The 55,686-nt window shown below is 70.4% G+C and carries 52 protein-coding genes and 1 tRNA gene (2 of these 53 running past the window's edge); 26 read left to right on the top strand and 27 right to left on the bottom strand.

Annotation, left to right across the window (positions count from 1 at the left end):
- The 6 genes from bamB to ndk form a co-directional block, all read right to left on the bottom strand.
- Positions 1–109: the 5' portion of an outer membrane protein assembly factor BamB gene (bamB, locus tag PSEJ35_RS0106015; RefSeq protein ID WP_028916999.1), read on the bottom strand. The gene continues 1,088 nt to the left of window position 1, outside the view; the window shows 109 of its 1,197 coding nt (coding positions 1–109); its start codon is at positions 107–109; its stop codon lies off the left edge, out of view.
- A 1-nt stretch (position 110) separates the two neighbouring features.
- Positions 111–737, bottom strand: coding sequence for a tetratricopeptide repeat protein (locus tag PSEJ35_RS0106010; RefSeq protein ID WP_028916998.1), 627 nt, complete (start codon positions 735–737; stop codon positions 111–113).
- Positions 738–811: 74 nt separating this feature from the next.
- Complete coding sequence (locus PSEJ35_RS0106005; RefSeq protein WP_028916997.1) at positions 812–1,651, bottom strand: helix-turn-helix domain-containing protein; 840 nt, start codon at positions 1,649–1,651, stop codon at positions 812–814.
- On the bottom strand, positions 1,648–2,439 hold the full coding sequence (gene pilW, locus PSEJ35_RS0106000) for a type IV pilus biogenesis/stability protein PilW (RefSeq protein ID WP_028916996.1): 792 nt from the start codon (positions 2,437–2,439) through the stop codon (positions 1,648–1,650). The genes PSEJ35_RS0106005 and pilW overlap by 4 nt, the downstream gene beginning before the upstream one ends.
- A gap of 13 nt (positions 2,440–2,452) precedes the next feature.
- A complete protein-coding gene (gene rlmN, locus PSEJ35_RS0105995; RefSeq protein ID WP_051412547.1) occupies positions 2,453–3,664 on the bottom strand; it encodes a 23S rRNA (adenine(2503)-C(2))-methyltransferase RlmN in 1,212 nt (403 codons plus the stop codon).
- Between the two features lie 36 nt (positions 3,665–3,700).
- Positions 3,701–4,126, bottom strand: a complete 426-nt coding sequence (gene ndk / locus PSEJ35_RS0105985; RefSeq protein ID WP_028916994.1) for a nucleoside-diphosphate kinase — start codon at positions 4,124–4,126, stop codon at positions 3,701–3,703.
- A gap of 229 nt (positions 4,127–4,355) precedes the next feature.
- On the opposite strand from ndk, the gene PSEJ35_RS0105980 reads away from it, so the two are divergent.
- The 3 genes from PSEJ35_RS0105980 to PSEJ35_RS0105970 all read left to right on the top strand — a co-directional run bounded on the left by PSEJ35_RS0105980 (position 4,356) and on the right by PSEJ35_RS0105970 (position 8,681).
- Complete coding sequence (locus PSEJ35_RS0105980; RefSeq protein WP_028916993.1) at positions 4,356–4,985, top strand: TetR/AcrR family transcriptional regulator; 630 nt, start codon at positions 4,356–4,358, stop codon at positions 4,983–4,985.
- A 28-nt stretch (positions 4,986–5,013) separates the two neighbouring features.
- Positions 5,014–7,386 (top strand): 3-hydroxyacyl-CoA dehydrogenase/enoyl-CoA hydratase family protein, encoded by a 2,373-nt coding sequence (locus PSEJ35_RS0105975; RefSeq protein WP_028916992.1) that lies wholly within the window; start codon positions 5,014–5,016, stop codon positions 7,384–7,386.
- A gap of 86 nt (positions 7,387–7,472) precedes the next feature.
- On the top strand, positions 7,473–8,681 hold the full coding sequence (locus tag PSEJ35_RS0105970) for an acetyl-CoA C-acyltransferase (protein ID WP_028916991.1): 1,209 nt from the start codon (positions 7,473–7,475) through the stop codon (positions 8,679–8,681).
- A gap of 78 nt (positions 8,682–8,759) precedes the next feature.
- Here PSEJ35_RS0105970 and galU read toward each other — a convergent pair whose 3' ends face one another.
- The 8 genes from galU to cmk all read right to left on the bottom strand — a co-directional run bounded on the left by galU (position 8,760) and on the right by cmk (position 17,006).
- Positions 8,760–9,653: a UTP--glucose-1-phosphate uridylyltransferase GalU gene (gene galU, locus PSEJ35_RS0105965; RefSeq protein ID WP_028916990.1), complete on the bottom strand. Its 894-nt coding sequence runs from the start codon at positions 9,651–9,653 to the stop codon at positions 8,760–8,762.
- Positions 9,650–11,563: a nucleoside-diphosphate sugar epimerase/dehydratase gene (locus PSEJ35_RS0105960; RefSeq protein ID WP_037082534.1), complete on the bottom strand. Its 1,914-nt coding sequence runs from the start codon at positions 11,561–11,563 to the stop codon at positions 9,650–9,652. The genes galU and PSEJ35_RS0105960 overlap by 4 nt, the downstream gene beginning before the upstream one ends.
- Entirely contained in the window at positions 11,560–12,543 is a 984-nt protein-coding gene (locus PSEJ35_RS15555) for a hypothetical protein (protein WP_037082532.1), read from the bottom strand. Before PSEJ35_RS15555 ends, PSEJ35_RS0105960 begins: the two co-directional genes overlap by 4 nt.
- Positions 12,543–13,721 (bottom strand): lipopolysaccharide assembly protein LapB, encoded by a 1,179-nt coding sequence (gene lapB, locus PSEJ35_RS0105950; RefSeq protein WP_028916988.1) that lies wholly within the window; start codon positions 13,719–13,721, stop codon positions 12,543–12,545. The genes PSEJ35_RS15555 and lapB overlap by 1 nt, the downstream gene beginning before the upstream one ends.
- Positions 13,722–13,725: 4 nt before the next feature.
- Entirely contained in the window at positions 13,726–14,013 is a 288-nt protein-coding gene (locus tag PSEJ35_RS0105945) for a membrane protein (RefSeq protein ID WP_028916987.1), read from the bottom strand.
- 65 nt (positions 14,014–14,078) lie between these two features.
- A complete protein-coding gene (locus tag PSEJ35_RS0105940; protein ID WP_024867967.1) occupies positions 14,079–14,393 on the bottom strand; it encodes an integration host factor subunit beta in 315 nt (104 codons plus the stop codon).
- Between the two features lie 79 nt (positions 14,394–14,472).
- On the bottom strand, positions 14,473–16,149 hold the full coding sequence (rpsA, locus tag PSEJ35_RS0105935) for a 30S ribosomal protein S1 (RefSeq protein WP_028916986.1): 1,677 nt from the start codon (positions 16,147–16,149) through the stop codon (positions 14,473–14,475).
- A 179-nt stretch (positions 16,150–16,328) separates the two neighbouring features.
- Positions 16,329–17,006: a (d)CMP kinase gene (cmk, locus tag PSEJ35_RS0105930; protein ID WP_028916985.1), complete on the bottom strand. Its 678-nt coding sequence runs from the start codon at positions 17,004–17,006 to the stop codon at positions 16,329–16,331.
- 197 nt (positions 17,007–17,203) lie between these two features.
- Between cmk and ykgO the strand changes: the two genes are divergently transcribed.
- The 6 genes from ykgO to PSEJ35_RS0105900 all read left to right on the top strand — a co-directional run bounded on the left by ykgO (position 17,204) and on the right by PSEJ35_RS0105900 (position 21,819).
- The gene (gene ykgO / locus PSEJ35_RS0105925) at positions 17,204–17,329 is read left to right on the top strand and encodes a type B 50S ribosomal protein L36 (RefSeq protein ID WP_005913193.1); all 126 of its coding nucleotides are present in this window, start codon (positions 17,204–17,206) and stop codon (positions 17,327–17,329) included.
- 235 nt (positions 17,330–17,564) lie between these two features.
- Positions 17,565–17,894: a hypothetical protein gene (locus PSEJ35_RS0105920; RefSeq protein WP_028916984.1), complete on the top strand. Its 330-nt coding sequence runs from the start codon at positions 17,565–17,567 to the stop codon at positions 17,892–17,894.
- Between the two features lie 132 nt (positions 17,895–18,026).
- Positions 18,027–19,058, top strand: coding sequence for an agmatine deiminase family protein (locus PSEJ35_RS0105915; protein ID WP_028916983.1), 1,032 nt, complete (start codon positions 18,027–18,029; stop codon positions 19,056–19,058).
- A 107-nt stretch (positions 19,059–19,165) separates the two neighbouring features.
- A complete protein-coding gene (locus tag PSEJ35_RS0105910; protein WP_028916982.1) occupies positions 19,166–20,050 on the top strand; it encodes a carbon-nitrogen hydrolase in 885 nt (294 codons plus the stop codon).
- Between the two features lie 13 nt (positions 20,051–20,063).
- Positions 20,064–20,594, top strand: coding sequence for a GNAT family N-acetyltransferase (locus PSEJ35_RS0105905; protein WP_028916981.1), 531 nt, complete (start codon positions 20,064–20,066; stop codon positions 20,592–20,594).
- A complete protein-coding gene (locus PSEJ35_RS0105900; RefSeq protein ID WP_028916980.1) occupies positions 20,584–21,819 on the top strand; it encodes a TraB/GumN family protein in 1,236 nt (411 codons plus the stop codon). Before PSEJ35_RS0105905 ends, PSEJ35_RS0105900 begins: the two co-directional genes overlap by 11 nt.
- Before the next feature lie 51 nt (positions 21,820–21,870).
- Here the strand turns inward: PSEJ35_RS0105900 and PSEJ35_RS0105895 are convergent, their stop codons facing one another.
- Genes PSEJ35_RS0105895 through PSEJ35_RS15550 form a run of 3 tightly spaced genes read right to left on the bottom strand, consistent with a single transcriptional unit; the run spans position 21,871 to position 29,623 of the window.
- Positions 21,871–24,981, bottom strand: a complete 3,111-nt coding sequence (locus PSEJ35_RS0105895) for an efflux RND transporter permease subunit (protein WP_028916979.1) — start codon at positions 24,979–24,981, stop codon at positions 21,871–21,873.
- A complete protein-coding gene (locus PSEJ35_RS0105890) occupies positions 24,978–28,472 on the bottom strand; it encodes an efflux RND transporter permease subunit (RefSeq protein ID WP_232207586.1) in 3,495 nt (1,164 codons plus the stop codon). Before PSEJ35_RS0105890 ends, PSEJ35_RS0105895 begins: the two co-directional genes overlap by 4 nt.
- An 8-nt stretch (positions 28,473–28,480) precedes the next feature.
- Positions 28,481–29,623, bottom strand: coding sequence for an efflux RND transporter periplasmic adaptor subunit (locus PSEJ35_RS15550; RefSeq protein WP_051412538.1), 1,143 nt, complete (start codon positions 29,621–29,623; stop codon positions 28,481–28,483).
- 259 nt (positions 29,624–29,882) lie between these two features.
- On the opposite strand from PSEJ35_RS15550, the gene PSEJ35_RS0105880 reads away from it, so the two are divergent.
- The 6 genes from PSEJ35_RS0105880 to PSEJ35_RS15545 all read left to right on the top strand — a co-directional run bounded on the left by PSEJ35_RS0105880 (position 29,883) and on the right by PSEJ35_RS15545 (position 35,410).
- Complete coding sequence (locus PSEJ35_RS0105880; protein ID WP_028916977.1) at positions 29,883–30,263, top strand: cytochrome c; 381 nt, start codon at positions 29,883–29,885, stop codon at positions 30,261–30,263.
- A 15-nt stretch (positions 30,264–30,278) separates the two neighbouring features.
- The gene (locus PSEJ35_RS0105875) at positions 30,279–30,719 is read left to right on the top strand and encodes a c-type cytochrome (RefSeq protein ID WP_028916976.1); all 441 of its coding nucleotides are present in this window, start codon (positions 30,279–30,281) and stop codon (positions 30,717–30,719) included.
- Positions 30,720–30,821: 102 nt separating this feature from the next.
- Positions 30,822–32,699, top strand: a complete 1,878-nt coding sequence (locus PSEJ35_RS0105870) for an ABC transporter ATP-binding protein (protein WP_028916975.1) — start codon at positions 30,822–30,824, stop codon at positions 32,697–32,699.
- A gap of 30 nt (positions 32,700–32,729) precedes the next feature.
- Complete coding sequence (locus PSEJ35_RS0105865) at positions 32,730–33,914, top strand: PQQ-dependent sugar dehydrogenase (RefSeq protein WP_084635453.1); 1,185 nt, start codon at positions 32,730–32,732, stop codon at positions 33,912–33,914.
- 105 nt (positions 33,915–34,019) lie between these two features.
- Entirely contained in the window at positions 34,020–34,802 is a 783-nt protein-coding gene (locus PSEJ35_RS0105860) for a ferredoxin--NADP reductase (protein ID WP_028916973.1), read from the top strand.
- Positions 34,803–34,864: 62 nt separating this feature from the next.
- Positions 34,865–35,410, top strand: coding sequence for a TlpA disulfide reductase family protein (locus PSEJ35_RS15545; RefSeq protein ID WP_232207585.1), 546 nt, complete (start codon positions 34,865–34,867; stop codon positions 35,408–35,410).
- On the opposite strand, the gene PSEJ35_RS0105850 is transcribed toward PSEJ35_RS15545, so the two are convergent.
- On the bottom strand, positions 35,407–35,895 hold the full coding sequence (locus PSEJ35_RS0105850; RefSeq protein WP_028916972.1) for a glutathione peroxidase: 489 nt from the start codon (positions 35,893–35,895) through the stop codon (positions 35,407–35,409). The two genes, PSEJ35_RS15545 and PSEJ35_RS0105850, sit on opposite strands and share 4 nt — an antisense overlap.
- 177 nt (positions 35,896–36,072) lie before the next feature.
- Here PSEJ35_RS0105850 and PSEJ35_RS0105845 point away from each other — a divergent pair, with 177 nt between their 5' ends.
- Complete coding sequence (locus PSEJ35_RS0105845) at positions 36,073–38,259, top strand: M3 family metallopeptidase (RefSeq protein WP_037082529.1); 2,187 nt, start codon at positions 36,073–36,075, stop codon at positions 38,257–38,259.
- Positions 38,260–38,464: 205 nt separating this feature from the next.
- Here the strand turns inward: PSEJ35_RS0105845 and cfa are convergent, their stop codons facing one another.
- The 3 genes from cfa to PSEJ35_RS0105830 are packed head-to-tail and all read right to left on the bottom strand — an operon-like array spanning position 38,465 to position 40,791.
- A complete protein-coding gene (gene cfa, locus PSEJ35_RS0105840; RefSeq protein WP_051412537.1) occupies positions 38,465–39,586 on the bottom strand; it encodes a cyclopropane fatty acyl phospholipid synthase in 1,122 nt (373 codons plus the stop codon).
- A 5-nt stretch (positions 39,587–39,591) separates the two neighbouring features.
- Positions 39,592–40,455: a DUF3298 and DUF4163 domain-containing protein gene (locus PSEJ35_RS0105835; protein ID WP_051412536.1), complete on the bottom strand. Its 864-nt coding sequence runs from the start codon at positions 40,453–40,455 to the stop codon at positions 39,592–39,594.
- A 48-nt stretch (positions 40,456–40,503) separates the two neighbouring features.
- Positions 40,504–40,791: a GNAT family N-acetyltransferase gene (locus tag PSEJ35_RS0105830; RefSeq protein WP_028916968.1), complete on the bottom strand. Its 288-nt coding sequence runs from the start codon at positions 40,789–40,791 to the stop codon at positions 40,504–40,506.
- 188 nt (positions 40,792–40,979) lie between these two features.
- Here PSEJ35_RS0105830 and PSEJ35_RS17425 point away from each other — a divergent pair, with 188 nt between their 5' ends.
- Positions 40,980–41,156 carry a hypothetical protein gene (locus PSEJ35_RS17425; protein WP_198014156.1) on the top strand — a complete coding sequence of 59 codons (177 nt, stop codon included), beginning with the start codon at positions 40,980–40,982 and terminating at the stop codon, positions 41,154–41,156.
- 91 nt (positions 41,157–41,247) lie between these two features.
- Here PSEJ35_RS17425 and PSEJ35_RS17420 read toward each other — a convergent pair whose 3' ends face one another.
- The 3 genes from PSEJ35_RS17420 to PSEJ35_RS0105810 form a co-directional block, all read right to left on the bottom strand.
- Positions 41,248–41,973: a histone H1-like repetitive region-containing protein gene (locus PSEJ35_RS17420; protein WP_198014155.1), complete on the bottom strand. Its 726-nt coding sequence runs from the start codon at positions 41,971–41,973 to the stop codon at positions 41,248–41,250.
- A gap of 70 nt (positions 41,974–42,043) precedes the next feature.
- On the bottom strand, positions 42,044–42,661 hold the full coding sequence (locus PSEJ35_RS0105815) for a rhomboid family intramembrane serine protease (RefSeq protein WP_028916967.1): 618 nt from the start codon (positions 42,659–42,661) through the stop codon (positions 42,044–42,046).
- 8 nt (positions 42,662–42,669) lie between these two features.
- Complete coding sequence (locus PSEJ35_RS0105810) at positions 42,670–44,235, bottom strand: oligopeptide:H+ symporter (protein WP_028916966.1); 1,566 nt, start codon at positions 44,233–44,235, stop codon at positions 42,670–42,672.
- Between the two features lie 143 nt (positions 44,236–44,378).
- Between PSEJ35_RS0105810 and PSEJ35_RS0105805 the strand changes: the two genes are divergently transcribed.
- The 4 genes from PSEJ35_RS0105805 to PSEJ35_RS16600 all read left to right on the top strand — a co-directional run bounded on the left by PSEJ35_RS0105805 (position 44,379) and on the right by PSEJ35_RS16600 (position 48,196).
- Positions 44,379–46,187, top strand: coding sequence for a M14 family metallopeptidase (locus PSEJ35_RS0105805; protein ID WP_051412535.1), 1,809 nt, complete (start codon positions 44,379–44,381; stop codon positions 46,185–46,187).
- A gap of 6 nt (positions 46,188–46,193) precedes the next feature.
- Positions 46,194–47,075: an endonuclease/exonuclease/phosphatase family protein gene (locus PSEJ35_RS15535; RefSeq protein WP_051412534.1), complete on the top strand. Its 882-nt coding sequence runs from the start codon at positions 46,194–46,196 to the stop codon at positions 47,073–47,075.
- Positions 47,076–47,177: 102 nt separating this feature from the next.
- Positions 47,178–47,744, top strand: a complete 567-nt coding sequence (locus PSEJ35_RS0105795; RefSeq protein ID WP_028916964.1) for a type 1 glutamine amidotransferase domain-containing protein — start codon at positions 47,178–47,180, stop codon at positions 47,742–47,744.
- Positions 47,741–48,196 (top strand): MliC family protein, encoded by a 456-nt coding sequence (locus tag PSEJ35_RS16600; protein WP_084635451.1) that lies wholly within the window; start codon positions 47,741–47,743, stop codon positions 48,194–48,196. The genes PSEJ35_RS0105795 and PSEJ35_RS16600 overlap by 4 nt, the downstream gene beginning before the upstream one ends.
- A gap of 72 nt (positions 48,197–48,268) precedes the next feature.
- On the opposite strand, the gene htpX is transcribed toward PSEJ35_RS16600, so the two are convergent.
- Positions 48,269–49,144, bottom strand: a complete 876-nt coding sequence (gene htpX / locus PSEJ35_RS0105785; RefSeq protein ID WP_028916963.1) for a protease HtpX — start codon at positions 49,142–49,144, stop codon at positions 48,269–48,271.
- A gap of 93 nt (positions 49,145–49,237) precedes the next feature.
- On the opposite strand from htpX, the gene gluQRS reads away from it, so the two are divergent.
- The 3 genes from gluQRS to phaR are packed head-to-tail and all read left to right on the top strand — an operon-like array spanning position 49,238 to position 51,520.
- Complete coding sequence (gene gluQRS / locus PSEJ35_RS15525; protein ID WP_051412532.1) at positions 49,238–50,185, top strand: tRNA glutamyl-Q(34) synthetase GluQRS; 948 nt, start codon at positions 49,238–49,240, stop codon at positions 50,183–50,185.
- Positions 50,182–50,922: a beta-ketoacyl-ACP reductase gene (locus PSEJ35_RS0105775; protein ID WP_028916962.1), complete on the top strand. Its 741-nt coding sequence runs from the start codon at positions 50,182–50,184 to the stop codon at positions 50,920–50,922. Before gluQRS ends, PSEJ35_RS0105775 begins: the two co-directional genes overlap by 4 nt.
- Positions 50,923–50,944: 22 nt before the next feature.
- Positions 50,945–51,520, top strand: a complete 576-nt coding sequence (gene phaR / locus PSEJ35_RS0105770; protein WP_084635450.1) for a polyhydroxyalkanoate synthesis repressor PhaR — start codon at positions 50,945–50,947, stop codon at positions 51,518–51,520.
- Positions 51,521–51,587: 67 nt separating this feature from the next.
- On the opposite strand, the gene PSEJ35_RS0105765 is transcribed toward phaR, so the two are convergent.
- Together PSEJ35_RS0105765 and PSEJ35_RS0105760 are read right to left on the bottom strand one after the other, a co-directional pair.
- Entirely contained in the window at positions 51,588–52,487 is a 900-nt protein-coding gene (locus PSEJ35_RS0105765; protein WP_028916960.1) for a M48 family metallopeptidase, read from the bottom strand.
- A 13-nt stretch (positions 52,488–52,500) separates the two neighbouring features.
- On the bottom strand, positions 52,501–54,306 hold the full coding sequence (locus PSEJ35_RS0105760) for a formylglycine-generating enzyme family protein (RefSeq protein WP_232207588.1): 1,806 nt from the start codon (positions 54,304–54,306) through the stop codon (positions 52,501–52,503).
- Positions 54,307–54,483: 177 nt separating this feature from the next.
- Between PSEJ35_RS0105760 and rnd the strand changes: the two genes are divergently transcribed.
- Together rnd and PSEJ35_RS0105750 are read left to right on the top strand one after the other, a co-directional pair.
- Positions 54,484–55,578 carry a ribonuclease D gene (gene rnd / locus PSEJ35_RS0105755; RefSeq protein WP_028916958.1) on the top strand — a complete coding sequence of 365 codons (1,095 nt, stop codon included), beginning with the start codon at positions 54,484–54,486 and terminating at the stop codon, positions 55,576–55,578.
- Between the two features lie 36 nt (positions 55,579–55,614).
- A tRNA-Ala gene (locus PSEJ35_RS0105750) sits at positions 55,615–55,686 on the top strand (it continues 4 nt past the right edge of the window).

Raw genomic sequence — 55,686 nt, 5'->3', positions numbered from 1 at the left:
CCTCCGCGTCCTTGCCACGGAACCAGCCCTTCATGGTCGAGCAGCCGGACAGCGCCAGCACCAGCAGGGTGGCGCCGGCGACGGCGCGGATCATGTTCCTGGTCAGCATGTCAGGTCGCCTCCGCCGGCTCGGGCACCTGGCCGCCGGTTTCCTGGAGCTTGAGTTCGATGCGGCGCCGGGCCGGCGAAGCCACGTCGGTGCCGGTCAACGCCTCGGCGTAGGCATCGCGCGCCTCGTCGCGCTTGCCGGAGGCCAGCAGCGCGTCGCCGCGCAGCTCCAGCGCGGCGCTGCCGGTCTCGCCTTCCAGCTGCTTCAACGCCTCGTCCGGCTTGCCGGCGGCGGTGTACAGCTGGGCCAGGCGTTCGTCGACCACGGCCTGCAGGGCCGGATCGGCCTGGATGCCACGCAGCGTGGTGATGGCTTCCTCGATCTTGCCCGCCTCGACCTGGGCCTTGGCCACGCGCAGCGCGGCGAGGGTCGCGTAGGTGCCCCCCTGCCCGGCCAGCAGTGCGCCGGCCTTGCCGGTCTCCCCGGCTTCCAGCTGCTTCATCGCCTCGGCGTAGGACGCGTGCGCCTGCTGCTGCTGTTGCGCCTGGTGGCGGCCCCACCACTGCCAGCCGTAGATCGCGGCGATGCCCAGGACCAGGCCGCCCAGGATGCCCAGTGCGTTGTTGCGGAGCCAGGCGCGAACGCGTTCGCCCTGTTCGTGCTCGTCCAGCAGGTCGTCGATTGCCATGCAGTTCCCTGCCCCGCGCGGTGGCCGGCGGGGGCTTGCGTGTTGCCTTGTGGTGGAGCGCCGGCCGGGCCGGCTTATTCGGCGCCGGTGACGGAACCGTCAGAGGATACCGCAAAGCGGGCGACGTTCGCCCGCCTGTACGGCGCCAGGTCCACGATACTGCCGGATTGCTGAACCCGTACCACCGCGGCATTGCCCAGCACCACGCTGCCCACCGAGGCCGGATCGAGGCGGCGGCTCTCGCCGGCGCGCATCAGGCCCTGCTCCACCACGCGGCCGTCGCGGCCGCTCACCTGCAGCCAGCTTTCGCCGCTGAATTCGAGCTGGATGACGTCGTCGTCCACCGGCGCGGCGGCGGTCCGGCCCACGGCCGGCGCCAGCGAGGCCATGTACGGACCGCTGCTTTCCGGCTGCACCGGCGGCGGTGCCGGCAGGCTGGACTGGGCCGGCGCGTCGGCGACCAGCGGCGGCGGCACCGCGTCCAGCGAAGCGGTCGCCGGCGGCGCTTCGGTGAGGTGCGAACGGGTGGCCAGCCAGACCGGCACGGCGATGGCGATGGTGATCACGCCGTAGACCATGCGCCGGCCCATGTTCTCCACCCAGCGCTGGTAGCGCGGGGTGTGCGCGTGGCTGACCAGCTCCACCGGCACGGCCGGGGCCACGGTGGTCTCCAGGAACGGTTCGATGTCGATGCCCAGCAGCTTCGCGTAGCTGCGCAGCTGGCCGCGCACGAACACCGTGGCGCCGATCACTTCCCAGCGCCCGGCCTCGAGCGCCTCCACCACGTGCAGCGGCATGCGCAGGCGCGACGCCACTTCCGCCAGGCCAAGCCCGGCCGACTCCCGCGCTTCGCGCAGGCGCGCACCACAACCAAGCGCATCACCCAGGATGTTCGCGCTGGAATCGTGCATCACTGTGGATCTTCCCCGGTCTCTGCAGTAGCGGCCTCCGGGAACTCCGCCCTGAGCCGCTGTTGGTACCGACTGGCGGCCGCCCTGTCGCCAAGCCTTTCTTCGATCCTGGCCGCGAGTTGTAACACGGATGCGTCGGCCGGCCCAGCGGCCAGTCTACGTTCCGCGAACGCACGCGCCTCGAAGTAGTTCCCCTGGCCATATTGATACTCGGCCATGCTGGCCAATGCATGGATATTCCGGGGTTCGATTTCCAGAGCGCGACGCAGGTCACGTTCGGCGCGCTCGCGCTGCCCCGTCCGCAGGGCGCAGCTGCCGGCATTGGCCAGGGCCGAGCCCGGGGTGCGGTAGCCCGGCGAGGCCAATGCCCGGTCGAACCAGACCAGCGCCTCGGCCGGGTAGCCATTGGCGCACAGCCAGGCGCCGTAGTTGTTGAGCACGTCGCCCCGCTCCGGGGCCAGCTCGGCGGCGCGGCGGTAATGCTGGCCGGCCACCTCGGCATTGCCCTTGCGGTCGGCGATCGCCCCCAGCAGGGTGTAGGCGTCCACCACCGACGGATCCAGCTTCAGCGCCTTGCGCACCTGCGCCTCGGCCGCGTCGAACTCGCCGCCGGCGAAACGCTGCCCCGCCAGGCCCAGCAGCTCGACCACCTGGACCCGGCGCTTCGTTTCCGGGCCGTCCTGGAGCTTGTAGGTGGGGGCAACCTGCTCGGTGCCCTTGATCTTCGGGGGTTTGACCTTCGCCGGCCTGGCGCACGCTGCTGCCAGCAGCGCGACGGCGATGGCGGCCAGCAGCAGCCGCGGCTCAGGCCGCATGGCCATCCACGTGCCCGGGGTCCTGGCGCTCGAGCTGGCGCCGGAATTCGGCCTGGCGCCGGGTGCGGTCCATGACCTGGCCCTTGAGCTGGCCGCAGGCCGCGTCGATGTCGTCGCCGCGGGTGCGCCGGACCATGGTCAGCACCTGCGAGTCGAGCAGGATCTTCTGGAAGGCGCGGATCGTCGCCTCGTCCGAGCGCTCGTAGCGGGTGCCGGGGAACGGGTTGAACGGGATCAGGTTGACCTTGCCCGAATCGCGCGCCTGCACCGCGTTGTCGAACTGGCGCATCAGCCTGGCCAGCTGGCGGGCGTGCTCGGGCTGGTCGTTGACGCCCTTCATCAGGGTGTACTCGAAGGTCACCGATTCGCGCTTCTTGTTCGCGCGCAGGTAGCGCGCGCAGGACGCCATCAGCTCGGCAATCGGGTACTTCCTGTTGAGCGGGACCAGGGTCTCGCGCAGCGCGTCGTTGGGCGCATGCAGCGAGACGGCCAGCGACACGTCGCTCTCGACCGAGAGCCGGTCGATCATCGGCACCAGGCCGGAGGTCGACAGGGTGACGCGCTTGTTGGCCAGGCCGTAGCCCAGGTCGTCGCGCATGATGCTCATGGCGCGCACGACGTTGTCGAAATTCATCAGCGGCTCGCCCATGCCCATCATCACCACGTTGGTGAGGCGGCGCTGCTGGTGCGGCACGTTGCCCAGGTGGCGCGCCGCGACCCACACCTGGCCGATGATCTCGGCGGTGGTCAGGTTGCGGTTGAAACCCTGGGTGGCGGTCGAACAGAAGGTGCAGTTCAGGCCGCAGCCGACCTGGGAGGATACGCACAGCGTGCCGCGGCCCTTGTCGGGGATGTACACGGTCTCGATGGCGTTCCTGCCATCGACGCCCATCGCCAGCAGCCACTTGTGGGTGCCGTCGGCGGAGGGCTTGTCGAACACGACGTTGGGGACGACGACCTCGGCATGCGCGTGCAGCTTGGCGCGCAGCGCCTTGCCGAGGTCGGTCATCTGGTCGAAGTCGGTGACGTAGCGGTGGTGGATCCACTTCATCACCTGGTGGGCGCGGAACTTCTGTTCGCCGAGGACCTCGACGAAGAAGCGCTCCAGGCCCTCGCGGTCCAGCTCGAGCAGATTCTGGCGGGCAGGCGTGGCCGCGGCGATCGGCTCGCCGGTGGTGGTCACGCTGGGAATCGGCTGCAGTCCGGACACGTGGTTCGACCTTCTACTTCAGTGCGCTCAGCGCGAAACGACTTCGGTGGCGGCGAAGAAGTAGGCCACTTCGATCGCGGCGTTCTCGACCGAGTCCGAACCGTGCGCGGCGTTGGCGTCGATCGATTCGGCGAAGTCGGCGCGGATGGTGCCCGGCGCGGCTTCCTTCGGGTTGGTGGCACCCAGCAGCTCGCGGTGCTTGAGCACGGCGTTCTCGCCTTCCAGCACCTGGATCATCACCGGGCCGGAGATCATGAACTCGACCAGCGCGTTGAAGAACGGGCGCTCGCGGTGCACCGCGTAGAAGCCCTCGGCCTCGCGGCGCGACAGCTGCTTGTACTTGGCGGCCACGATCTTCAGGCCGGCCTTCTCGAAGCGGGAGTAGATTTCGCCGATGACGTTCTTGGCGACGGCATCGGGCTTGATGATCGAAAGGGTGCGCTCCAGCGCCATTGTCTGTGTTCTCTGGTGAAGGACGGGAATTCCGGACCAGGACGGTCCGAGGTTAGCACGAAAAACCCGCGTCAGGACGCGGGCTTAGCTTCAAATGCGTAGCGCAATTCTAACATCGCGGCGGCGACGGATGCAGGCCCTGCGGCCAGCCGTAAATGCTGCATTGCAAAATGACCGGGCCGGGGCGCGGGCCTAGGATAAAACAATCGTTTGATTTACTGGATCCGCCATGGCCCGGGCCGCGCACTTCTCCACCAAGGACCGGATCCTCGGCGCCGCCGAGGAACTGTTCGCCCAGCATGGCTTTGCCGCGACCTCGCTGCGCCAGGTCACCAGCCTGGCGGCGGTGAACATCGCCGCGGTCAACTACCACTTCGGGTCCAAGGAAAACCTGGTCAACGAGGTGTTCCGCCGGCGCATGGACGGGATGACCGCCGCCCGCCTGGAACAGCTGGAAGCCGCCCTGCGCGAGCATCCCGGCGAGCTGGAACCGATCCTCGCCGCCTTCATCGAGCCGGCGCTGGCCCTGGCCCAGGACCGCAACGGCGGTGCCTCCTTCGTCCGGGTGATCGCCCGCGCCTACGCCGAGCACAACGAGAGCCTGCGCAAGTTCCTGTCCGACCACTACGGCCACGTGCTGCGCGAGTTCGGCAAGGCGCTGCACGCCTGCCTGCCGCAGCTGGACAAGGAAACCCTGTACTGGCGTCTGGATTTCCTCGCCGGCGCCCTGACCTATGCCATGTCCGATTTCGGTTTGATCAAGCGCCCGGCCAGCGCCAGCGAGGCCACCCACCGGGCCAGAGCTGCCCGCGAGCTCATCCGTTTTGCCGCCGCCGGGCTCCAGGCTCCGGCAAAGTAATTCATTAACAATCAAAAGGTTGCCAGACATGTCTGAGAAACTGCTTGTACGTCGCGCCGCCGTGCTCGGTGCCGGCGTCATGGGCGCCCAGATCGCCGCCCACCTCACCAATGCCGGGGTCGACACCGTCCTGTTCGACCTGCCCGCCAGGGAGGGCGATCCCAACGGGGTGGTCCTGAAGGCCATCGCCAACCTGGGCAAGCTCAGCCCTGCCCCGCTGGCCAGCCGGAAGCTGGCCGAGGCGATCACCCCGGCCAACTACGACACCGGCCTGGAGCAGCTGTGCGACTGCGACCTGGTCATCGAGGCCATCGCCGAACGGATGGACTGGAAGCAGGACCTGTACCGCAAGATCGCGCCGTTCGTGAACGACACCGCGGTGCTGGCCTCCAACACCTCGGGCCTGGGCATCAACGCCCTGGCCGCGGTGCTGCCCGAGCAGCTGCGCCATCGCTTCTGCGGCGTGCACTTCTTCAACCCGCCGCGCTACATGCACCTGGCCGAGCTGATCCCGGCCGACACCACCGACAAGGCGGTGCTGGAGGGCCTGGAGACCTTCCTGGTCACCAACCTCGGCAAGGGCGTGGTCTACGCGAAGGACACCCCGAACTTCATCGGCAACCGCATCGGCGTGTTCTCGATCCTGTCGGTGATCCACCACACCCGCCAGTTCGGCCTGGGCTTCGACGAGGTCGACGCCATCACCGGCCCGCTGGTCGGCCGCCCCAAGTCGGCCACCTACCGCACCTCCGACGTGGTCGGCCTGGACACCATGGCCCACGTCATCAAGACCATGGCCGACACCCTGCCGCAGGATCCGTGGCACAGGTACTTCCAGTCCCCTGACTGGCTGTCCGCGCTGATCGCCAAGGGCGCGCTGGGCCAGAAGACCGGCGCCGGCATCTTCCGCAAGGTCGGCAAGGACATCATGGTCCTGGACCTGGACAAGCAGGACTACCGCGCCGCCGACCGCAAGGCCGCCGACGAGGTGGTCGAGATCCTCAAGATCAAGAACCCGGCCGAGAAGTTCGCGAAGCTGCGCGAAAGCCAGCACCCGCAGGCGCAGTTCCTGTGGGCCGCGTTCCGCGACCTGTTCCACTACGCGGCCTATCACCTGGCCGACATCGCCGACACCGCCCGTGACGTGGACCTGGCCATCCGCTGGGGCTACGGCTGGAGCATGGGTCCGTTCGAGACCTGGCAGGCCGCCGGCTGGAAGCAGGTGGCGCAGTGGATCGCCGACGACATCGCCGCCGGCAAGGCCATGAGCGACGCCCCGCTGCCGGCGTGGGTGCTCGACGGCCGCGAGGGCGTGCACGCCGCCGAGGGCAGCTACAGCCCGGCCAGCAACAGCGTGGTGCCGCGCTCGTCGCTGCCGGTCTACCAGCGCCAGCGCTTCCCCGATCCGCTGCTGGGCGAGAAGTTCGACCCGGGCACCACGGTCTACGAGAACGACGGCGTGCGCATGTGGCACGACGGCGACGGCATCGCCGTGGTCTCGTTCAAGACCAAGATGAACACCGTCTCCGACCACGTGCTCAACGGCCTGCAGGAAGCGATCTCCATCGCCGAGCGCGATTTCCAGGGCCTGGTGATCTGGCAGCAGAAGGAGCCCTTCTCCGCCGGCGCCGACCTGGCCGGCGCGCTGGGCCTGCTGCAGGCCGGCAAGGTCGACCAGTTCGAGGACATGGTCGCCAACTTCCAGTGCACCAGCCAGCGCATCAAGTACGCGCTGGTGCCGGTGGTCGCGGCCGTGCGCGGCCTGGCCCTGGGTGGCGGCTGCGAGTTCCAGATGCACAGCGCCCGCACCGTGGCCCACCTGGAGAGCTACATCGGCCTGGTCGAGGCCGGCGTGGGCCTGCTGCCGGCCGGTGGCGGCCTGAAGGAGCTGGCGGTGCGCGCCGCGCGCGCGGCCGGCCCGGGCGGCGACGTGTTCGCCGAGCTGAAGAAGGTGTTCGAGACTGTGGCCATGGCCAAGGTGTCCACCTCGGCCATCGAGGCCAAGGAGCTGGGCCTGCTGCGCCCGGACGACAAGGTCGTGTTCAACGCCTTCGAGCTGCTGCACGTGGCCAAGGCTGAGGCGCGCGCCCTGGCCGAGGCCGGCTACCGCCCGCCGCTGCCGGCGCGCAGCATCACCGTGGCCGGCGACGTCGGCATCGCCACCTTCCGCATGCTGCTGGTCAACATGCTGGAGGGCCGCTTCATCAGCGAGCACGACGACCAGATCGCCACCCGCATCGCCACCGTGCTGTGCGGCGGCCAGGTCGACCGCGGCAGCCAGGTGGACGAGGAGTGGCTGCTGCGCCTGGAGCGCAAGCACTTCGTCGAGCTGGCGCAGCAGGAGAAGACCCAGGCGCGCATCGCGCACATGCTCAAGACGGGCAAGCCCCTGAGGAACTGAGCGGACGACCGCGCACCCCGCGCGTGGCGCCGGGCACGCCCCGGCGCCAGGCCCGCCGACTCATCCTCCCAACCGAGACAAAGAACATGAGCAAGCAGATCCAGGACGCCTACATCGTCGCCGCCACCCGCACCCCGGTGGGCAAGGCGCCCAAGGGCGTGTTCCGCAACACCCGGCCGGACGAGATGCTGGCCCACGTGCTGAAGGCCGTGGTCGCGCAGGCTCCGGGCATCGACGTCAACCACATCGACGACGCCATCATCGGCTGCGCCATGCCCGAGGCCGAGCAGGGCATGAACGTGGCCCGCATCGGCCTGCTGCTGGCCGGCCTGCCCAACACCATCGCCGCGCAGACGATCAACCGCTTCTGCTCCTCCGGCCTGCAGGCCGTGGCCCTGGCCGCGGACCAGATCCGCCTGGGCAACGCCGACCTGATGCTGGCCGGCGGCACCGAGTCCATGTCCATGGTGCCGATGATGGGCAACAAGGTCGCGCTCAGCCCGCAGGTCTTCGCCCGCGACGAGAACGTGGCCATCGCCTACGGCATGGGCATCACCGCCGAGAAGGTGGCCGAGGAATGGAAGGTCAGCCGCGAGGACCAGGACGCCTTCGCCCTCGCCTCCCACCAGAAGGCGCTGGCCGCCATCGCCGCCGGCGAGTTCCGCGACGAGATCACCCCGTATGAGGTGGTCTCGCACGTGCCCGACCTGGCCGGCCACACCATCGTCGAGAAGCGCAGGCTGGTGGACACCGACGAAGGCCCGCGCCCGGACACCTCGCTGGAGAGCCTGGCCAGGCTGCGCCCGGTGTTCCGCAACGGCCAGTTCGGCGGCAGCGTCACCGCCGGCAACTCCTCGCAGATGAGCGACGGCGCCGGCGCGGTGCTGCTGGCCTCCGAGCAGGCGATCAAGGACTACGGCCTGACTCCCCTCGCCCGCTTCGTCAGCTTCTCGGTCGCCGGCGTGCGCCCGGAAGTGATGGGCATCGGTCCGATCGCCGCGATCCCGAAGGCGCTCAAGCAGGCCGGCCTGAGCAAGGACCAGCTGGACTGGATCGAGCTCAACGAGGCCTTCGCCGCGCAGGCGCTGGCGGTGATCCGCGACAGCCAGCTGGATCCGGCCAAGGTCAACCCGCTGGGCGGCGCCATCGCCCTGGGCCACCCGCTGGGCGCCACCGGCGCCATCCGTACCGCCACCCTGGTCCACGGCCTGCGCCGCCGCCAGCAGAAGTACGGCATGGTCACCATGTGCATCGGCACCGGCATGGGCGCGGCAGGCATCTTCGAGGCGCTCTGAGCCTCACCCGCCGCCCCAACGGAAACGGCGCCCGATGGGCGCCGTTTCCGTTGGCAACCTGGCGAAGCGCGCGCCGGATCAGCCGCGCTTTTCGTCCAGCGCCGCGTGCATGGCCGCGCGCGCGGCCGCGCCGTGCTTCGGGTGCTCCAGGGCGAAGTGCACGGTGGCCTGGATCAGGCCGATGTGCGCACCGCAGTCGAAGCGCCGGCCTTCGAAGTGGTAGGCATCGATCTGGCCGCCGGCCTTGATCACCCCGGCGATCGCGTCGGTCAGCTGGATCTCGCCGCCGGCGCCCCGGCCGGTCTTAGCCAGCGCCTGGAAGATCCCGCCCGGCAGGATGTAGCGGCCGACCACGGCCAGGTTGCTCGGCGCGTCCTCGGGCTGGGGCTTCTCGACCATCGCCTCGATGCGGCCGCTGCGGCCCTGGAAGTCGCGGGTCGCGACGATGCCGTAGCTGGACGTCTTCTCGTGCGGCACTTCTTCCACGGCGATCACGCCGCCGCCGGTGCGCTCGGCCAGGTCGGCCATCTGCTTCAGGCAGCCGGCCCCGCGGTTCCACATCAGGTCGTCAGGCAGCAGCACCGCGAACGGCTCGTCGCCGACGACGTCCCTGGCGCACAGCACCGCATGGCCCAGGCCCAGCGCTTCGGGCTGGGTCACGAACACCACGCGCACGTGGTCGGGGAGCGGATGGCGCACCTGCTCGAGCTGCTCGAGCTTGCCGCCCTGCTCGAGCTTGTGCTCGAGCTCGTAATGCTTGTCGAAATAGTCGGCGACCGCGTGCTTGTAGCGGTTGGTGACGAACACCAGGGTGTCGCACCCGGCTTCGATCGCCTCGTCGACCGCGTACTGGATCAGCGGCCGGTCGATGATCGGCAGCATTTCCTTGGGTACGGTCTTGGTTGCGGGGAGGAACCGGGTTCCAAGGCCTGCAACGGGGAAAACTGCCTTCCTGATACGCCTCGACGTCATCTTGTGGATCTAGCCTCGCGAGCTGGGAAAGGGACCACGGTAGCGCCTGCGTCGGCCGGACTGGCCACTTCCGCGGGAACAAACTCGGGGATCACCTCACACAGTACCTGGCGTAGCGTCGCCTCGTCGTAACGGGCCACCGCCTCGCGCATGCGCCCCACCCCCGCGATGACGCGGTCGGCGGACAGTTCACGTTTCCCCGCCTCAAGTATCTTCGAATGCGAGGTCGGGCGGTAGTGTTCGTCGGCGTAGAACAGGGTCTCGTGCAGCTTCTCGCCAGGCCGCAGCCCGGTGTACACGATGGCGATGTCCCGGCCCGGCTGCTTGCCGGCCAGGCGGATCATCTGCTCGGCGAGCAGCCGGATCGGCACCGGCTCGCCCATGTCCAGCGTGTAGATGGCGCCATGCGAACCGGAGGCCGCCGCCTGCACGATCAGCTGGCAGGCCTCGGGGATGGTCATGAAGTAGCGGGTCACCTCCGGGTCGGTCACGGTCACCGGACCGCCCTTGCGGATCTGCTCGCGGAACAGCGGGACCACGCTGCCGGCCGAGTCGAGCACGTTGCCGAAGCGCACGGTCACGAAACGGGTGCCGCCGTCTTCCTCGTCCAGCGACTGCGCGATCATCTCGGCGAAGCGCTTGGTCGCGCCCAGCACGTTGGCCGGGTCGACCGCCTTGTCGGTGGAGATGAAGACGAAGGTCCCCACCCCGTTTTCGCGGCACAGCCGCGCCACGGTGTCGGTGGCAAGGATGTTGTTGCGCACCGCCTCGCGCATCTGCGCCTCCAGCAGCGGCACCTGCTTGTACGCGGCGGCGTGGAAGACCGCGTCGGGCTGGCCCAGGCGCAGGGCGTGGGCGGTCACCGCCGGGTCGCCGCAGTCGCCGAGCACGGCCTCGATCTCCAGGTCCGGGAAGGCGCGGCGCAGGTCGCCGTGGATGGTGATCAGGGCCAGCTCGTTGATCTCCAGCAACACCAGCCGGCGCGCGCCATGGCGCGCGCACTGGCGGCACAGCTCCGAACCGATCGAGCCGCCGGCGCCGGTCACCATCACCGTGCGCCCGCCGAGCCAGCCGCGGATCAGCTTCCAGTCCGGGGTCACCGGCTTGCGCCCGAGCAGGTCCTCGATCGCCACTTCCTTCAGCTCGCCCGGCAGGGCCTGGCCCTCGAGCACGTCGCTCAGCCGCGGCACCATCCGGAACGGCAGTCCGGTGCGTTCGCAGATCGCCATCACCCGCTGCATCGCCGCCGCATCCAGCGACGGCATGGCGATGACCAGCATGCCGGCGGCGGTCTCGCGGGCCACGGTCGGCGCGTCCTCGAGCCGGCCCAGCACCGGCACGCCATGGAGGCGGCTGCCGCGCAGGCGCAGCGAATCGTCGAGGAAGCCGACCGGCTCGAACGCGCCGGAACGGCGCAGGTCGCGGACCAGCGACTCGCCGGCCTGGCCGGCACCGAGGATCAGCACGCGGCGCGCGGCGAGGTTGCGCTGGCGCACGTTGTGGTCCTTCCACACGCGGTACAGCAGCCGCGGCATGCCCAGCAGCACGGTCAGGGCGAACGGATAGACCACCAGCACCGTGCGCGGCACCGAGTCGAGCCGGTTGTACACGGCCAGGCCGACCACGATGACCACCAGGCCGACGACGCTGGCCTTGAAGATGTTCCAGAGGTCAGGGACGCTGGCGAAGCGCCACAGCCCGCGGTACAGGCCGACCTGCCAGAACACGATCGCCTGGGCGGCGAATACCCAGGCGATGGACGGGGAGAACGACAGCAGGGGCCAGGCTTCGTGCCGGCTCGCATAGCGCAGCACGTGCATCAGCTGCCAGCAGATGTACACCATCGCCAGGTCGTGGGTGACGACGGCAAGACGGGTCAGGGTCGCGGCGGTTTTAGAGCCCGGGTTCATGCGTCCTCTCGACTGGGATTCCCTGGAGCCAGGCTCCTCCGGAGGACGGCCCAAGCCACGGCCGTCACGGCAACCCACAGTGCGACACCCTCCCCCCGGAGCGACGACGCGGCGTTGTCCAGAAATGCGGCAAGGATAATTGCGACAATGCTGAACGAGGCGTAGAGCATCGTCACAAACACATGACTCCGGCCTGACTGGACCCAACGCTGATACAGATGTGTGACGTGCGGCTCCCACCAGCGCTCCCCGCGCAGGGCCCGGCTGGCCAGGGTCATTGAGGCGTCGACCAGGAACGCCGACAGCGGGAGCAGCAGCAAGGCCCCCTCCCCGCCCAGCTCCGGCGCGGCCGCGGCAGCCAGCGCAGCCAGCCCATACCCCAGCGTGCCGCTGCCCACGTCGCCCAGGAAAATGCGGGCCCTGGGGAAGTTGAACGGCAGGAAAGCGGCGCTGGCGACGGCCAGGGCCAGGGCCGCGGTGGCCGTGCCCGGCGCCAGCCAGGCGAAGGCCGCCGCGGCCAGCATTGCCTGGCTCGCCGCCAGGCCGTCGATGCCGTCCATGAAGTTCCAGACGTTGACCAGGATCGGCACCAGCGCCGCGCCCAGCAGCGCCCAGCCCCAGGGCGTGCCGCCCGCGAGCATGCCCCACCCCAGCGCGACGCCGGCCAGGCACTGCACCGCCAGGCGCAGCCACGGCGAGAGCGGACGGTGGTCGTCCACCCAGCCGATGCCGGCCACCAGCACCAGGCCCAGGGCATACCCGGCCAGCGGCGCCAGCGGCTTGCCGGTGGCGGCCAGCAGCACGCATCCGGCCAGCAGCGCGCAGGCGATGCCGATGCCGCCGCCGCGCGGCGTCGGCACCGAATGGCTGCGCCGTTCGCCGGGCTGGTCGAACAGCTGGCGCCGGCGGGCATAGGCCAGCGCCGCCCAGGTGGCCAGTGCCGACACCAGTGCGTGCAGCCCCAGCCAGGCCGCCAGCATCAGACCACCGCGTAGTTCTGCAGCGGCTTGACCGTGCCCCACTCCTTGCAGCTGGGGCACTGCCAGTGGTGGGTGCGCGCGCCGAAGCCGCACCGGGTGCAGCGGTAGCTCGGGTTGCGGACCAGCAGCTGGTCGGTGATGTGCTTGAGGTCGTGCAGGGTCGCGGTGCTGTCCGCGCCCACCGCCAGGGTCAGGTCGATCAGCGCCGCCTCGCCGCGGACCGACGGGCGGTCCTTGAGCTGCCGGCCGAGGTAATCGCGCGCGGCCTTGGCGCCTTCCTGCGCCTCGATCAGCCGGGTCAGCGCCAGCACCGGGGCGATGCCGCGGTAGTGCTCGCTCATCTCGGCCAGGAACGCGCGCGCGCCGGCGGTGTCGCCGACCTGGCCGTAGCAGGCCAGCAGGCTCGGCAGGAATTCGGGGAGGTAGTCGGGGTCGTGGCGCGCGGCGCGCTCGAAGGCGCGGATCGCCGCCTCGGGGTTGCCGGAATCGGCCTCGATGCGGCCCTCGAGGATCCCGGCGCGCACGCTGGTCGCGTCGGCCTGGTAGGCGCGCGCGATGGCGGCACGCGCGGCGGCGAGGTCGCCGTTGGCGCGATGCCGTTCGGCCAGTTCGCATTCGAACTGCGCCACCAGCTTGCCCATCGGCTCGCCGGTGACTTCCTCGTAGCGGGTCGCGTTGTCGATCGCCCGCTCCCAGTCGCGCTCGGCCTGGTAGATGCCGATCAGGTGGCGCAGCGCCTGCGGCGCGCGCTGGTCGATCCTGGCCAGGTCGGTGAACACGGTCTCGGCGCGGTCGAGCAGGCCGGACTTCATGTAGTCCTCGCCCAGCGCCAGCAGCGCCTGCACGCGCTGGGCGTCGCTGAGGTCGTTGCGCTGGACCAGGCCCTGGTGCAGGCGGATCGCGCGGTCGACTTCGCCGCGGCGGCGGAACAGGTGGCCCAGCGCGACCTGGGTCTCGAAGGTTTCCTTGTCCAGCTCGGCGATGTGCAGGAACAGCTCGATCGCCTTGTCCGGCTGCTCGTTGAGCAGGTAATTCAGGCCGCGGAAGTAGGTGCTGGACAGGCGGCTGACCTGGGTGTCGCCATGGCGCTGGCCACCGCGGCGGCCGACCACCCAGCCGGAAACGGCGGCCAGCGGCAGCAGCAGGAAGAACCAGAACCACTCGTTGAGGAATTCCATGGGCTCAGGCGTCCTGGAAAGGGGGGCGTGGCGCCTCGGCCGGAGGCGGGGTGTTCGCGGCGGGACGGCTGGCCCGGCGCAGGCGCGCCTGCAGCGGCAGCACGGTGGTGGCCATGACGATGCCACCGCCCAGCAGCACGCCTGCCAGCAGCGACACCATCACCGCGATCCCGGTGGTGGTGACGATCTCCGCCAGACCGAAATCGAGGACGATGCGCTGCGTGTTGAGCGAACCGATAACCAGGCCGGCGGCCAGGAAGGCCACCAGTACCAGCAGGCGAAGAAGGGTCATTGGGCCGACTCCCGGGAAAGCCGGTCAAAGCTTAACGGACGGGACGCCGCCCGGTCGACGCGGTGTCAGGCGCCCTCGTCGGCGGAAGCCGGCGCCGGCAGCACGTCGCTGACCTTCTCGCGCAGCTCCTTGCCCGGCTTGAAATGCGGGACATGCTTGCCCGGCAGCGCGACCGAATCACCCGTCTTCGGGTTGCGGCCCAGGCGCGGCGGGCGGTAATGCAGGGAAAAACTGCCGAAGCCGCGGATCTCGATGCGGTCGCCGGAGGCGAGCGCGCCGCCCATCATCTCCAGCAACGACTTGACGGCGAGGTCCACGTCCTCGGCCTTCAGGTGCGACTGGCGACGGGCCAGGATCTCGATCAGTTCGGACTTGGTCATCTCGGGCTTGGCTGGATCCGGGTGGGACAGGCCACGGCGGCCCGGGAACCCGGGCCGCCGTGGTGACTGCGTTTACTGCTTACTCGGACTTGTTGCCCAGCTGCTCGCGCAGGAGCGCGCCCAGCTTGGTGGTGCCGCCGGCGGCCGACTGGTATTCCTCCAGCACTTCGCGCATCTCGGCGTCGTCCTTGGCCTTGATCGACAGCTGCAGGGTGCGGCCCTTGCGGTCCATGCCCACGAACTTGGCTTCGATCCTGTCGCCGACCTTCAAGTGCTGGCTGGCGTCGTCCACGCGATCGTTGGCGATGTCGCGCGCGGCGACGTAGCCCTCGATACCATCGGCCAGTTCGATGGTCGCGCCCTTGGCGTCCACTTCCTTGACCACGCCCTCGACCTTCGAGCCCTTCGGGTGGGCGGCCATGTACTGGCCGAACGGATCCTGCTCCATCTGCTTCAGGCCGAGGCTGATGCGCTCGCGCTCCGGGTCGACGGCCAGGACGACGGCGTCCAGGGTGTCGCCCTTCTTGAAGTTGCGCAGCACGTCCTCGCCGGTGGTGTTCCAGCTGATGTCGGACAGGTGCACCAGGCCGTCGATGCCACCGTCCAGGCCGATGAAGATGCCGAAGTCGGTGATCGACTTGATCTGGCCGCTGACCTTGTCGCCCTTCTTGTGGATGGCGGCGAAGGTCTCCCACGGATTGGCGGCGACCTGCTTCATGCCCAGCGAGATGCGGCGACGCTCCTCGTCCACGTCCAGGACCATGACCTCGACCTCGTCGCCGACCTGCACGACCTTCGACGGGTTGACGTTCTTGTTGGTCCAGTCCATCTCGGACACGTGCACCAGGCCCTCGACGCCCGGCTCGATCTCGACGAACGCGCCGTAGTCGGTGACGTTGGAGACCTTGCCGAACACGCGGCTGTTGGCCGGGTAGCGGCGGGCGATGTTGTCCCACGGATCCTCGCCCAGCTGCTTCAGGCCCAGCGAGACGCGGTTGCGCTCGCGGTCGAACTTCAGCACGCGCACGTCCAGCTCGTCGCCGACGTTGACGACTTCGGACGGATGGCGGACGCGCTTCCACGCCATGTCGGTGATGTGCAGCAGGCCGTCGATGCCGCCCAGGTCCACGAACGCGCCGTAGTCGGTCAGGTTCTTGACCACGCCCTTCAGCACGGCGCCTTCCTGCAGCTTCTCCAGCAGCTGCTCGCGCTCCTCGGAGTGCTCGCTCTCGACCACCGCGCGGCGGGAGACGACCACGTTGTTGCGCTTGCGGTCCAGCTTGATGAGCTTGAACTCAAGCTCCTTGCCTTCCAGGTAGGCCGGGTCGCGCACCGGGCGCACATCGACCAGCGAACCCGGCAGGAACGCGCGGACGTCCTTGATGTCGACGGTGAAACCACCCTTGACCTTGCCGCTGATGCGGCCGGTGATGGTCTCGTTCTTCTCGAGGGCTTCCTCAAGCTCGTCCCACACCATCGCGCGCTTGGCCTTCTCGCGCGACAGCACGGTCTCGCCGAAGCCGTTCTCGATGGAGTCGAGCGCGACCTTGACCTGGTCGCCCACGCCCACGTCGATCTCGCCGGCGTCATTCCGGAACTGCTCGATCGGCACGATGCCTTCGGACTTCAGACCGGCGTTGATCACCACGACGTCGCCGCGGACTTCCACGACGGTGCCGACGACGATCGCGCCCGGCTTCAGCTTGGCCAGGTTGGTCTGGCTCTGTTCGAACAGCTCGGCAAAAGATTCGGTCATTGTTGAATACTCGGTTGAACACACGGACGGAACGCCACCTGCGTGGCCGCCTTCCGCCCCCCTGATCGGTCCGCGAGGGACCCTGTGTGGTTGGTTGGAAAAAAACCGCCGCGGTCGTCCGCGACGGCGCCTCTGGCGCTCGCGCGCCGCCTGCTGCGTTGAAGCCTGCGGGGATGCGGTCAGCCGGCGCGCGCGGGCACCAGGGCCAGGACGCGGTCGACGACTTCCTCGATGGCCAGGCCGGTGGTGTCGATGAGGACGGCGTCTTCGGCCGGCTTCAGCGGCGCCACGGTGCGCTGGGCATCGCGGGCATCGCGGGCGAGGATCTCCCGCAGCAGACCGTCTAAGGTAACGGAAACCCCTTTTTCCTTCAACTGGTTATGCCGCCTGCGGGCGCGCTCCTCGGCGCTGGCGGTCAGGAACACCTTGGTGGTGGCGTCCGGGAAGATGACCGTGCCCATGTCGCGGCCGTCGGCGACCAGGCCCGGTTCGCGGCGGAACGCCCGCTGCCGCTCCTTCAGCGCCGCCCGCACCTCGGGAATGGCGGCGATGGCCGAGGCCAGGGTCCCGGTGGTCTCCAGGCGCAGCTCGTCAGTGGCATCCACCCCGTTCACGTACACCCGCAGGCTGCTGCCCTCGTCCCTGAACGCGATGTCGGTGTCGAAGGTGCAGCGGACCAGGGCCGCCGGGTCGGACAGGTCCAGGTCGGCCCAGCTGGCCGCCACGCCCACCGCCCGGTAAAGTGCGCCGGAATCCAGGTAGTTCCAGCCCAGGCGGGACGCCACCAGGCGGCTGACCGTGCCCTTGCCGGCCCCGGACGGGCCATCGATGGTCAGGACCGGGACGGGATTGGACATGGGCGGCTCCGAAGGCTGGACGGCATGGGAAGCCGGCGATTGTAGCCCGCCCGCACGCCCCCGCCGCCGCGTTTTCCACCAGCCTCCCCGCAAACGCTTGAACCTCCAAAGGAAAGCCCGTTAGAATGGCGGGCTAATTGCACGCCCTGGCCACCCCGGCCCTGGCATTCCCATCCGTCGTCCTCCCGAGGTGTGTCATGAAAGTCCTGTCCTCCCTGAAGTCGGCGAAGACCCGTCACCGCGACTGCAAGGTGGTCCGCCGCCGCGGCAAGGTCTTCGTGATCTGCAAGTCCAACCCGCGTTTCAAGGCCCGCCAGCGCTGAACCGGCGGCGTCCCGGCCCCGGCCGGCACGCGGAACGACGCGAAGGCCGCAGCGATGCGGCCTTCGGCGTTTCCGGGCCCCGCTATCCGGGCCCGGCGGCCGGGCACGGAGCGGCTCCATGGATGTTGACGCCCGCCGCACTCCGCCCGGGGCCCTTCTGCTTACAATCGGCGCCTGGCGCAGGCCCCGGCCTGCCACCGCCGCCGACGCGGCCATCCACGGGGAGAGCAACGCGATGAAGCACCATCCGAAGACCCTGATCCTGCTGGCCCTGCTTGCCGCCTGCGGCACGGCCGGCGCCGACACCCTGCTCGTCGAGCGCGTCGCGCAGAAGCCGGCGGTGGCCCAGCCGGCCCGCGGGCTGACCATGGCCGAGGTCGAGGCCCGCTTCGGCGCGCCCAGCGAGAAGCTGGACCCGCGCGGCGGCCAGAAGCGGCAGTGGCCGACGATCAACCGCTGGGTCTACCCGGACTACGTCGTCTACTTCGAGAAGAACCGGGTGATCGACGTGGTCGCGCGCAAGGCCAGCCCCGCGGAAGTGGGCCCGAAGCCGCCGATCCGCTGACACCTTCCCGCTGCGCAGGCACGACCGACGCGCGGGAACCAGGGGAAACGTTCCCCGCCAGTCGCCCGCGCGCATCCGCGCCGGGATTCGAGAACGGCCCGGCCCCGCCCGGGCACTGCAGACAGCACGAGCATGACCGAGACCCTGCGCTTCCCCGCGGAGTGGGAACCCCAGTCCGCGATCCTCATTGCATGGCCGCACGCCGGCACCGACTGGGCCGACCGGCTCGGCGAGGTCGAGGAGACCTACATCGCCCTGGTCGCGGCGATCACCCGCTTCCAGGACGCCTGGATCTGCGTCGCCGACGACGACGTGGAGACCTACGCCGACGCGCGCCTGCGCTCGGCGCGGATCGACATGGACCGGGTCCGCTTCATCCCGTTCGACTACGACGACACCTGGCTGCGCGATTCCGGCCCGATCACCCTGCGCGAAGGCGACGGCTTCCGCGTGCTCGACTTCCGCTTCACCGCCTGGGGCGGCAAGTTCGAGGCCGGCCGCGACGACCGCCTGGTCGAGGCGCTCGCGGCGCAGGGCCTGTTCGGCGACGCGGCGCGCCAGCGCATCGACTTCGCCCTTGAGGGCGGCGGCATCGAGACCGACGGCGCCGGCACCCTGCTGACCACCTGGCGCTGCCTGCACGAGCGCCACCCGCAGGCCAGCCGCGAGGAACTGACCGCGAAGCTGGCCGGCTGGCTCGCCCAGGACCGCGTGCTGTGGCTGGACCACGGCTACCTGGAGGGCGACGACACCGACGCCCACATCGACACCCTCGCCCGCTTCGCGCCGGGCGACGCGATCGTGTTCCAGGCCTGCGACGACGAAAGCGACAGCCACTACGCCGAACTGAAGGCGATGGCCGACGAGATCGCCGCGCTGCGCACCGCCGACGGCCGCCCCTACCGCCTGTTCCCGCTGCCGTGGGCGGCGCCGGTGCTGGACGAAGGCCGCCGCCTGGCCGCCTCCTACGCCAACTTCCTGATCGTCAACGGCGCGGTGCTGATGCCGGCCTACGGCGACCCGGCCGACGACCGCGCCGCCGCGGTGCTGGCCGGGGCCTTCCCGGGCCGGGAGATCGTCCAGGTCCCGTGCCGCCCGCTGATCTGGCAGAACGGCAGCCTGCACTGCATCACCATGCAGCTGCCGGCCGGCCTGGGCCGCTGATCCGCTGCCATCGCCACGCCGCCGCCACCGCGCCGCCGGCCTTCGCCCCGTTTCCACGTCCACCTGCGCGTCACCTGCGCCGGTGGCGATCGCCCTACAATGCCCGCATGACCCACAAGACCCTCACCGTCGCGCTGATCCAGGAGCGCAACCACGGCGACGCCGAAGCCAACCTCGCCATCATCGAACAGCGCGTGGCCGAAGCCGCCGCGCAGGGCGCCCGGCTCGTCCTGCTGCAGGAACTGCACAACGGCCCCTACTTCTGCCAGCACGAATCGGTGGACGAGTTCGACCTGGCCGAACCGATCCCCGGCCCGAGCACCGGACGCCTGGGGGCGCTGGCGAAGAAGCATGGCGTGGTCATCGTCGGCTCGCTGTTCGAGCGCCGCGCGGCCGGCCTGTACCACAACACCGCGGTGGTCCTGGAGAAGGACGGCACCCTGCTGGGCAAGTACCGCAAGATGCACATCCCGGACGACCCGGGCTTCTACGAGAAGTTCTACTTCACCCCGGGCGACATCGGCTTCCGGCCGATCGACACCTCGGTCGGCCGCCTCGGCGTGCTGGTGTGCTGGGACCAGTGGTATCCGGAAGCGGCGCGCCTGATGGCGCTGGCCGGCGCCGAGCTGCTGCTCTACCCCACCGCGATCGGCTGGGATCCGGACGACGCGCAGGACGAGCAGACCCGCCAGCGCGACGCATGGGTGCTGAGCCACCGCGGTCACGCCGTCGCCAACGGCCTGCCGGTGCTGTCGTGCAACCGCGTCGGCCACGAGCCCTCGCCGCTGGGCACCTCCGGGATCCGCTTCTGGGGCAACAGCCACGTGCTCGGCCCGCAGGGCGAGTTCATCGCCGAGGCCGGCACCGAGCCGACCGTGCTGGTGTGCGAGGTCGACCTGCAGCGCAGCGAGCACGTGCGCCGGATCTGGCCGTTCCTGCGCGACCGCAGGATCGACGCCTACGGCGACCTGCTCAAGCGCTACATCGACTGAGGCGGCCGCGCCCGTGACCGTGTCGATCCGCGAAGCCACGCCGGCCGACGTGCCGGCGATCGCCGCGATCTACGCCGCGGAGGTGCGCGACCACGTCAACACCTACGAATACGACGTCCCGGACGAGGCGGAGATGGCGCGGCGCATGCGCGCCATCCTCGAGGGCGGCTATCCGTACCTCGTCGCCGAGTGCGACGGCGAGGTCGCCGGCTACGCCTATGCCAGCAGCTACCGCGCCCGCATCGGCTACCGCCACACCGTCGAGAACTCCGTGTACGTCGCCGCCGGCCGGCAGGGCCGCGGCATCGGCACGGCACTGCTGGAGAAGCTGGTCGCCGAATGCGAGGCGCGCGGCTTCCGGCAGATGATCGCGGTGATCGGCGAGCCGGCGAACACAGCGTCGATCCGCCTCCACGAAAAGGCCGGTTTCCACCTGGTCGGCATCTTCCGCGGCATCGCCTGGAAGCATGGCCGCTGGCTGGATACCGTGCAGATGCAGCGCCCGCTGGGCGCCGGCCACCAAGAGCCCCCGAATGACCGATGAAACGCTGCCCCCCGCCCCGGCCGATGCCGTCGCCGATCCGCTGCACGGACAGCCCGTGCAGGTGGTCGAGCGCGACGGCGTGCGCTACACCCTGCTGGGCACCGCCCACGTCTCCCAGGCCAGCATCGACGCGGTGCGCGCGGCCATCGACAGCGGCGCCTACCAGGCCGTGGCGGTGGAGCTGGATCCGGGCCGCCTGCAGTCGCTCACCAATCCGGACGCACTGGCGCAGCTGGACATCGTCCGGGTGCTGCGCGACGGCAAGGCACACCTGTTCGCCGCCAACCTGGCGCTGGCGGCCTACCAGCGGCGCCTGGCCGAGCAGCTGGGCGTCGAGCCGGGCGCCGAGCTCAAGGCGGCGGTGCAGGAAGCGCGCGCCCGCGCCCTGCCCTTCCACCTGATCGACCGCGAGGTTGGCCTGACCTTCCGCCGGGCGATGCAGCGCCTGGGCTGGTGGGGGCGTGCCAGGACCGGCGCCGGCATCCTGCTGGCGATGGTCGGCGACGACGAGATCGGCGAGGACGACATCGAGAAGCTCAAGGGCGGCGACGTGCTGGAGGCCAGCTTCGGCGAGTTCGCCGCGCACAGCCCGGCCCTCTACGAGAGCGTCATCGCCGAACGCGACCGCTACATGGCCGCCAACCTGCGCGAGCTCGGCGGCGGCGAGGCACGCGAGGTGCTGGCGGTGGTCGGCGCCGGGCACCTGCCCGGCCTGGCCCGGCACCTGCGCGAGGACGTGGAGGATCCGGCCACGGTCCGGCGATCGCTGGAGACGGTGAAGCCGAAGTCGCGCGTGCCGTGGATGGAACTGGTGATCGGCGCGTTCCTGGTCGGCGGCTTCGCCTGGGGCTTCTGGCACGGCGGCGTGGACGTGGGCTCGGACCTGCTGCTGCAGTGGGTGCTGGCCACCGGCATCCTCGGCGCCATCGGCTGCGCCATCGCCGGCGGCCATCCGCTCAGCATCCTGGCAGCCTTCATCGCCTCCCCGCTCACCCCGCTGCACCCGGCGCTGGCATCGGGCACGGTCAGCGCCTTCGTCGAGGCCACCCTGCGCAAGCCGACCTACGCCGACTTCATGGCCCTGCGCGACGACGTGCAGACGGTGCGCGGCTGGTGGCGGAACCGGGTGGCCCGCGTGCTGCTCAACTTCTTCCTGACCAGCCTCGGCACCGCCATCGGCGTGTGGACCGGCGGCCTGCGCATGCTCGGCCGCCTGTTCGGCTGAGCTTCCCGGACATCGCACCGGCGCCCCGTCGGGGACGCCGGTGCGGCGCCCTCATTCCAGGTGCATCGCCGCCACCGCGGCGGCATTGGGTACCGTGTCCTGCACGCCGCGGGCGCGCCGCACCAGCCGCGCCACGCCGTTGCGCATGTCGTCCAGGATCGCGTAGATCGTGGGCAGGAACAGCAGGCTGACCACGGTCGAGAACGCCAGGCCGCCGGCGATGGCGCGGGCCATCGGCGCGTAGGCCGGGCCGTCGCCGCCCAGCTGGGTCTGGGCCAGCGCGATCGGCACCATCGCCAGGATCGCCGTGCCCATCGTCATCAGGATCGGACGCAGGCGTTCGCGGCTGCCCTCGACCAGCGCGTCGGTGCGCGACATGCCGCGGCGGCGCAGGTTGTTGATGTGCTCGACCATGACGATGCCGTTGTTCACCACCACGCCCATCAGCACCAGGATGCCGATGAAGGACATGATCCCGAACGTGGTCCCGGTCAGGGCGAACAGCCAGAACACGCCGAACACCGAGAACAGCACGCCGCTCATGATCGCCGCCGGGAACAGCAGCGACTCGAACACCGCCGCCATCACGATGTAGATCATCACCAGCGCGATCAGCAGGTTGAACATCATCTGCGCGCTGGCCTCGTCCTCCTCCTGGAAGGCGCCGCCGTCGAAGGAATAGGTGTAGCCGGCCGGGAACGACATGCCCTTGAGCGTCTCCTCCATGGCCTTGCGCGCCTCCGGCACGGTGACCTTGTCGGCCAGGTTGGCCTGCACGGTCAGCGTGGTCTGGCGGTTGGTGCGCTGGACCTGGGTGGCCGAGGGCGTCACCGCCACGTCGACCAGGGCCAGCAGCGGCACCGTGCGGCCGTCGGGCGCGCGCACCATGAACCCGGCCAGGTCCTCGGTGCCGTACTCCTCGGCGCCGGCGAAACGCACCCACACCGGCACCTCGTTCTCGCCGCGACGGAACTCGCGCAGCGGCGCGCCGCGCAGGGCCAGGCCGACGAACGAGGCGACCTGCTCGGCGCTGAAGCCGAACGCCGCCGCGCGCTCGCGGTCCACCCGTACCTTCAGCTCGGTGTTCTGGTCGCCGGAGTTGATCCGCACGTCGCGCAGTTCCGGCCGCCGCCCCAGGATCGGGATCAGCTCGTCGGCGATCTCGGCCAGCGTCTGGGTGGAGTCGCCGACCAGCTGGAAGGACACGTTCTGTCCCGGCTGTCCGCCCCCGCCCTGCCCGCCGCCGGGGCTGCCCACGCCGATGGTCGCGCGCGCCGACTTGGGCACCTCCTTGCGGATCAGCTCGATCATCGGCTTGAGGTCGCGCACCTTCTCCGTGTCGAACTTGACCATGGTGCCGCCCCACTCCTGCTCGCTGTAGTACGAGTAGATCTGGGTGATGTGGTACTTCTCGCGGTTGGCGTCCAGGAACTGTTCGACGCGCAGGATCTCGTCGGACATCTGCTCCTTGGTGTAGGCGCCATTCCACTGGTAGAAGAGCTGGACCTGGTCGCCTTCGCCGTTGCCGAACATGTCGAACTTGGTGAACTTGATCGGGATGAAGCTGACCAGCACCACCAGGATGATGCCCAGTACGCTCCAGCCGCGGTGTTCCAGGGTCCAGCGCAGCAGGCCGGCGTAGCGGCGCTGCATGCGCGGGATCAGCCCGGACGGGTCGTGCACCATCGGCGGGGTCTTCAGCCGCGCCGAGATCATCGGGATCAGGCTGACCGCGACCAGCCACGACGCCAGCAGCGACACCGAGATGGTGATGGCGATCTGGCCCAGGTAGATGCTCAGGAAGTTGCGCTCGCCGAACAGGTTGGGCACGAACACGATGCAGTGGCACAGGGTGCCGGCCGACAGCGCGATGGCCACGTGGCGGGTACCGACGATCGAGGCCAGCACCGGGTTGCCGGGATACTTCTCCCGTTCCTGGTAGATGCTCTCCACCACCACCACGGCGTTGTCCACCAGCATGCCGATCGCCAGCAGCAGGCCCATCATGGTCAGGATGTTGAGGGTCACGCCGGCGAAGTACATGAAGCCGAGCGTCATCACGAAGCAGATCGGGATGGCCAGGGTCACCATCGCCACCGACGGCCAATGGCGCAGGAAGAACCACAGCACGATGATCGACAGGACCAGGCCGATCGCGCCGGCCTCGGCCAGCTCCAGCAGCGAGGAGGTCACGCTCTCGCCCTGGTTGTCGATGATCTTGATCTGCACGTCGCCCAGGTGTGGCTGGGCGCGGATCGCCTCGACCTCGGCCAGGGCCCGCCTGGACACCTCGACCAGGTTGGCGTTGCGTTCCTTGAAGATGTCCAGGCCCACCGCCGGGCGCCCGTCCAGGCGCCGGCCGTAGTCCATCCGCGCCGGCTTCAGGCGCACGTCGGCGATGTCGCCCAGGCGCACGTTGTTCGGGCCGACCGGCAGGTCGCGCAGCTGCTGCAGGTCGGTCATCTCGCCCACCGGCTGCACGCGCAGGCGCTGGCCGGCGTCGCTGATGGTGCCGGCGGAGATCGAGAAGTTCACCGCCTGCAGGCGCTGGGTCAGCTCGTTGAGGCCGAGGTCGTGCGCGGTCAGCCGGTGCTGGTCGATCGCGATCTCCACCTCGTTCGGCGGCGCGCCGGATACCTGCACCCGGGCCACGCCCGGGATGCGCTCCAGGCGGCGCTTGAACTCGCGTTCGATCATGTCGTACGCGCCGGTCAGGTCGCTGTTGCTGGCCAGCCGCACCCGCAGCACCGGCATGTCCGTGGTCGAGAACTTGAACACGAAGTAGCGCTGCAGGTCGTCCGGCAACTCGTCCCGGATCGCGTCCAGGCGTTCGCGGGCCTCGGACGCGGCGATCGCCACGTCGCGGTCCCAGTCGGCGAACTGGATGAAGATCTGCGCGCCGTCGGCCTTGGCGTTGGACTCCATGCGCTTGATGCCGGCCATGGTCGACAGCGCTTCCTCGGCCGGGCGCAGCACCGTCCGCTCCACTTCCTCCGGCGTCGAACCGGTGTACGGCAGCTGGACGAAGATGAAGGGCGGCGAGACCTCCGGGAACGCCTCCAGCGGCAGCCGGAACGCGGCGATGGTGCCGATCACCAGCAGCGAGATGAAGAACATCACCGCGGTGACCGGACGCCGGATGCTGAACTCCGCGACGCTCATGCGGGCTGGCCCTCGCCTTCGGCGCTGGCGGCCGCGTCGGCCACCTCGCGGGCACGACGGCCGCGCTCGCGGTAGTACTCGTCGGCGCGGCGGTCCAGCAGGTCGTAGACGACCGGGATCACCACCAGGGTCAGCAGGGTCGAGACGATCAGGCCGCCGATCACGGTGACCGCCATCGGCGAGCGCACTTCCGCGCCCGGGCTGCCGAACAGCGGGGCCAGCGCCAGCGGTAGGAAGCCGAACACCGTGCACAGCGTGGTCATCGCGATCGGGCGCAGGCGCGAACGGGCGCCCTCGACCAGGGCCTCGTGCTTGGCCACGCCAGCCTCGCGCAGCTGGTTGACCTTGTCGACCAGGATGATCGCGTTCTTGGTCACCAGGCCGACCAGCAGGATCAGGCCGATGAACACCACCACCGAGATCGCCGAGCCGGTCAGGAACAGCGCGCCGATCGCGCCGACCAGGGCGAGCGGGATGGTGAACAGGATCACGAACGGGTGCAGCAGCGACTCGAACTGCGAGGCCATCACCAGGTACACCAGGAACACCGCCAGGCCGAACGCGAACAGCAGCGAGCGCACCGACTCGGCCAGCTCCTCGCCCTGGCCGCCGATGTGCATGCCGACGCCGGCGCCGATCGGGTTCCCGGCGACCATCGCCCGCACTTCCTCCACCGCCGTGCCCAGGTCGATCCCGCGCAGGTTGGCCGAGACGATGGCCACGCGCACCTGGTCGGCGCGATGGATCTCCGACGGGCCGGTGGTGGCGACCACGTCGGCCACCGCCGACAGGGTCACCGGACGGCTGCTGCCGGGGTTCACGATCAGCCGGCGGATGCTCTCCACCGAGGCGCGGTCGTCCTCCTGGGCGCGCACCAGCACGTCGATCTTGCGGTCGCGGAAGCTGTAGCGCGTGGCGACTTCGCCGCGCACCTTCTTCACCACCACGTCGGCGATCTGCCGCGTGGTCAGGCCCAGCGCGCCGGCGCGCTCCTGGTCGAAGCGGATCTGGATCTCGGGGAAGCCCTGCTCCACCGTCGACTTGACGTCGGCGTAGTGCGGGTTGGCGCGCAGCATCGCCGCCAGCTTCTGCCCGGCCTGCTCGATCGAGGCCAGTTCCTGGCCGCGCAGTTCCACTTCCAGCGGCGTGGACGAGCTCAGCAGCTGCGGGCGCCTGAAGTCGACCTGCGCGCCCGGCTGGTTGGCCATCGAGGCGCGCAGCGCCTCGGTGGTGGCCTGCTCGACGCGGGCGCTGCCGCCGTTGGCCATGACCACGGTCAGCTTGCCGATGTTCTCGCCGCTTTCGGTCGGGTTGGCGTCCAGCCGCGTGCCGCTGCCGCTGACGCCGTACAGCGCCTGGACGCCCTCGGCATCGGCGTGCTTGCGCTGCAGCTCGCGCACCAGCGCGTCGGTCTGCGCCAGCGGCGTGCCCGGCGGCAGCTTCACGGTCATCTCGAAGCGGTCCTGGGCCAGCTGCGGGATCAGGTCGGCGCCCAGGTACGGCACCGCCAGCAGGGTCGCGGCGAACGCGCCGGCGGCCAGCGCCAGCACCAGCTTCGGCCGTGCCAGCGCGCCCGGCAGCAGGCGCAGGTAGCCGGCCTCGGCGCGGTGGTACGGCGCCATCGCCAGGTCGCTGGCCTTGCGCATCACCGGGCCGACCACGCGGACCAGACCGCGCCACAGCCGCACCACCAGCCAGGCGGCGCCGAAGAACAGCCCGCGCATCAGCACGCCGATGCCGCGGCCGGTCGCCGCCACCGGCTTCTGCCAGCGCGACCGCGGACGCCACTGCGGATGCGGTGCTTCCTCCGGGAAGGCCAGCGGCGGCCGGCCCTTCAGCGAGCTCAGCATCGGAATCAGGGTCATGGCCACGACCAGCGAGATGCCGATGGCGATGGCCACGGTCAGCGCCTGGTCGCGGAACAGCTGCCCGGCGATGCCCTGCACGAACACCAGCGGCAGGAACACGGCGATAGTGGTCAGGGTCGAGGCCACGACCGCCATGCTCACCTCGCGGGTGCCGGCGATCGCCGCCTGCAGGATGCCCAGGCCGCGCTCGCGCGCCTTGGCGATGCTCTCCAGCACCACGATCGAGTCGTCCACCACCAGGCCGGTGGCCAGCGCCAGGCCGCCCAGCGACATCACGTTCAGGCTCAGGTCCAGCTGGTCCATGAAGAAGAACGTGGTGATGATCGACACCGGCAGCGACAGGCTGATGACGAAGGTGCTCCAGCCGTCGCGCAGGAACAGGAAGATGATCAGGATCGCCAGGATGCCGCCGATCACCGCGTCCTTCTTGACGTCGGCGATGGCGTGCTCGATGAACAGCGACTGGTCGTCGATGATGGTCAGCTCGACGTCCGGCGGCACCTGCCGCTTCAGCTGCTCCAGCCGCGCCTTCAGCGCCTTGGCGGTGGCGACGGTATTGGCGTCGCCTTCCTTGTAGATCGCCAGCTCGACCGCTTCCTTGCCGGCCAGGCGGATGATCGCCTCGCGCTCCTTGTAGCCCTGGCGCACCACGGCCACGTCCTTCAGGCGCACCGGCATGCCGCCGGCGATGGCGCTGCTGCTGGACGAGGACGCGCTCTGCACCGACTGGGCCGCGGCCAGCACGCTGGCGTTGCCCGAGGCGGCGGCGATCGCCGCCATCTGCTGGGCCGCCGCGGCCGCGGCGTTGTCGCCGCCGCTCTGCGTGGTCACCAGCATCTCGCGGATTTCCTCCACGGTGGCGAACTGGTTGACCGTGCGCACCAGGTAGCGCTGCGAGCCTTCCTCCAGGCGGCCGCCGGAGATGTTGATGTTCTCCTGCTGCAGGCGCTGGATGACGGTGTCGATCGGCAGGTTCAGCTGGGCCAGCTTCTGCTGGTCGATGTCGACCTGGATTTCGTCCTCCAGGCCGCCGCCGACCTTGACCGCCGCCACGCCGGCCACCGGCTCGAGGCGCTTCTTCAGGTCCTCGTCGGCATAGCGGCGCAGCTCGGTCAGCACGCGCACGCTGTCGGCCTCGATGGCGGTGTCGCCCTTGGCCGACAGGGCCAGGCGCAGGATCGGCTCGGTCGACGGATTGAAGCGCAGCAGCACCGGGGCCTTGGCCTCCAGCGGCAGCGACAGCACTTCCATCTTGTCGCGGACCTCCAGGCTGGCCTGGTCCATGTCCGTGCCCCAGGCGAACTCCAGCACCACGTCGCTCTGGCCGGTGCGCGACACCGACTTGAGCTTGCGCAGGTTCTTCACCACGCCGACGGCTTCCTCCACCGGCTCGGTGATCAGGGTCTCGATCTCCGACGGCGCGGCGCCCGTGTACTCGGTGCGCACGGTCAGGGTCGGATAGCTCAGGTCCGGCAGCAGGTTGACCTTGAGGCTGCCCAGCGAGATCAGACCGAACAGCACCATGGTCACGGTGATCATGGCGATGGTCACGCGGCGGCGGGTGGAGAACTCCACCAGCCCGCCGCCCAGCCGGCCTGCACCGGTTTCGTGCGGTCCGTGCACGGGGGCGCTCACTGGCCGGCACCCGTGGCTGCGGCGCCGGTACCGGCAACGGCCTTGTCGGCCTGCTTGCCGTTGGCGGCGGCGATCACCTGCACCGCGCTGCCCTCGCGCAGCGCGACCTTGCCGGCGGTGACGACCTGCTCGCCCGGCTTGATGCCTTCGCGGACCTCGATCCACTCGCCGTCGACATAGCCGACCTTGACCGGCACGCGCGAGGCCTTGCCGTCGCGGACCACGAACATCGCCGGGTCGCCGTCGTCCAGCAGGGCCACGCGCGGCACCACCAGCGCGTCGGGGCGCTGGTCGTAATCGATGCGGATGCGGCCGAACATGCCCGGCTGCAGCGCGCCGCCGCCGTCGAAGGCGGCGATCACGCGGAAGGTCCCGCTGCCGGCGTCCACCACCGGCGCGACGCGGTCGACCACGCCCTCGAAGGCGCGGCCCGGCAGCGCGTCGACCTGCATCAGCACCGGCAGGCCGGCCTTCATCGTCGCCAGCTCGCGCTCGGGCACGTTGAGCGTGGCCTCCAGGCGCGAGTCGTCGACGATGCGCAGGATCGGGGTGTTGATCTGCACGAAGTTGCCCGGCTTGATCGAACGCGACGCGACCACGCCGGAGATCGGCGCTTCCACCGTGGTGTACGACAGCTCCAGCCGGGTCATGTTGTAGGTGGCGCGGGCGTTCTCCAGGTCGTAGCGCATCTGGTCGACCTCGCCGGCGCTGATCAGCTGCTGGGAGACCAGCTGCTGGGCGCGCCTGTAGTTGTTCTCCAGCTTGCGCATCTGCGCCTCGGCCTGGGCCACGCTCAGGCGCGCGCGGTCCGGGTCCAGGCGCAGCAGCGGCTGCCCGGCCTTGACGTGCTGCCCTTCCTCGACCAGCACCGCCAGGGCCACGCCGGAGGTCTTGGCGACCACCTGCGACTCGGCCAGCGGCTCCAGCGCCGCGGTGCCGGTGTAGCTGGCGGCGATCGGCCGCCGCGCGGCCTCGACCACCTCCACCGGGATGGCCTCCACCTCCGGCTGCTTCGTCTGGGCCTGGGCCTCGGCCGGGCCGGCCCCGCCCTTGCAGGCGGCCAGGGTGGTGGCGATGACGAGTGCGAGGGCGGCGGTGCGCAGTCCGTTGCGCAGGAACGCGGAGTGGCGACTGGCCATGACGGTATCCAATGAGGGGTCAGGGGGCCCGGGTGGGCACGTGATCAGGTGTTGTATGCAAGTAGATCACCCGGACGGCTGGGCGCCATGCGCCGAAGGTCATGGTGTCTCCCGGCGGACCGCCGGACCCCGGCATTGATCGTGCTCATGGACAGAAGTTTCCGGTTGCGCTAGCGCGTGGCTATACTGCGGCGACCTCGCGGCCGGCCGCATTCAGCCGGCCGTCCACTTTCCGCGACCGACCCCGGACCACCGAATGATGCGCCCGCTGCCGCTAGCCGCCTGCCTTGCCCTGGTCACCTCGCTGTCCCTCACCGCCATCGCCCAGGAGGCTGCCCAGCCTGCCGAGGCGCCGGCCGCCACCGAGGCTGCCCCGGCCGCTGCCGTGACCGGCAACGCCGAGGCCGGCCGCCAGCTGGCCTACACCTGCCAGGGCTGCCACGGCATCACCGGTTACAAGAACGCGTATCCGAGCTACAAGGTGCCGAAGATCGGCGGCCAGTCGGCCGAATACCTGGCCCAGGCCCTGCACGATTACCGGGAGGGCAAGCGCAAGCACCCGACGATGCGCGCCCAGGCCGAGAGCTTCTCGGACCAGGACATCGCCGACATCGCCGCCTACCTGTCCACCCTCAAGTAAGAGCAGCCGCCACCCATGCCGAACGCCGTGACCGCTTCGCGTCTAGCCATCGCCCTGACCGCCGCCCTGGTGCTGGCGGCCTGCTCCGGGCAGCAGGGTTCCCATTCCACCGAAGGCGAAAGCCAGGCCCAGGCCGCCTCTTCGGCCGGCCTGCCCGAGGGCCGCATCGCGGTCGGCGAGAAGCTGGCCAAGGCCAAGGGCAAGGCCACCGGCCAGAGCTGCGTGGACTGCCATGGCGCCGAGGGCAATGCCCCGATCGACGCCAGCTACCCGAAACTGGGTGGCCAGTACGCCGACTACCTCGCCCATGCGCTGCAGCAGTACCGCGCCGGCGACCGCCAGCACGTGCTGATGACCCCGCAGGCCGCCGGGCTGGGCGACCAGGACATCGCCGACCTGGCCGCGTACTTCGGTTCGCGCCCCTCGCAGCTGCGCGACCTGGCCGGCGCCCAGTAAGGGCCTGCCCGCCCGCAAGCGACACCCGGAGGCCCGCGCAAGCGGGCCTCCGCTTTTTCCGCGATCACGGAACCGCGGCCCCGCGCCGGGGCACAATGCGGCATGGCCACGCCCCGCCCCACCGCCAAGCCGCGCCGCGAGCGCACCACCCCGAGCCTGCGCGAGCGCTTCGACGCGATGCGCAACCTGCCGCCGTTCCTACGCCAGATCTGGCAGACCAGCCCCGGCCTGACCTTGGCCAGCCTCGGCCTGCGCCTGCTGCGCGCCTTGATGCCGGTGGTCTCGCTGTACATCGGCAAGCTGATCATCGACGAGGCGATCCGGGTGGTCGGCCTGGGCCTGTCCTTCGACGGCCTCGGCGACGCCCTGCGCAGCGGCGCCCTCGACCACCTGCTGTGGCTGCTGGGCGTGGAACTGGCGCTGGCGGTGGGCTCGGACTTCCTCGGCCGGATGGTCAGCTACGCCGACGGCCTGCTCTCGGAGCTGTTCACCAACGCCAGCAGCATCCGCCTGATGGAGCATGCGGCGACCCTGGACCTGGAGGACTTCGAGGACCCGGACCTGCAGGACCGGCTGGACCGCGCCCGGCGCCTGACCATGAGCCGGATGAACCTGATGAGCCAGCTGTTCGGCCAGGTCCAGGACGCGGTCACCGTCATCGCCTTCGCCATCGGCCTGCTGGTCTACGCGCCGTGGCTGATCCTGCTGCTGGCGGTGGCGCTGGTGCCGGCCTTCGTCGGCGAGGCGCACTTCAACGCGCTGGGCTATTCGCTGAACTACCAGTGGACCCCGGAGCGGCGCCAGCTCGAGTACCTGCGCCAGACCGGCGCCAGCGTCGAGACCGCCAAGGAGGTGAAGATCTTCAACCTCCACCGCTTCCTGATCGACCGCTACCGCACCCTGGCGCAGAAGTTCTACCTGGCCAACCGCGCGCTGGCGCGCAAGCGCGCCCTGTGGGGCACGTTGCTGGCGGCGCTGGGCACGCTGGGCTACTACGTCGCGTATGCCTACATCGCCTGGCGCACCGTGCGCGGCGACTTCAGCATCGGCGACCTGACCTTCCTGGCCGGCAGCTTCCGCCGCCTGCGCCAGCTGCTGGAAGGCCTGCTGGTCGGCTTCTCCCAGGTCGCCGGACAGGCCCTGTACCTGGACGACCTGTACTCGTTCTTCGAGATCGAGCCGGAGATCGCCTCGCGGCCGGACGCGGTGCCGGTGCCGCGGCCGATCGCGCGCGGCTTCGTCTTCGAGAACGTCGGTTTCCGCTATCCCGGCGCGGAGAACTGGGCGCTGCGCGGGCTGGAATTCGAGCTGCGTGCCGGGGAGGTGCTGGCACTGGTCGGCGAGAACGGCGCCGGCAAGACCACCCTGGTCAAGCTCCTGGCACGCCTGTACGACCCGGACGAGGGCCGGATCCTGCTCGACGGCCGCGACCTGCGCGATTACGACCTGGATGACCTGCGCGCCAACATCGGGGTGATCTTCCAGGACTTCGTCCGCTACCACCTCACCGCCGGCGAGAACATCGGCGTGGGCCGGATCGAGGCGATGGACGACATCGGACGGATCCGCGCCGCCGCCCACCGGGCCATGGCCGACGAGGTCATCGAGCCGCTGCCGGAAGGCTACGACCAGCTGGTCGGGCGCCGTTTCAAGACCGGCGTGGACCTGTCCGGCGGGCAGTGGCAGAAGATCGCCATCGCCCGTGCCTACATGCGCGACGCCCAGGTCATGATCCTCGACGAACCGACCGCGGCGCTGGACGCGCGCAGCGAATTCGAGGTGTTCCAGCGCTTCAAGGAGCTCTCGCACGACCGCACCGCGGTGCTGATCTCGCACCGCTTCTCAAGCGTGCGCATGGCCGACCGGATCCTGGTGCTGGCCGGCGGCAAGGTCGAGGCGTCCGGCACCCATGCCGAGCTGATGGCGCAGGGTGGCCGCTACGCGGAACTGTTCGAGCTGCAGGCGGCCGGTTATCGTTGAGGCTTCCGCGCCCAACGACAGGATGCCGCCATGCACCGGCCGACCACCGCCAGCCTCGCCCTAGCCCTTGCCCTGCCCCTCGTCCTGGCCGCCTGCCAGCCGCCGCAGGAGCCGGCCGTCTCCGCGCCCGCGCCGGCCAGCGAACCGGCGCGCAATGTGGCCAGCGAACAGGGCCAGGCCAGCCTCACCATCATCGCCCGCGGCCTGTCGCATCCGTGGGCGGTGGCGCCGCTGCCGGACGGCGGCTTCCTGGTCACCGAACGCGGCGGCAACCTGCGCCGCATCGGTGCCGACGGCAGCATCTCCGCGCCGCTGGCCGGCGTGCCGGAGGTCTCCGCGCGCGGCCAGGGTGGCCTGCTCGACGTCGCCCTCGCGCCTGACTTCGCCAGCAGCCGCCGCATCTACCTCAGCTATGCCGAGCCGGGCGACGGCGGCCTGTCCGGCACCGCCGCGGCCTATGCCACCCTGGGCGGCGACCGCCTCGAAGGCCTGACCGTCATCTACCGCCAGGAACCCAAGCTCAACACCGAGAACCACTACGGCTCGCGCTTCGCCTTCGACGGCAAGGGCCATGTCTTCATCAGCCAGGGCGAGCGCACCTTGAAGATGATGTCGCAGGAGCTGGACAAGCTGCAGGGCAAGCTGGTCCGCCTGGACCTCGACGGCAGCGTGCCGGACGACAATCCCTTCGTCGGCCAGGCCGGCGCCCGCCCGGAGATCTGGAGCTACGGCCACCGCAATTCGCAAGGGCTGGCCTTCGACCCGCGCACCGGGACGCTGTGGGAGAGCGAGCACGGCCCGCGCGGCGGCGACGAGATCAACCTGCCGAAGCCCGGCCGCAACTACGGCTGGCCGGTCATCACCCACGGCATCGACTACTCCGGCAAGCCGATCGCCGAGGCGGTCGGCAAGGAGAAGGACGGCATGGAGCCGCCGCACTTCGTCTTCGAGGTCTCGCCGGGCCTGTCGGGCATGGCCTTCTACACCGGCCGCCCGGGCAAGCCGTGGAACGACAGCCTGTTCCTGGGCTCGCTGGCCCAGCGCAACCTGATCCGCCTGCAGCTGGAAGGCGACCGGGTGGTCGGCGAGGAACGCCTGCTCGGCGACCTCGGCGAGCGCATCCGCGACGTCCGCCTGGGCCCGGACGGCAACCTGTACCTGGTCACCGACGAGGACGACGGCAAGCTGCTGAGGCTGGCGCCGCCGCAGGGCTGAGGCAGGCCTGGACGGTGCCGGGCCGGCCCGGCACTGATCCTGCTCAAGGCCGGTTGGGGGCGGTCGGCTACAATAACGGGGATAAGTCCAACCCGACCTCCCCCGATGTCCTCTGCCTACGGCACCGAGACGGTGCTCGACGTCCGTCACTGGACCGACGCCTACTTCAGCTTCACCACCACCCGCGACGACGGATTCCGCTTCGAGAACGGCCAGTTCGTGATGATCGGCCTGCCGACCGAGACCGGCCGGCCGATCATGCGCGCCTACTCCATCGCCAGTGCCAACTGGGAGGAGCAGCTGGAGTTCTTCTCGATCAAGGTCCAGGACGGGCCGCTGACCTCGCGCCTGCAGCACATCAAGCCCGGCGACAGCATCCTGATCGGTCGCAAGCCCACCGGCACCCTGCTGATCTCCGACCTGCACCCCGGCCGCAACCTGTACCTGTTGGGCACCGGCACCGGCCTGGCGCCGTGGCTGTCGGTGATCAAGGACCCGGAAACCTACGAGCGCTTCGAACGCGTGGTCCTGTGCCACGGCGTGCGCCACGCCGGCGACCTCGCCTACCGCGACTACTTCGAGAAGGAGCTGCCGCAGCACGAGTTCCTCGGCGGAATCATCCGCGAGAAGCTGCTGTACTACCCGGCGGTGACGCGCGAGGACTTCCCGAACCGCGGCCGGCTCACCGACCTGATGGGCAGCGGCCAGATGATGCGCACGCTCGGCATCGAGGAACTGGACCCGAAGCACGACCGCGCGATGATCTGCGGCAGCCCGCAGATGCTGGCCGACTTCCGCGCCCTGCTCGACGGCCGCGGCTTCACCGCCTCGCCGCGCATCGGCAGCGCCGGCGAGTACGTGTTCGAGCGCGCCTTCGTCGAGAAGTGACGTTTCGCCGCCCTCGGGCGGCGTGCTAGCGTGCGCCCCAACGGGGAACGGGGAGCAAGGGAATGTGGATGCGATGGCTGCTGCTGGCCGGCCTGGCCATGTCCACCTGCCTGGGCGCGAAGGTGCTGCCGCCCTCGCCCGCCGTCGGCGAGATCCCCCCGCAACTGCTGGGCAAGACCCGCGAAGGCCGCACGGTCAACCTGGGCGACTACCGCGGCAAGGTCACCATCGTCACCTTCTGGGCCTCCTGGTGCGGCCCCTGCCGCAAGGAACTGCCGGTGCTGGCCCGTTTCCAGGACGTGGTCGGCCGCGATGCGCTGGAAGTGGTCGCGGTCAACTTCAAGGAGCCGCGCAGCGACTTCGTCGCGCTGGTGCGCGCCAACAAGGGCATGAACCTCACCTTCGTCCACGACGCCGACGGCGCGACCAGCGACCGCTACGGCGTCCGGGCGATCCCGCACATGTTCATCCTCGACCACGACGGCACGGTGGCGTACACGCACCGCGGCTACTCGGAGAACGCCCTGCCCGGGATCATCGACGAGATCCTGTCGCTGCTGCCGGACGAGGTGAAGAACCGGCCCTCGGCCCCGGCGGGGAAGCGCTAGCCGGCCCGCAGCGCCCGCTCGATCGGCGCGGCCAGCGTCTCCGGCCGGTCCCGCGGCGCGTGCCGCGACAGCACCTGGCCATCGCGGCCGACCAGGAACTTGGTGAAGTTCCACTTGATCCTGGCGGTGCCCAGCACCCCGCGCTTCTGCTGCTGCAGCCAGCGCCACAGCGGATGCGCGCCGGGCCCGTTGACATCGATCTTCGCGAACATCGGGAAGGTCACGCCGAAGTTGAGCGCGCAGAAGTCGCGGATGGCCGCCTCGTCGCCCGGCTCCTGGTGGCCGAACTGGTCGCAGGGGAAGCCCAGCACCACGAAGCCGCGGTCGCGATACGCCTGCCAGAGCGCTTCCAGTCCGGCGTACTGCGGAGTGAAGCCACAGCGCGAGGCGACGTTGACCACCAGCGCCACCTGCCCGGCGAATTCGCCCAGCCGCCGCGGATGGCCGTCGATGTCGATGGCGGAGAAGTCGTGGAGGCTGGTCATGCCGGATCGCGCGCAGGGAATGCCACCAGCATACGTCCGCCGCTCCCCGGCCGCCTCCATCGCAACGCATGCTGAGACACGGGGATGGGCCCGCCGCGTCCTGTGCCATTGGTCACAGGGCGTTACTCCCGGCACTGGGGTAGATTGGGAAGATTGTCCCCCGCAGGATCTGCTGCAATGAAGAAAACCGGCCTTTACCTGGCGCTCGCCGCCGCCCTTGGACTTGGCATGACCGCCTGCAACCGCACCGACAGCCCCGCGCCCGGCGCCGCCGAGCAGTCGGCCGCGGCCGACTCGCGGCAGAACCCGTTCTTCGCCGAGAGCGACCTGCCGCTGCAGTACCCGCGTTTCGACCGGATCAAGGACAGCGACTTCGGCCCTGCCTTCGACGCCGGCATGGCCGAGCAGCTGAAGGAGATCGAGGCGATCGCCAACAACGCCGAAGAGCCGACCTTCGAGAACACCATCGTGGCGATGGAGAACAGCGGCCAGGTGCTCGGCCGCGCCGCCGCGGTGTTCTTCAACCTCTCCAGCACCGACACCAACGACGCGCGCAAGCAGATCGACGCGGACTATTCGCCGAAGTTCGCCGCGCACCGCGACGCGATCTACCTGGACGGCAAGCTGTTCGCGCGGATCCAGGCGTTGTACGAGAAGCGCGATTCGCTGGGCCTGGACGCCGAAGGCCTGCGCCTGGTCGAGCGCTACTACAACGATTTCGTCCGCGCCGGCGCGCAGCTCTCCGACGCCGACAAGGCCCGCCTGAAGGAAATGAACGCGCAGCTGGCCACCCTGAGCACCCAGTTCGACCAGAACGTGCTCAACGAGGTCAACGCCTCGGCCGTGGTCTTCGACAGCGCCGACTTCCTCGCCGGCGCCAGCCAGGCGCAGATCGACGCCGCCGCCGAGGAGGCGAAGAAGCGCGGCCTGGAAGGCAAGTACGTGGTCACCCTGCTCAACACCACCGGCCAGCCGCCGCTGAGCTACCTGAGCAACCGCGAGGCGCGCCAGCGCATCTTCGAGGCCTCGATCGCCCGCGGCAGCCGCGGCAACGAGTACGACAACACCGGCGTGGTCGCACAGGTGATCAAGCTGCGTGCCGAACGCGCGAAGCTGCTGGGCTTCCCGAACCACGCCGCCTACGCGCTGGCCGACGCCACCGCCAAGACCCCCGAGGCGGTGAACGACATGCTCGGCAAGCTGGCGCCGGCCGCCGTGGCCAACGCCAGACGCGAAGCCGCCGAGCTGCAGAAGATGATCGACCAGGAGCAGGCCGCCAAGGGCGAGCCGAGCTTCAAGCTCGAGCCGTGGGACTGGGCCTACTACGCCGAGAAGGTGCGCCAGGCCAGGTACGACTTCGACGAGTCGCAGCTCAAGCCGTACTTCGAGATGAAGAACGTGCTGGAGAACGGCGTGTTCTACGCCGCGACCCAGCTGTACGGCATCACCTTCAAGGAGCGCACCGACCTGCCGAAGTACCACCCCGACACGTGGACCTACGACGTGTTCGACGCCGACGGCTCGCAGCTGGCGATCTTCATCTTCGACCCGTTCGCGCGCGAGTCCAAGCGCGGCGGCGCGTGGATGAACTCCTACGTCGAGCAGTCGAAGCTGCGCGGCACCAGGCCGGTGGTCGCCAACCACCTGAACATCCCGAAGCCGCCGGCCGGCCAGCCGGTGCTGCTCACCTGGGACGAGGTCACCACCGCGTTCCACGAGTTCGGCCACGCCCTGCACGGCATGTTCTCCGACGTGAACTACCCGTACTTCAGCGGCACCTCGGTCCCGCGCGACTTCGTCGAGTTCCCGTCGCAGGTCAACGAGATGTGGGCCGACTGGCCGTCGATCCTGGCCAACTACGCCAGGCACCACGAGACCGGCGAGCCGATGCCGCAGGCGCTGCTGGACAAGGTCCTGGCCGCGGCCAAGTTCAACCAGGGCTTCGCCACCACCGAGTACCTGGGCGCGGCCATGCTCGACCAGCGCTGGCACCAGATCGGTCCGGAGCAGGTCCCGGCCGCCGACGGCGTGATGCAGTTCGAGGCCGACGCGCTGAGGGCCGACGGCATCTACTTCGCGCCGGTGCCGCCGCGCTACCGCACGCCGTACTTCAGCCACATCATGGGCGGCTACGCGGCCGGCTACTACGCCTACATCTGGTCCGAGGTGCTGGACGCCAACACCCAGGAGTGGATCCGCAACAACGGCGGCCTCAAGCGCGAGAACGGCGACCGCTTCCGCGCCACCCTGCTGTCGCGCGGCGGCAGCAAGGACGCGCTGCAGCTGTTCCGCGACTTCGCCGGCCACGATCCGAAGATCGAGCCGCTGCTGAAGAAGCGCGGGCTGGACGCGGCCCCGCGCTGATCCGCGCCCGCGGACCGCTCCACGACTGCGCCACCTCCGGGTGGCGCAGTCGTTTCCGGCGGCGGAAAACCGCCGTCGTTTTCCACAGTCGGTGTGGATGGAACGTGCACGAAGCTGTGGATAATCGCCGGAGCGCCAGGCGTGGCGGGGCTGTCAAGAAGGTTGGCGAAAATTTCGCCACGGCGCCGGAGCGGTCGCCCTGCCCTCAGCGCGGCGCGAGGTAACCGCCCGGCACGCCTTCCGGCGACAGCACCAGCTGCCACAGCTGCGAGCGGCGGCAGCGGAAGGTGGCCATCGACGCGGACAGGTAGAACCGCCACATCCGCCGGAAGCGTTCGTCGTAGCGCGGATCCAGCCAGTCCCACGCCGCTTCCACGTTCGCGCGCCACGCCGCCAGCGTGCGTTCGTAGTCGGCGCCGAAGTTGTGCCAGTCCTCCAGCACGAACAGCCCTTCGCTGGCGCGGGTGATCTGCGCGGCCGAAGGCAGCATCGAGTTGGGGAAGATGTAGCGCGCGATCCATGGGTCGGTGCGGCTGACCGAGACGTTGGTGCCGATGGTGTGCAGCAGGAACAGGCCGTGCCCGGGCAGGCAGCGCCGCATCACCTCGAAGTAGGTGCGGTAGTTGCGCACGCCCACGTGCTCGAACATGCCGATCGACAGCGCCGCGTCGAACGGCTCGTCCAGGTCGCGGTAGTCCTGCAGGCGGATCTCCACCGGCAGGCCGGCGCACAGCCGCCGCGCGTACCCGGCCTGCTCGCGCGAGATGGTCACGCCGACGCCGGACACGCCGTAACGTTCGGCCGCGTACTTCAGCGCCTCGCCCCAGCCGCAGCCCACCTCGAGCACACGCATGCCGGGGCGCAGTTGCAGCTTGCGGCAGACCAGGTCGAGCTTGGCTTCCTGCGCCGCGTCCAGGTCCGTGGCGTCGCGCCAGTAGCCGCAGCTGTAGACCAGCCGGCGCCCGAGCATCGCCGCGTACAGGTCGTTGCCCAGGTCGTAATGGCGGCGTCCGACCTCGCCGCTGCGCCGGCGCGACTGCGGGTTGAGCAGGCGCGCCTCCAGCGCGTCCCGGACCTCGCCCAGCCCGTGCACGCGCCGGTCCAGACGGGCCTGCATGAGCCGGGCCAGGAAGCCGTCCAGCGAGCGCGCGTCCCACCAGCCGTCCATGTAGGACTCGCCCAGGCCCAGCGAGCCGTGCGCCAGCACGCGCACGTACAGGCGCTCGTCGTGGACCTGCAGGTCCCAGTCGCGCTCGCCGCCGATGCGCACGCCGGCCTCGGCCAGCAGGGCCTCGACCCTCCGCTTCGCGCGCGCCGCCAACGCCATGGCCGCTAGTCCACGAACAGCCCGCGGACGTCGTCCGCCAGGTAGGGCTTGAGAACCGAGGCCGGGACCTCGACGGTCTGCACCCCGTCGGCATACGGCCCCACCTGGTACGGCGGGAACACGAAGCGCAGCGCGCCGATCCGGCCATCGGCCGCGGGCACTGGCTCGAACTGGGCGAAGTTCTCCGGCTTCGGCTCGGTGCCCTGGTCGATGGTCTTCAGCGCCATCGCCAGCAGGTTGGCGCGCTCCTCCGGCGCCAGCGCCTCGTCGGAGGCGCGGATGTGGGCGGCCGTGCCGAGCTGCTCGCCGATGTAGGCGGCCACCGGCTCCCAGCCCTCGCGCGAGGCCAGCAGGCTTTCGGCGGTCAGCATGCGCTGCTGCCTGGGTAGCCAGACGAAGCGCGCGACCAGCGGCTGGCCGTGCGCGCCGCCGGTGTACAGGCTGCCATCGGCGGCCACGGCGACCACGTCGGCGGTCCGCAGCAGCTGGCGGAAGCCCAGCGACAGTTCGTACGGCGCGGTCGGGTTGCCGTCGAGCCCGGCGACGGCCTGCAGCAGCTCGGCGCGCGCCGCCTCGGCGTAGCCGTGGAGCGCGCGGGCCAGGCCCGGCTCGGCGTCGATGCCCGGCGGGTAGCTGATCCCGACCACGTAGCGCGGATCGGTCTCGATGACGTCTTCCAGGACCAGCGGCGTGGCCGCCGTGCCCGGCGCGTCGCCAGGGGCGGCCTCCGCGCCCGCCTGGGCCTGCGGCGCGGCCGGCTCGGGCGCCGGCGCCGGCGCCTCGCGCCGGCAGCCGGCCAGCAGGGCCAGGGCCAGCAGCGCCGGCGCGGCCAGCCATGGGCGTACAGCCCGGGTCGGGTTCATGCTCATGCTGCACCTCCTATGTGCGCCGGCATGGGGACCATGCCGGCAGTGTAGTCATTCGGCGGCCAGGTCGGCGTACTCCGGATGGCGGGCGATCCAGGTGGCGGCGTAGGAACAGGCCGGGACCACCTTCCAGCCCTGGCTGCGGGCATGGTCGAAGGCCGCCTGGACCAGGCGACCTGCCAGCCCCCTGCCCCCGATCGCCTGCGGGACCCCGGTGTGGTCGATAACCATCCGGCCGTCGGGGGCGCGGTGGTAGACCAGTTCCGCCAGCTGGCCGTCCAGCTCGAGGTGGAAACGCTGGCCGGCGGGGTCGTGGCGGATTTCGGGCTCGTCATTCATGTCGGGGCTCCTGGGGGCAGAAACAGACGCATTGCGTCACATTCTGGCCATGACGCAGGCCAGAAAGGACGTTGTCTATGCTGAACAGGCTGGCTGAACCGCTCATCAAGGCCACGTGAATCTGGCACGTCTCCTGCTTCAACCACGTCAAGGACATGCGCCCGGCGGCCGGGCAGAGAGCACAGACGATGGATGCATTCGAACGCAACACCGCCAGCGAGATGGACAACGACGCCTCCCTGCTGGAGGGCCTGTTCCAGCTGGCGGTGAGTGGCCATACCGAAGGCTGGGAGTACGAGCACCTCGCCGACGAGGTCTACCAGCGCCTCGAGCACGCCTACGCCGCCGAACCGCAGCCGCACTGATCCCTCGATTCCAGGGGGAGACGGGCGCAGGAGGGGGCGGCCCGTCCCACAGCCCCGCCCATCGGGCGGGGCTGTTTTTTTCCCGGCGCCATCAGCGGCGGTCGCGCTTGCGCTGGTTGCGCCGGTCCTGGGTACCGGCGCTGCCCTGGGTGGCCCGCAGCCGCGCTTCCCCCGCATGCAGTTCCTGCAGCTTCGCCGGATCGGCGGTGCCGGCCTGCCCGGCGCCGGGATCCTGCCCGCCATGGGGATCCTCGAGCCGCCGCCACGGCGGCGTCTGCTTCGCCTGCTCCTGCCTGGCCTCCAGCAGTTCCCGGGTATGGGCCAGCGCGTCTTCCGGCGTCGGCGCGCCCGCCGGTACGGAGGGCGCCTCGGTCGGGCTGCGGCGGGAACGGGCGGGCGACTTCGCTTCGTCTGCGCCGGGTGTCCTCCCGGAAGCGCCCTTCCTGGCTGCGGGGGCTCTGGCGACCTTGCGCGGTGCCTTCTCCGCGGCCTTCCGGGCGACGGCTTTCTTCGCCACCGCCTTGCGCGCCGTCGCCTTCTTCGCCGCCACCTTGCGTGGCGCGGCCTTCTTCGCTGCCTTGCGGACGGCCTTCTTCGCAGGCGCTTTCTTTGCCGCCGCTTTCCTGGCCGGTGCCTTCTTCGCCGCGACCTTGCCGGTCGCCTTTCTTGCTGCGGTCTTCGCTGCCGCGGTCTTGCGGGTGGCGGCCCCTGCAGCCTTCTTCGCGGTTCTCTTCGCGCTTTTCCCGGCCGCCTGCTTCGCCGCCGTCTTCTTCGTCGCCCTGCGGGAGCCGGTTTTCCGTGCCGTGCGGGTTGCCATCTCCACCTCCGTCTGTCGGACGGAGGCGACGGTGTCATGCCCGGCATTCACGCCGGGTGAGCGCACCGGCTCAGCGGAAGCTCGGGTTGAGCAGCTGGCCGAGGAACACGTTCACCAGGCGCGGCTCCATCGCCAGCATGAACATCACGCCGAACACCGCGCCGGCCAGGTGCGCGCTGTGGTTGACGTTGTCGCCGCCCTTGCGGTCCATCCAGATGCTGTAGCCGACGTAGAACACCGCGTACAGGATCGCCGGCGCCGGGATGAAGAACACGAAGATCAGCGACCACGGCTGGATCAGGATGAAGGCGAACAGCACCGCCGACACCGCGCCGGAAGCGCCGAGGCTGAAGTAGTTCGGGTTCTTCTGGTTCTTCAGGTAGCTGGGCAGGATCGAGACCACCAGCGCGGCCAGGTAGAACAGCGGATAGGTCAGCACGCTGCCGGTCAGCTGCCGCATCACCTGCTCGATCAGCCGGCCGAAGAAGAACAGCGTGACCATGTTGAACAGCAGGTGCGGGAAGTCCGCGTGCAGGAAGCCGTAGCTGACCAGCCGCCAGTACTCGTGCTTGCGCGCCACCGCCGGCGGCCACAGGACCAGCCGGTCGACGATGCGGCGGTCGTTGAAGGCCAGCCACGACACCAGCGCGGTGGCGGCGATCAGCAGCAGGGTGATGGGGCTGGACATCGCGATCCTCAGGTTCCGGCCGGGCGGTAGTTGTCGACCATCCGGTAGCTGCGCGCGTACAGCCCGAACACCAGCGCCGCCACCAGGGCGAATGCCGCGAAGAAGAACATCTGGAACGCGGTCGTGCTCAGCCCGGTCCCGGCGATGCTGCCGGTCACCGTGTCGTTGCGCACCGCCGCGTTGGCCAGCAGCACCCACAGGTTGCCGATGGTCGTGGTCAGGTTCCAGAAGCTCATGACCACGCCCTTCATCGCCGCCGGCGCCTGGCTGTAGGCGAACTCCAGGCCCGTGGCCGATACCAGCACCTCGCCGAAGGTCAGCAGCGCGTAGGGCAGCACCTGCCAGACGATGGACATGGGCTCGCCACCGTCCATGACCACCTGGATGCCGCCGATCACGATCCAGGACAGGCCGCTGAAGGCGATGCCCGCGGTCATCCGCCGCAGCGCGGTCGGCTCCCAGCCGAAGCGGCGCAGCGCCGGGTACAGGACCAGGTTGTTGAACGGGATGAGGATCATCACCAGGGCCGGGTTCAACGCCTGCATCTGCGAGGACACGAACCACTCCGGCTTGGTCATCTCGTTGCCCTGGATCACCCAGGTCGAGGCCTTCTGGTCGAACAGCGAGAAGAACGGCGTGGTCAGGGCGAAGATCACCAGCACCCGCAGCACGCTGCGCGCGCCGTCCACGGCCACGTCGGAGTGCACGCCGCGGGCGCGCTCCAGCTGCATCCACGCACCGCCGCCGACGCCGGCCAGCAGCACCACCAGCGCCACGCACAGCGCGATCACGAAGCCCAGCGACGGCGCCAGCGCCAGCGAGGCGACCGCCAGCACCACGCCGGCCACCGCCAGCCACAGGCCACCCCGGCCCTGCCCCGGCGCCTGCGCCAGCAACGCGGTGCGGATCACCTTCGAGAATGCGTCCGGGTCCTCGGTGCGCGCCGGCGGCAGCATCACATAGCGCTTGCGACCCAGCCAGAACACGAACGTGGCCACGAACATCAGCAGGCCGGGAATGCCGAACGCCACCGCCGGCCCGAAGTTCTTCAGGAACAGGGGCATGAGCAGCGAGGCGAACAGCGAGCCGAAGTTGATGATCCAGTAGAAGGCGTCGAAGACGATCTTCGCCAGGTGCTTGTTCGACTGGTTGAACTGGTCGCCCATGAACGAAGCCACCAGCGGCTTGATGCCGCCGGCGCCCAGCGCGATCAGGGCCAGGCCGGTGAAGAAGCCGGCGCGGTTGTCCTCGAACAGCGCCAGGCAGGCGTGGCCGGCGCAGTAGACCAGCGAGAACCAGAGGATGGTGTTGTACTTGCCGAAGAAGCGGTCGGCCAGGTAGCCGCCCAGCAGGGGGAAGAAGTACACACCGATCATGAAGGTGTGCATCAGGTCCTTGGCGGCCAGCTCCCGCTCCTGCCCGGCCATGATGTGCTGCAGCAGGGTCGAGGTGATCAGGAACTGCACCAGGATGTTGCGCATCCCGTAGAAGCTGAAGCGTTCGCAGGCCTCGCTGCCGATGATGTTGGCGATCTGGCGGGGCATGCGCGCCTTGGCGGCGGCGGTATCGGTCATCTCGGGGCCTGTCGCAAAAGAAGCCGAGGGTACCCGATCCGGCAAGGGCACCGGAACCCGGCCGCGGGCAGCCCGGCCCGGCGTGGCCGCCGCCGGCGCGCTGGCATCATGGCGGCTTGCCCATCGCCGGACCCACCTGCCCCATGCCTTCGCGCGCCACCTGGCTCCGCCTCCTGTCCGTCCCGCTGGCCGCGCTGACCGCGCTCGCCCCCGTCGCGGCCAGCACCTCCCCGGCCGCGGCCGGGGAGCTGTCCACCGTCGCCGAGCGCTCCGGATTCCAGCGGACCGGCCGCTATGCGGAAGTCGGGGAACTGGCCGCCGCCTTCCAGGGGCGCTGGCCGGACCGCGTCGCCGTGCGCAGCTTCGGCACCACGCCCGAGGGCCGGCCCATGCACGTGCTGGTGGTGACCGCCACCGGCGCTTTCGATCCGGCCGAGGCGCGCCGCCGCAACCTGCCGGTGGTGCTGGTACAGGGCGGCATCCACGCCGGCGAGTCCGACGGCAAGGACGCCGGCTTCCTGGCCCTGCGCGAGGTGCTCGAGGGCAGGGCCGCGCCCGGCGCGCTGGACAAGCTGGTGTGGCTGTTCGTGCCGGTGTTCAACGTCGACGGCCACGAGCGCTTCGGCCGCTGGAACCGTCCCAACCAGCGCGGCCCGGAGGAAATGGGCTGGCGCACCACCGCGCAGAACTTCAACCTCAACCGCGACTACGTGAAGGCCGATTCGCCGGAAATGCGGGCGATGCTGCACCTGGTCCAGGCATGGGACCCGCTGGCCATGGTCGACCTGCACGCCACCGACGGCGCCCAGTTCGAGCACGACATCTCCTTCCAGGTCGAACCGCTGCATGCCGGCGACGAGGCCCTGCGCGAGGTCGGCCGCGCCTGGCGCGACGGCGTGGCCGCCGACCTGGCGAAGGCTGGCTCGCTGCCGCTGGTGTTCTACCCGGAGTTCGTGGTCCAGGACGATCCGGCCTCCGGCTTCGAGGACGGCGTGGCCCCGCCGCGCTTCTCGCACGGCTATTTCCTGCTGCGCAACCGCCTGGGCATGCTGGTCGAGACGCACTCGTGGAAGCCGTATCCCGAACGCGTGCGCGCCACCCGCAACGCGGTGGTGTCGGTGCTGGAACACATGGCCCGCGAGGGCGCGAAGTGGCGCCGCATCGCCAGCGAGGCGGACGCCCGCGCCGCGCGCCTGCCCGGAAAGGTCGAACCACTGGCGTGGAAGGCCACCGACGAGGCGCGCACGGTCGAGTTCCGCGGCTACGCCTATACGCGCACGCCGTCGGAGGTCTCCGGCGCGCTGATGACGCGCTACGACGAGACCACCCCGCAGGTCTGGCGCCTGCCGCTGCGCGACCACGTGGTGCCGGCACTGACCGCGACCGCGCCGCGCGCCGGCTACCTCGTGCCGCCGGCGTGGGTCGATTTCGTGCGTCCGGCGCTCGATGCGCATGGCGTGTCCTACCGGCGCCTGGACCAGGCCTGGCCGGCCGCGCCGGTGCAGGCCTTCCGCAGCGAATCGCCGGACTTCGCCGCGCGCCCCGTGGAAGGCCGCCAGCGCCTCGCCGTGCAGGGCCAGTGGCAGCCGGAAACCCGCGACATCGGCGCCGGTGCGCTGTACGTGCCCGCAGGCCAGCCGCTGGCGCGACTGGTGCTGGCCCTGCTCGAACCGCAGGCGCCGGATTCGCTCGCCGCCTGGGGCGGGTTCAACAACGCCTTCGAGCGCAAGGAATACATGGAGCCGTACGTGGCCGAAGAGGTCGCCCGGCAGATGCTGGACGCCGACCCGGTCCTGCGCGAAGAATTCCGCCAGCGCCTGGCCTCGGACCCGGGGTTCGCCGCCGATCCGGATGCGCGCCTGGATTTCTTCTACCGGCGCCATCCGGCCTGGGACGAACGCTACGGCCTGTATCCCGTGCTGCGCCTCGACCAGCCCCCGCCGCACCGCTGAGCCGCCATGAACGCCGCCCTGCCCCGCTTCCTCGCCTGCCTGCTGCTCTGCATCGGCCTGACGGGAGGCGCGGCGCCGACGGATGCTGACGACGACGGCGCGGGTGCCGCGCACGCGGCGCCGGAGTTCACACTCGTCACCCTCAATCTGTACCACGACCGCGACGACTGGCCGCGGCGGCGCGAACAGATCGTGGCCAGGCTGCGCCGCCTGCAGCCGGACGCGATCGCGCTGCAGGAGGTGCTGCAGCACGACGACCTGCCCAACCAGGCCGCGTGGCTGGCCACCGAACTGGGCTACGACTGGCACTTCGTCACCACCGACCCGCCCAGCCAGTCGCGCCGCTACGGCAACGCCCTGCTCACCCGGCAGGCGCCGCTGGAGCTCGGCGAGACCCTGCTGCATCCGCTGGAGGACCACCGCACCGCCGGCTTCGTGCGGGTGCTGGCCGGTGGACGGCCGCTCAACCTCTACGTCACCCACCTGTACTGGGCGCCCGATGGTGCGGAGACCCGCGCCCGCCAGCTGGCCGACCTGCTGGCCTATATCGAGGCGACCTCCGCCGGCGCGCCGTCGATCATCGCCGGCGACTTCAACGCCGAGGCCGACGCCCCGGAACTGCAACCGCTGCGCGGACGCTGGATCGATGCCTGGACCGCACTGCATCCATACGTCCCGCTCGCCGAAGCCACCACGCTCAATCCCGCCTACTTCACCGTGCCGGCGCGGGTCGACCACGTGTTCGTGGAAGCGGGCCGGCTGAAGCCGCTGGAAGCGCGCCTGCTGTTCACCGAACCCGACGCCCAAGGCACCTGGGCCTCGGACCATCGCGGCCTGCTGGTCCGCGTCCGCTTCAGCGGCGGCGCGGGCGAAGCGCCAACGCCGTGACCCGCGCCGCGGTTTAATGTTTCGCACACGCGCCCTTCGCGCGATGCGTGCGCGCCGGACGCGAGGATGCCGGTTCCCCTTCGATCCGACAGGAACCGCACGATGAGCCATCTCACCGGGAAACGCGTCGCCATCCTCGCCACCGACGGCTTCGAGGAATCCGAACTGCTCGAACCGCTGCGCGCTTTGCGCGAACACGGCGCCGAGGTCGACGTGGTATCCCCGGGCAGCGGCACGATCCAGGGCATGCGCCACTTCGACAAGGGCGAGAGCGTCAAGGTCGACCGCAAGGTTTCCGACGCCAGCGCCGGCGACTACGACGCCCTGGTCATCCCCGGCGGCCTGTTCAATCCCGACGCGCTGCGCAACGACGACGACGCGATCCGCTTCACCCGCGCCTTCTTCGAGGCCGGCAAGCCGGTCGGCGCGATCTGCCACGGTCCGTGGGTGCTGGTGAACGCCGGCGTGGTCGAGGATCGCGAGCTGACCTCGGTGGCGAACATCCAGCGCGACCTGGAGAACGCGGGCGCCCGCTGGGTCGACCGCGAGGTCGTCGTCGACCAGGGCCTGGTCACCAGCCGCACGCCCAAGGACCTGCCGGCGTTCTGCGCCAAGCTGGTCGAGGAAATCGCCGAGGGCCGCCACGCCGGCCAGGAGGCCGCCGCATGAGGAAGATGCTGCAAGGCACCGGCCTGGTCGCCGGCGGACTGGCGGTACTGCTGCTGGCCGCCTGCCGCCCCGATACGTCCGAAGCCACGTCCGCCGGAACCACCGCCACCAGCGCCCAGGACGCCGCACCGCAGCCTGCCGCTGGCGAAGCGACCCTGGACCCGGCTGCGCCGCCGCCGGGCGCCACGGCCGAAGCGACCGCGGTGGTCAACACCCACTGGCAGTGCGACGACCAGCGCGTGGCCGTGCGCTTCGACAACGCGGCGCAGACGGTCACCGTGGTCCACGACCGCGGCGAGGTGGTGCTGCCGCAGGAAGTGGCCGCCTCCGGCGCGCGCTATGCGGACACCAACGGCAACGAGTTCTGGACCAAGGGCCCGAGCGCCACCCTCACCCTGTCCGGCACGCCGGCACGCGAGTGCGGCGAGATCGGCGCCAACGCCACCCCCTGATCCCTCCCCGGGGCGAAAAGGAAACGGCCCCGCACTGCGGGGCCGTTCCGTATGCAGGCGAACCGTGGCCGGTCAGGCGACCGTGGCCGAGCGCAGCGCGGCGATGCGCTCGGACAGCGGCGGATGGCTCATGAACAGCCTGCGCAGGCCCTGGCCCATGCCGCCGGCGATACCGAACGCAGCGACCTGGGCCGGCAATGTGCTCTGCCCCTGGTTCAGGGCCAGCCGCTCCAGCGCGGCGATCATCTTGTGCCGGCCGGCCAGGCGCGCGCCACCGGCGTCGGCGCGGAACTCGCGCCGGCGCGAGAACCACATGGCGATCATGGTGGCGAACAGGCCGAACACGATCTCCAGGACCATCACGATGGCGAAGTAGGCCAGGCCCGGACCGCGGTCCTCGCGGTTGCCGGACAGGTAGCTGTCCACCACCCCACCGACCACGCGCGCCAGCACGATCACGAAGGTGTTGAGCACGCCCTGCAGCAAGGCCATGGTCACCATGTCGCCGTTGGCGATGTGCGCCACCTCGTGGCCGAGCACCGCTTCGGCCTCGTCGGCGTTCATGTTGCGCAGCAGGCCGGTGGACACGGCCACCAGCGCGTTGTTGCGGTTGGCGCCGGTGGCGAAGGCGTTGATCTCCGGCGCGTCGTAGACGGCCACCTCGGGCATGCCGATGCCGGCCGCCTGGGCCTGGCGACGCACGGTCTCCAGCAGCCAGCGCTCGGTCTCGTTGCGCGGCTGGGTGATGACCTGGGCGCCGGTGGCACGCTTGGCCATCCACTTGGACATCAGCAGCGAGATGAAGGAACCGCCGAAGCCGAATACCGCGGCCAGTACCAGCAGCCCACTCATCTGCCCCGGGTGCACGCCCAGGACCGACATGATGATGCCGACCAGGAACAGCACGGCGAGGTTGGTGGCGAGGAAGAGCGCGATGCGGGTGAACACTTCGACGGGTCTCCGGGAGTTGGATGTTTTCGCGGTCGATAATGGGTATCGCCGGGCTTGATATCAAGGGCGGCGCGCCGCGACCATGCAGCGATGACGTCCCCTGCCACCACGCCATCGGCGCCGTACCGCGGCCGTTTCGCGCCCTCGCCCACCGGGCCGCTGCACGCAGGCTCCCTGCTGGCGGCCTTCGGCAGCTGGCTGCTGGCGCGCGCAGCCGGGGGCGAGTGGCTGGTGCGCATCGAGGACATCGACCCGCCACGCGAAGTGCCCGGTGCCGCCGACGCGCAGCTGGCGGCACTGTCCGCGTTCGGCCTGGTCGCGGACCGGCCGCCGGTACGGCAGAGCGAACGCCACCCGCTGTATCGCGCCGCGCTGGACCGCCTGGTCGAAGCCGGCCTCGCCTTCCCCTGCGCCTGCAGCCGCAGCGAACTGGCCGCGCAGTCCGGCATCCACCGCCGGTGCGTCGGCCCGGCCTCGCGGCGCACGCCGGCCTGGCGCCTGCGCGTGCCGGACGGCAGCGTGGTCGCGTTCGAGGACGGACTGCAGGGCCCGGTGGTGCAGGATGTCGCCGCCGAAGTCGGCGACTTCGTCCTCCTGCGCGCCGACGGCTGCTGGGCCTACCAGCTGGCGGTGGTGGTGGACGATGCCGACCAGGGAATCACCGATATCGTCCGCGGCGCCGACCTGCTCGATTCGACGCCCCGGCAGATCCTGCTGCAACGCGCGCTCGGCCTGCCCACGCCCCGCTACCTGCACCTGCCGCTGGTGCTCGACCCGGAAGGACGCAAGCTGTCCAAGTCCAGCGCCGCGCAGCCGGTGGACCCGGCCGATCCGCTGCCGGCCCTGCGCCGGGCCTGGGAGCAGCTCGGCCAGGATCCGGCACCACTGGAGGGCGCCGGGAGCGTCGATGCACTGCTGCGGTGCGCGCTCGTGCACTTCGACAGGGCACGGCTGCCGGCGCGCTTGCACTTTCATCGTGCCACCACTACAACTGGCGCCGATCACCCTGAATGCGCCTCCGGAGGCACCACGTCATGAGCAGTCGCGTTGCACTGGTTACCGGCGGCACCGGCGGCATCGGCACCGCGATCTGCAGGAAGCTGGCCGACATGGGCCACCGCGTCGCGACCAACTACCGCAACGAGGAAAAGGCCCTGGCCTGGCAGGCGCAGATGAAGGCCGACGGCTACGAGGTCGCCCTGGTCAAGGGCGACGTCACCTCGCCCGAAGAAGCCGAGGCGATGGTGCGCGAGATCGAGGCCAGGCTCGGCCCGGTCGAGATCCTGGTCAACAACGCCGGCATCACCCGCGACGGCACCTTCCACAAGATGACCGCGCGGCAGTGGAACGAGGTCATCAACACCAACCTCAATTCGGTGTTCAATGTCACCCGTCCGGTGATCGAGGGCATGCGCGAGCGCAAGTGGGGCCGGATCATCCAGATCAGCTCGATCAACGGCCTCAAGGGCCAGTACGGCCAGGCCAACTACGCCGCGGCCAAGGCCGGCATGCACGGCTTCACCATTTCGCTGGCGCGCGAGAACGCCAAGCTCGGCATCACCGTCAACACCGTCTCCCCCGGCTACGTGGCCACCGACATGGTGATGGCGGTTCCCGAAGAGGTGCGCGCCAAGATCGCCGCCGACATCCCCACCGGCCGGCTCGGCACCCCCGAGGAGATCGCCTATGCGGTGGGTTTCCTGGTCGACGAACAGGCCGGCTGGATCACCGGCTCCAACCTGGACATCAACGGCGGCCACCACATGGGTTGGTGAGTGCCGGCTGACGCCGGGACCGGTGGCAGTTGCTTCCGCTGCTGCAGTGCGCCATGCTCGGCGCCACTTGAAGTCTGCCCGCGAGCGCCCGATGGCTGCCACCCGCATCATCAAGAAGTACCCGAACCGCCGGCTTTACGACACCGAGATCTCCAGCTACATCACCATCGAGGACGTGCGCCAGCTGATCCTGGATGGCGAATCCTTCGAGGTGCGCGACGCCAAGAGCGGCGAGGACCTGACCCGTTCAGTCCTGCTGCAGATCATCGCCGAGCAGGAACAGGACGGCGAACCGATGCTGTCCACCCAGCTGCTGAGCCAGATCATCCGCTTCTACGGCGATTCGCTGCAGGGCTTCATGGGCAACTACCTCGAGCGCAGCATGCAGCTGTTCCTCGAGCAGCAGCAGACCTTCCGCCAGCAGATGGGCAACCTGCTCGGGCAGACGCCGTGGACGGCGATGAACCAGCTCACCGAGCGCAACCTCGAGATGTGGCAGGAATTCCAGCGCGGCCTGGCCGCCAACCTCGGCCGCCCCACCGGCACCGGCCGCGGCGAGCCCGAACGTGGCAGCGGTGCCGGCGGCAAGCGCCGCTGACCCGTAGAGCGGGGCTTGCCCCGCTGCTTCCCCCCTCCAACCCCTCCGCCCCCGCCAGCCGCCCGCCTTACCGGCAGAACTTCTCCCGGTACGCCAGCGCCTTGGGCATGAGCGACTGCAGGGTCTGGATGCGGGTTCCCGGGTTCGGGTGGGTCGAGGCGAACTCCGGCGGCGCCTGGCCGCCCGAAGCGCCCGACATGCGCTGCCACAGACCGATCGCCTCGTTCGGGTCGTAGCAGGCGGCGGCGGCCAGCATCAGCCCGACCTCGTCGGCCTGGGTCTCGTGGGTGCGTGCGTACGGCAGCAGGTAGCCGTAGCCCATCGCCGCCATCACCATCTGCTGCTGCTGCGGGTCCATGCCGCTGGCCGCGCCGGCCATCTGCCCGATCTGCGCCAGCTTCTGCTGGCTCATACGCTGGGCGCCATGGCGCAGCAGCGCATGGGCGATCTCGTGGCCCATCACCACCGCCATCGCGTCCTGGGTCTGCGCCACCGGGATCAGCCCGGTGTACACCGCCATCTTGCCGCCGGGCAGGCAGAAGGCGTTGGCCTGGTCCGAGGGGATCACGTTGACGTCCCATTCGAACTGGCGCCAGTGCTCGGGCGCGGCCATGCCGTGTTCGGCGGCCAGTTCCGCGGTGACTTCCGGGACCTTGTCGATCAACCGCTGCGCGATCGCGGCGATCTGCTGCGAGGTCCGGTCGGACTTCGGCAGCGGCGGTTCCTGGGAGAGGATCTCCTGGTAGGCCTGCAGGCCCATCGCCCGCTCTTCCTCCGGCCCGATCGAACCGTCGATCAGCACGGTCTCGCCGGTGTACGGGTCCTGGGTGCGGTTGGAGAAGTAGTAGCAGCCGCCGTAGACGAGGAAGCCCAGCAGGACCAGCCAGCGCAGGCCACCCAGGCCGGCACCGCGGCGCCGCGGCGCCTGGCCCTGGCGCCCTGCCTGTCCGAACGGCTCCTGTCGCATCGCCCCTCTCCTCTCAGATGCCGCGCACCAGGCGGAAGCCCACGCGCGCGCTGGTCATGTCCGAATCCATCGACGCCCGCCAGGCCGAGCGGGTCTGTGCCGGCGAGCCGGACCATACCCCGCCGCGGATCACCCGGGCGCGACAGCCGGGATTGAACCACGCCGCGCCATCGGTGGGCGCGCGCCGGTAGCTCGCGTGCCAGCAGTCGGCGACCCATTCGCTGACATTGCCGGCCAGGTCGTGAAGACCCCATGCATTGGGCTTGAACCGGCCCACCGGCGCCGGCCCCCAGTAGCCGTCGCCGAAGCCGACGAAGGCGTTGTTCCAGGTGCGGCCGCTGGGCGAGACGTCGTTGGCCCCGGCGAAGTTGCCGCTGCCTTCCGGCGGGGTGCCGTCGTCGCCCCAGGGGAAGCGTCCCTCGTTGCCGGCGCGCAAGGCGTACTCGAACTCCGCCTCGCTGGGCAGCCGGTAGTGGCGCCCGGTCTGCTGCGACAGCCACGCCGCGTAGGCCTCGGCGTCGCGCACGCTCACGTGCAGCACCGGGTCGTTGGGCGCGGCGGGCCTGCCGTCGTAACCCGAACGCCAGTCCACCCCGCTGCGGCGGACGAAGTTGCCGCTGCGCTCGTCGTAGACGATGGAGTTGCCGCGCCGGGTCGCGCGCGGCCGCGCGCCGGCCTGGGCGACGAAGCGGCCGAACTCGGCCACCGTGACCTCGGTCAGCGACATGGCGAAGCCGCGGTCGAAGCGCACGTAGTGCGCCGGCTTTTCCGCCGCGGCCGCGCCCGGTTCGCTGTCCAGCGCACCCATGCGGAAACCGCCGTGCGGCACCACCACCATCTGCGGGCCGCGGCTGCCGTCGGCCAGGGCGTCGGTGAACACCTGCCCGGGGCGGAACACGCCGTAATGGGTGGCCAGGTCGATGCGCTCGCGCAGCTGCGCCGCAACCGGGTCACCGGGCGCGGCGATGCGCAGGATGTCGTCCAGCCGCATCCGCGCCTGGCGCAGGCCGACGAGGCCGCCGTCGCCCAGCTCGCGCAGGGCGGCGTCGCGCAACGCGGCGATGCGGGCCGCGCGCAGCGATTCCACCCGCCGGCGCGCATCCGCCACCGCGCCGGCGGCGTCCTCGCGCACCGCCTGGGCGTGGCCCAGCCAGCGCTCGGCCTCGTCGAACTGGAAACGGGCGGCGGCGTCGCCGGCCCGGCGCAGCGCGGCGCTCTCCACCGCCGCGCGCCCCTGCAACGCGCGCGGGTCGTCCGCGCGCAGCGCCAACGCATCGCGGAACCAGGCCAGCGCGCCGTCGCCCTGCTCGCCCAGGCGCCCGGCGCGCAGGTCCTCCTCGCCGGCGCGGTTGAGCCCGTCCAGCCGCCGCGCCAGCTCCACGTCCCGCTGCAGGGCGACCACCGCGGCGTCCGCAGGCGCCAGCGCACGGGCGACCGCGGCCAGCTGCGTGGCCCGCGCCAGCGCCGCCGGGTCGTCCTGCGCCGCGGCCAGCGCCGCCCGTGCCTCGCGCAGCACCTGCGCCTGCGCGCGCTGCAGGCCGCGCCGCGCGGCGCGGTCCTTCGGATCGGCAGCGGCCAGGGCCAGGTAGACCGGCACCGCCGCCTGCGCATCCTCGAACAGGCGCCCGGCTTCCAGCGCCGCGGCGGCCTGCGCCAGCAGGGCCGCGCGGTCGGCGTCCTCCAGCTCCACCGTCGGGGGGATCCAGGCGCTGACCACCGCCTCGCTCTCGTCGCCGCGCACGGTGACGCTGGGCGCCGCGCCCGGCGGCGGCTCCGCCACCGTGTCCGCGGCCTCCGGCGCCCGCGCCGGGGCAGGCACGCCGGCTTCGGGCGCGCGGCCGCAGGCGGCAGCCAGCAGCAGCGTGGTCCACAGCAATGCCCGTACGCCGGTGCGCAAGATCCAGATCCCTCCGTTGAACCGTCCCAGCCGGTTTGACGTTAGGCTATCCCGCCCCCCAGGGGCAACGAAGCAACAGCCCCAGACCACGGAACCCACGTGTCAGAACCCCTCTGGATCGACCAGCCCGGCGAGCTCCTGCGCCGGCTCCAGGATGCACCACGGCGCATCGGCCTGGATACCGAATTCATCCGCGAACGCACCTACTGGCCGCGCCTGGCCCTGGTGCAGATGGCGGTCGGCGACGACATCCTGCTGGTCGACCCGCTGGTTCCCGGCATGGCCGCGGCGCTGGCCGCCTGGCTCGACGCACCCGGCGTCCTCAAGGTGATGCACAGCGCCAGCGAGGACCTGATCGCGCTGCGCTGCGCCTGCGGCACCCTGCCGAAGCCGATGTTCGACACCCAGGTCGCGGCCGCGATCGCCGGCATCGGCGCCGGCATGGGCTACCAGAAGCTGGTCGAACAGGTCACCGGCGTGGCCCTGCCCAAGGGCGAGACCCGCTCGGACTGGCTGCGCCGCCCGCTCAGCGCCGCCCAGCTCGAATACGCCGCCGACGACGTGCGCCACCTCGACGCGCTGTACGCGGCCACCTCCGGCCGCCTGCGCGAACTCGGCCGCGAAGAATGGCTGGCCGAAGATGTCGAGCGTGCGCTGGCCACCGCCAGCCGCGACGAGGGCGAAACCTGGCCGCACCTGTCGCTGCGCTCGGCGCAGTTCCTCGACACCGCCGGCCAGCGCCGCCTGCTGCGCCTGCTGCGCTGGCGCGAGCGCCACGCCCGCGAGCACGACCTGCCACGCAGCTGGGTGCTGGACAACGAACTGGCGGTGCTGCTGTCGCGCGATCCGCCGGCCGATGCGCGCGCCCTGCAGCAGCGCCTCGATGCGATGCCGAAGGCGCCGCGCAAGCTCGCCAACGCGCTGTGGCAGGCCATCTCCACCGCGCTGGCCGACGAGGACGCCATGCCCGCGCCTGCCGGCGACCCGGACCGCAACGCGCTGCGGCGCCTGCAGGACGCGGTGGCCAAGCGCAGCGCCGAGCTGTCCCTGCCCGACGGCGTGCTTGCCTCGCGCCGCCACCTGGAGTCGCTGCTCGACGGCGGGCAATGGCCGCCGGCGTTGCAGGGCTGGCGCCGGCGCGAACTTGAACCGGTGTTGTCCCCCCTGTTGGCAGGCGGCTCGAGGTCAGGCTAGAATTGCCGCCTCGCACAGGTTCGCCGAAGCGACCGTGGGGCCATAGCTCAGCTGGGAGAGCGCGTCGTTCGCAATGACGAGGTCGGGAGTTCGATCCTCCCTGGCTCC

This window comes from Pseudoxanthomonas sp. J35 (genome assembly GCF_000513995.1).
Classification (GTDB): Bacteria; Pseudomonadota; Gammaproteobacteria; order Xanthomonadales; family Xanthomonadaceae; genus Pseudoxanthomonas.
The sequence above is the reverse complement of the archived record's forward strand: the minus strand, read 5'-3'. Positions and strand labels throughout refer to the sequence as shown.

Excerpts from the sequence above, each read along its gene's own strand:
- PSEJ35_RS0106010 (WP_028916998.1), bottom strand. The coding sequence starts at position 737 with ATGGCAATCGACGACCTGCTGGACGAGCACGAACAGGGCGAACGCGTT.
- ndk (WP_028916994.1), bottom strand. The coding sequence starts at position 4,126 with ATGGCGCTGGAGCGCACCCTTTCGATCATCAAGCCCGATGCCGTCGCC.
- PSEJ35_RS0105980 (WP_028916993.1), top strand. The coding sequence starts at position 4,356 with ATGGCCCGGGCCGCGCACTTCTCCACCAAGGACCGGATCCTCGGCGCC.
- PSEJ35_RS0105975 (WP_028916992.1), top strand. The coding sequence starts at position 5,014 with ATGTCTGAGAAACTGCTTGTACGTCGCGCCGCCGTGCTCGGTGCCGGC.
- PSEJ35_RS0105970 (WP_028916991.1), top strand. The coding sequence starts at position 7,473 with ATGAGCAAGCAGATCCAGGACGCCTACATCGTCGCCGCCACCCGCACC.
- galU (WP_028916990.1), bottom strand. The coding sequence starts at position 9,653 with ATGACGTCGAGGCGTATCAGGAAGGCAGTTTTCCCCGTTGCAGGCCTT.
- PSEJ35_RS0105960 (WP_037082534.1), bottom strand. The coding sequence starts at position 11,563 with ATGAACCCGGGCTCTAAAACCGCCGCGACCCTGACCCGTCTTGCCGTC.
- PSEJ35_RS15555 (WP_037082532.1), bottom strand. The coding sequence starts at position 12,543 with ATGCTGGCGGCCTGGCTGGGGCTGCACGCACTGGTGTCGGCACTGGCC.
- lapB (WP_028916988.1), bottom strand. The coding sequence starts at position 13,721 with ATGGAATTCCTCAACGAGTGGTTCTGGTTCTTCCTGCTGCTGCCGCTG.
- PSEJ35_RS0105945 (WP_028916987.1), bottom strand. The coding sequence starts at position 14,013 with ATGACCCTTCTTCGCCTGCTGGTACTGGTGGCCTTCCTGGCCGCCGGC.
- PSEJ35_RS0105940 (WP_024867967.1), bottom strand. The coding sequence starts at position 14,393 with ATGACCAAGTCCGAACTGATCGAGATCCTGGCCCGTCGCCAGTCGCAC.
- rpsA (WP_028916986.1), bottom strand. The coding sequence starts at position 16,149 with ATGACCGAATCTTTTGCCGAGCTGTTCGAACAGAGCCAGACCAACCTG.
- cmk (WP_028916985.1), bottom strand. The coding sequence starts at position 17,006 with ATGTCCAATCCCGTCCCGGTCCTGACCATCGATGGCCCGTCCGGGGCC.
- ykgO (WP_005913193.1), top strand. The coding sequence starts at position 17,204 with ATGAAAGTCCTGTCCTCCCTGAAGTCGGCGAAGACCCGTCACCGCGAC.
- PSEJ35_RS0105920 (WP_028916984.1), top strand. The coding sequence starts at position 17,565 with ATGAAGCACCATCCGAAGACCCTGATCCTGCTGGCCCTGCTTGCCGCC.
- PSEJ35_RS0105915 (WP_028916983.1), top strand. The coding sequence starts at position 18,027 with ATGACCGAGACCCTGCGCTTCCCCGCGGAGTGGGAACCCCAGTCCGCG.
- PSEJ35_RS0105910 (WP_028916982.1), top strand. The coding sequence starts at position 19,166 with ATGACCCACAAGACCCTCACCGTCGCGCTGATCCAGGAGCGCAACCAC.
- PSEJ35_RS0105900 (WP_028916980.1), top strand. The coding sequence starts at position 20,584 with ATGACCGATGAAACGCTGCCCCCCGCCCCGGCCGATGCCGTCGCCGAT.
- PSEJ35_RS0105895 (WP_028916979.1), bottom strand. The coding sequence starts at position 24,981 with ATGAGCGTCGCGGAGTTCAGCATCCGGCGTCCGGTCACCGCGGTGATG.
- PSEJ35_RS15550 (WP_051412538.1), bottom strand. The coding sequence starts at position 29,623 with ATGGCCAGTCGCCACTCCGCGTTCCTGCGCAACGGACTGCGCACCGCC.
- PSEJ35_RS0105880 (WP_028916977.1), top strand. The coding sequence starts at position 29,883 with ATGCGCCCGCTGCCGCTAGCCGCCTGCCTTGCCCTGGTCACCTCGCTG.
- PSEJ35_RS0105875 (WP_028916976.1), top strand. The coding sequence starts at position 30,279 with ATGCCGAACGCCGTGACCGCTTCGCGTCTAGCCATCGCCCTGACCGCC.
- PSEJ35_RS0105870 (WP_028916975.1), top strand. The coding sequence starts at position 30,822 with ATGGCCACGCCCCGCCCCACCGCCAAGCCGCGCCGCGAGCGCACCACC.
- PSEJ35_RS0105865 (WP_084635453.1), top strand. The coding sequence starts at position 32,730 with ATGCACCGGCCGACCACCGCCAGCCTCGCCCTAGCCCTTGCCCTGCCC.
- PSEJ35_RS0105860 (WP_028916973.1), top strand. The coding sequence starts at position 34,020 with ATGTCCTCTGCCTACGGCACCGAGACGGTGCTCGACGTCCGTCACTGG.
- PSEJ35_RS15545 (WP_232207585.1), top strand. The coding sequence starts at position 34,865 with ATGTGGATGCGATGGCTGCTGCTGGCCGGCCTGGCCATGTCCACCTGC.
- PSEJ35_RS0105850 (WP_028916972.1), bottom strand. The coding sequence starts at position 35,895 with ATGACCAGCCTCCACGACTTCTCCGCCATCGACATCGACGGCCATCCG.
- PSEJ35_RS0105845 (WP_037082529.1), top strand. The coding sequence starts at position 36,073 with ATGAAGAAAACCGGCCTTTACCTGGCGCTCGCCGCCGCCCTTGGACTT.
- cfa (WP_051412537.1), bottom strand. The coding sequence starts at position 39,586 with ATGGCGTTGGCGGCGCGCGCGAAGCGGAGGGTCGAGGCCCTGCTGGCC.
- PSEJ35_RS0105835 (WP_051412536.1), bottom strand. The coding sequence starts at position 40,455 with ATGAGCATGAACCCGACCCGGGCTGTACGCCCATGGCTGGCCGCGCCG.
- PSEJ35_RS0105830 (WP_028916968.1), bottom strand. The coding sequence starts at position 40,791 with ATGAATGACGAGCCCGAAATCCGCCACGACCCCGCCGGCCAGCGTTTC.
- PSEJ35_RS17425 (WP_198014156.1), top strand. The coding sequence starts at position 40,980 with ATGGATGCATTCGAACGCAACACCGCCAGCGAGATGGACAACGACGCC.
- PSEJ35_RS17420 (WP_198014155.1), bottom strand. The coding sequence starts at position 41,973 with ATGGCAACCCGCACGGCACGGAAAACCGGCTCCCGCAGGGCGACGAAG.
- PSEJ35_RS0105815 (WP_028916967.1), bottom strand. The coding sequence starts at position 42,661 with ATGTCCAGCCCCATCACCCTGCTGCTGATCGCCGCCACCGCGCTGGTG.
- PSEJ35_RS0105810 (WP_028916966.1), bottom strand. The coding sequence starts at position 44,235 with ATGACCGATACCGCCGCCGCCAAGGCGCGCATGCCCCGCCAGATCGCC.
- PSEJ35_RS0105805 (WP_051412535.1), top strand. The coding sequence starts at position 44,379 with ATGCCTTCGCGCGCCACCTGGCTCCGCCTCCTGTCCGTCCCGCTGGCC.
- PSEJ35_RS15535 (WP_051412534.1), top strand. The coding sequence starts at position 46,194 with ATGAACGCCGCCCTGCCCCGCTTCCTCGCCTGCCTGCTGCTCTGCATC.
- PSEJ35_RS0105795 (WP_028916964.1), top strand. The coding sequence starts at position 47,178 with ATGAGCCATCTCACCGGGAAACGCGTCGCCATCCTCGCCACCGACGGC.
- PSEJ35_RS16600 (WP_084635451.1), top strand. The coding sequence starts at position 47,741 with ATGAGGAAGATGCTGCAAGGCACCGGCCTGGTCGCCGGCGGACTGGCG.
- gluQRS (WP_051412532.1), top strand. The coding sequence starts at position 49,238 with ATGACGTCCCCTGCCACCACGCCATCGGCGCCGTACCGCGGCCGTTTC.
- PSEJ35_RS0105775 (WP_028916962.1), top strand. The coding sequence starts at position 50,182 with ATGAGCAGTCGCGTTGCACTGGTTACCGGCGGCACCGGCGGCATCGGC.
- PSEJ35_RS0105765 (WP_028916960.1), bottom strand. The coding sequence starts at position 52,487 with ATGCGACAGGAGCCGTTCGGACAGGCAGGGCGCCAGGGCCAGGCGCCG.